Origin of the sequence: Micromonospora sonchi, from assembly GCF_014646235.1 — a bacterium.
Taxonomy (GTDB): Bacteria; Actinomycetota; Actinomycetes; order Mycobacteriales; family Micromonosporaceae; genus Micromonospora; species Micromonospora sonchi.
The window spans coordinates 1-45,885 of sequence record NZ_BMNB01000041.1; the positions used below are offsets into that span (position 1 = coordinate 1).

Sequence of the window (45,885 nt, forward strand, 5' to 3'; positions counted from 1 at the left end):
CCTTCTCGGGATCATGGTGTCTCAGCAACTCGATGATCACCTACGGGCCGCACCCGTCCTACATGGACCCCGATCCCACCCAAACTTCCAGCTCAACCCGCCCTCAAGCGACTACGCAACAGCCCTGAGCCGGAGGTGCTGGCAAAAGCAGGCGGCGCATGCGGGGACCTACGTGACGACTTGCGACGCAGCGCTGCGGACGTCGATGGCGAAACGCTGGCGGCGGTTGCGGGTCTGCCGGGGTGGCGCACCCGGGCAGCCGCCACTCGGTACATCACAATCCCACGCCACCACCGCTGGTCGGCTGGCCGCCCCGGATCATGCCGTGGTCCAGGTCGGGGTGAGGTATTGCCCACCAGAACACGATCGGCGTCCACAACATGGTGAGTCCCGCTACGCCCAGCCAGGCCGGCACGATGGCGGCAAGCGGCGGGATGGCCCGGCCACCGATCAGCGGAACCCACCGTGGCACGACTTCGCCCCAAGGTTGTACGAGGCCCAGAGTGAGCATGGCTGCCGCCTCGGTCAACACGCTGAGCGCGATCAGGTACAGCGGTCCCCATGCGGTAGGACCGACCAGGTAGCGCAGTCCCTGCTCGGTGTAGCCGAGCGGGAATCCCAGTGCCAAACCGATCCGCCACAAGCCTGACGGCACCGCAACCAGGGCCGCCGTGTGCGCCGCCCAGCGGGCCCAACGCGGCGTCGTGGTCGCCGTGCGCGTCGGCAGGTCAGGGGAAGTGACGGGTGGCGCGACGATTGCCATAAATGTCCTTTTATCGGTTGCGCAAGGGCATATGCACCACAGCGTTGCCCAGGCCGCCGCCACTGCCCATCGCGGAACCGATCTGTACGCCCACCAGGGCCGCCGTGAACACTCATGCCACCAAGATCGCCGATTCGGGCGCCATGACGCCTCCCCGCCCGAGGGGATTCGTCTCCCATCCAAGAGGGAGGTTCGAATTCTCGGGCAGCCCGTCAAAGCTCCCTTGCGCGCTGGTACCACCATCGACCTGCCGCCCAGTCGGTCCACCACAAGGCAGGCAACGTTCGGCGCTTGAAGTCGTCATCAAGCGGGAAGATCACCCGTTCCAGATCCTTGCGCGCCCCACGTGACAGCTGTCGCAGAACGTCTTCGAGCAAGTCGCGGGCGTCTTCTGGCTCCAGGCCGGGGCTGCTGGCGCTTTGGCCGTCAAGGTATCGGCCAGGTTGCCGAAGCAGCGACCTGTACCTCTCCAACGCGTCGGCAATCGCATTGGGCCAGTAGTGCGCGGCCTCCACTCGCCGCACCGCAACGCGAGTCAACGCCGATACCCCCCGGACGCGGCGAACCGGATAACCGCGAGCAGGTTTCCAGCGCTCCTGCCTGAGGAATTTGGGCTTCCTACGCGGCATAGCCCTTTCGTGGCGAGGTCATGCGACGAATGGTGCCACAGCGGTTGGGTCCGCACCATCGGCACCCATGCTCGTAACTGTGAGCGTACTATGCAATGACGCAAGGTGCTGAGCGGTACGACGTGCACGAGGTAAGACTGTGCAGGTGCGCGGCGTGCGGCGGACATGTCTTCGGCGTTCGTGGTGATCTCGAGGAGCACGCAGCGAAGCGCATCTGTCACAGTTGCGGTGCGGAGCATTTCATCGCGGACAGCGGCCAGTATTGGAATGACGCCAGATCCGGCATCATGGTCCGCGAATGCGACGGGCACGGCGACTTTAGTCTCCGGACGGATATGGACAGGTCTCCACGAAATCAGCGGTCGGGACGTGGTCGGCCCACTGCTCGCGGGTGAGGCCACCGCCCGCCACCCGGCAGGCCATGCCAACGGTGTCGGTCGCGATCTCGGGATGGTCGCCGATGTCCACGACATAGGCAGATCCCCCGCTGGATAGGATCATCGTCCGTCCCTGCGGGCCGCCTAGCACCACGTCGTTGACTGCCGCACTGAAACGGCCGAACGTGAGCGCGGAATGCGGCCGACCTGGGTCGGCAACGCTCCACAGTCGCACCGTGCCGTCCACTCCCGCACCCGCCAGCAGCTCGCCTTCGGGATGGTAAGCGAGTCGCTTGAACTGTGGCATGTCGCCCCCGACCGGCTCGATCTCACCCTGCAAGCGTGCGCTCCCGGCGTGATCCGCGTCCCACAGGTCCACACCACCGTCTGCTTTGGTTCCGACAACAGCAGTGGTGGCCGCGACCGTGCTGCCACTTGGGGAAAACGCCACCTGCGTGCGCGAGTAGGAGTGGTCGCCGGAGAGGAGGGTTTCCTTTCCGGAGGCAAAGTCCCAGAGCAAGAGCCTCGCGCCCGCGAGCAGAAGCCTACGGCCGTCCGGGGCGAAGGTGATGTCAACCGCAGGGAATTCGGATTCGTCATAAGATGCGGTGAGGACAGGCAGAGCAGGGTTGGACACATCCCAGACCCGCACCTGTTCCACCTCGTTTACGGCGAGCAGCGGCGCATTGGGGGCGAAGGCCAGCATGGTCCAAATGGACTGGTCATCGCCGATCAACGAGCCTTTAATCTGTGGACGAGCCCGGTCGGAAACGTCCCAGAGAGTGACCGTACCGCCGTGGTTCACTGTCGCGAGCAGAGTGCCATCGGAGCTGAAGGCGACATCGGAGATGCTATCACTCAAGCCGATGACGGTACGGCCATCGACGGTGGGGAACTCGTCCTCGACAGGGTTTTCCACCTTGGCGAGCAAGCGTGGCTTGGCAGGATCGGACAGATCCCACAGGCCGATCCACTCGCGTATAGCGACGGCGAGGGTCGTGCGGTCCGGCGCGAGCGCCAAAAGGTGCGCGTTCGGTATCACGTCCAGGAGCTTCGACTGGTCAACGTCGGTCATGTCCCAGCGGATGAGCTCATCGAAGGCCACCGAGACCAGCGAGCGGCCGTCTGCGCTGAACCTTGCGGCATACACGAACGACGTGTGCCCGGTCAGCCGAGCCTCCGCAGTCATCTCACGCGGGTCGGCGACATTCCACAAGATGACGCTGTTGTCCCAGCTTCCGCTGGCCAGGTGCCGGCCGTCTGAGGAGAAGTCGAGGGAGGCGACGAGATCCGCGTGAGCTGTCGCCTCGTCGAGGACCTTCGGATCCCGGGTCGAGCGTAGGTCAATCAGTTTGACCACGCGTTCATCGCTCGCCGCCAGCAGTTCGCCGTCCGGGCTGAATGCCAATTCCCCGCCGGCGTCCTTCACCAAGCCGCCGGGCCGGGGTTTACGGGGATTCGACAGGTCCCACGGACGCAGGTCCCCGTAGTTGTCTGCGGTGACCAGCAGGCGGCCGTCCGGGCTGAACACGACCAGGTCGCGCTGCACCAAGTTGAGGTCACTCGGTGCCTCGACAACGGAGAGCCTCCGGGGGCCGGCCGGGCTCCGGACGTCCCACAGGGTGAGCACGCCGGGCCCGATGGCCTGGGACCAGCCGGTGGCCGCCACTATGGCTCCGTCAGGGCTCACGGCGACGGACGCCGGTCTGTCGGGCTGTTCGCCGCCATTGTCCGTCCGCAGTGTCGCCACATGACGCGCCGGCCCATCCCGCGACAGGCCCGCGAGGTCCCACAGTCGCACCTCGTCTTCACCGCATGTGGCTACGAGCATCCGATCGTCGGGTCCCCCGAAGGCTACGCTGCTACTCACCCCGGCCTTCGAGGGACAGGGCACCCGTGCCGCTGCGGTGTGAGGAACGGTCGAGCGGCTGATGTCCCAGAGTGCCAGCTCCTCACCGCTCGCTGCGGCTAGCATCCGCCCACCGGCGTCGAGCACCGGATCGGTCAGCGCCGCAGGCAGCTTGGAGATGCCGCGGAACGCGGTGCCTGCCAGGGTTTCGTAGAGCACTCGGCGGGTGTCCGCGCTAGGGCGCAGAGTATGCGCGGCGAGGCTGAGCCGCAGTGCGGTGCGGGGGTCGGTCGAAGCGAGGCTGCCGGCCTCGGTCAGGAGCGAGCGAGCGGTGACGACCCGCTGTTGCGCCTCGGCGTTGCGCTGTTGCCGCACGGCGGTGACGGCTGCGACGATCGTGAGACACAGAGCGACGGCTACTGCGGCCAGCGCTCGTTTCAGTGTCTTGGTCCGGCGCTGCTCGCGACGCAGTTCGCTCGTCTCCGCAGCCTGCCCGGCCACGAGGAAATCTCGTTCCTTCGCGGGCAGTTCTGACTGCTCGGCGATTTCGGCGGCCGCCTGAAGCCGGCTTCCTCGGTAGAGGAAGGCGGCGTCGCGGCCCGCAGTGTCCCACTCCTCGGCTGCGGCGCTCAACTGCTGCCGCAGCAGCAGGTCGGCGGAGTCCTCCTCGATCCACCGCTGCAGCGGCCACGCCCGCAGTAGCGCCTCGTGCGCGATCTGTACCGTGTCTCGGTCGGCCGTCAACAGGCGTCTGTCTGCCAGCTGTTCGCGGATTCCGCTAGACCCGGCAGGCAGGGTGGTGACCGGGACCCGGTGCCGTATGACGGCGGGTCCGCCGCCCGGGGGGAGATGGACCAGTCGCAGCAGCAACTCCCGCATCATCGCCCGTGCGTCGCCGTCCAACGCGTCGTAGCAGTGCTGGGTCGTAGTGGCCACCGAACGCCAGATGCCGCCCGTGGCCTGGTATCCGGCCAGGGTGAGCCTGGCCCCGATACGGCCGCGCCATGTCTCCCGCAACGCATGGGCCAGGAAGGGCAGTGCCGCCGCGTCGTGGGCGTCGCGCCCCGACCGCAGATCGTGCAGCAGCAGGTCGGTCAACCCCCGCTCGACGGTCAGTCCGACGGCTGCCGCCGGGCCCTCAACGGCGACGCGCAGTTCCCGTTCGCGCAGCGGGGGGACGGTGAGTTGAGCCAGTGCCAGCGCACTTTCGAGCTCGGGGTGTTCCAGACAGCTTCCGTAGTGGTCGGCGCGTAGGGCGAGGACGACACGGGGCCGGGAGCCGGATCTGTTCTGGGTGATCAGGGAGAGGAAGGCGGAACGTTCGTCGGGTGTCTGACAGCGGGTGAATATCTCCTCGAACTGATCGATTACCAGTAGCCCGCAGGCGGGCCGCTCATTCCGTGGCGCCGGGAAACACCCGCGTTCCAGTACGGCCTGCACCTCGTGCGTGTCCCGCCCGGTGGCCCGCGCCCACGCCTCGGCCAGGGTGCGCATCGGATGCGGTCCGGGCGCCGGAACCAGCAGCGCGGGCCCGAGCCTGGAGGCACGGGCATCGAGCCCGGCGAGCAGGCCGGCCCGCAGCACGGAGGACTTGCCTGCCCCGGAGGCGCCGACCAGCACCACCGGGGCACCGTCCGGCGCGTCCTCGATCATCTCGAAGAGGCGCGAGGTGACCTCCTCCCGTCCGAAGAAGTGCGCACTATCCTCGGTGCGGTAGGGCTGCATACCCGGGTATGGGCACGGCAGGTCGGCCGGCCCTTCGCTCTTCTCGTCGGTCAGACCGGCCGGGTAGGCGCGGTTGCGCGCGAGCACGACCGATCCCAGTGTGCCTTCGCTCTGTCTGGCGGGACTGACACGCCCGTCGTCAGCGAACTCCGCGTCAAGAGCGGCGTGTAGTCGGTCGGCGGTCAGCCACAGTGGTCCGGCCGGGTCACCGGCGTTGAGGAGTCGGAGCAGCCGTCCGGTGAACAGGGTATGTCGTTCGCCCTCCGGGGCGAACGACAGCGCGTAGTGCGAGGCCGATGTGAGCAGGAAGCTGCCCGGGGGCCGCGAGGAGGCGAAGGGCCCGCGTACTCCGCCCGCCGCGAGCGGAGCGACCGCGCGGCCGGAAAAGCAGCAGTCGAGAACGACCAGGCTGCCGTTGCGCGTTTCGCCCAGGAGATCACGGATGGTGCGATACGGAATTGACTGCGCGACGTGCCGGGTGGACCGGCTGGCCCGGGTGGCGAGGTAGAGGTCATCGCGCGGACCGAGCAGGCCGTGCCCGGCGTAGTAGAAGAGTACAGGTCCGTCACCCGCGGCTGCCGCCTCCTCGACCGCGTTGATCACCTCGACGGCGTGGGCGTTAGCCGGTACGCGCACGACATGGTCGGGAGCCATACCGCACACTTCGATCAGCGTGTCACGCAGATCGTCGAGTGTCGTGTCGACGGACGGCAGATCGGGCAGTTCCGACCTGCGGACGTGGCCCCCGGTGCCGTACAGGACCGCTCGGGTGCCCGGGGCCGCGAGACCACCCGTCACGTCGTCCGGGATTCCGGTGACTTCTCGTCGTCCTGCGGCGGGCGGACCAAGCGCTCGGCGAGGTCGGCTGCCTCCTGCGGGCTCAACGCGCGGGCCTGGCGAGAGGAGAGGGTGATCTGAGTGCCGTCAGGCCGAGTCACACTGATCGTGTAGTTGCTGCGACGGGTCTGCACCCAGGCCACCAGGGCTCCTGCGAAGACTGCGGCGACTCCGCCGGGCTCCAGCACCGCCAGCAGCGCGTCGGCCGTCGACCCCATGACCCCGGACGGGACCTCGTCCCGTTGCGCGCGCTCGATGCGTCCCCTCAACTGCGGCACGTCCGTCAGCCACTTCCCGAGGTCCGCAGCGACTTCGGCCGCGCCACTCTCATCGCCGCATACCGTCACCAGAAGCCGCACGATTCCCCCGAGGTCTGATGTCTCCTGCGAGCGGCAGACGCGCCCAAGGCCAAGCCGCCCTCCTCGCCCTGCCAACAGCATGCCGAACGCGAACCACGTACGGCACATCTTTGTCGGCAAGGTTACCGGCTCTACCGTGGACGGTGTGGTGCTGGGGACGACACCCAGGGTTGCTTGAGCTCCGGCGAGAGCGGCTCGATGGCGCGAGTCATTGCTTCGATGCTGGGCCCGGCGAGACCGGGCTTCGGTGCGAAGACTAGCTGGTAGCTCAGCGCGAGTCCCCGTCGGGTCGTAGTGATCCCCGGGCCAGGCCTTCGGCGGTGAGCTGCACCAGTTCCGCGCCGAGCAGCGCCGCCTGTCGGACCGCTGACTCGAACGTGTCCAGCCGCTGGAACGCCGCACCGTACACCCGCTGCTCGTCTGGCGGCAGCCGGCGTACCTGAGCGCGGCGGACGTCGAAGCGCAACGTGCCGGACAGGCTCGACGCCTGCTTCTCGTTGGTCGAGGTGCGCAGCTGCCCGGCCAGGAACCACGGATCCAGCGCCGCCGGGTTGGGGCGCAGCAGGTAGAGGTTGCGCCCCAGCAGGGCACCCTCGGCGGTGACCACCCGGGCGGTGAGCTGCCGGGCGACCATCGGGACCACCACGTCACCGACGGCGAGCGGAATCTGCTGGCCGAGCCGGCCGTCGTCGTGGCCGGAGGGTGGTTCCCCGTCGAGCACGTCCTGCACGGTCAGCACCGGCGGCCCGCCCGCGACCGGCCCGACGCTCTCGGGTGCTGCGGCGCGGATCGGGCCGAGCAGGTGCAGCGCGCCGGAGCGGACCAGCTCCCCCACCGTCAGGAACTCCCCGTCCGGCCCGTCGGGCGCGGGCGTGACCCGGGGCATCAGCGCCGGCAGGTCGCCGACGACGGCGGCCAGCCGCTCTCTGGTGCGTACCACCTGCTCTCCGGTGGCCTCGCCCGCGACGGCGGGTTGCCGGCGCGCGGGGGTGAGGTCGACCTCCTCGTCCAACAGTTCGATGGTCGGCATCGCGCGGGCGAAGCCGGCCTGGTCGACGTCGGCATCGGCGCTGAAGCTCCACCAGGCGGCGAGCACGCGCGGGGCGGTAGCGGCCAGGTCGCCGGCGGCGGCGTCGACCAGCAGCGTCCGCGCCGGTGGTGGTGCGTCGGGCGCGGGCCGCCGCAGCACCCACAGATGCAGGGGTACGCCGTGCGGCGCGGCCACCCCCGCCGGTAGCGCGATCACCGCACGTAACGCGCCACGGCGCAGCAGCTCGGCGCGGATCCGCCGGCCGGCGCGGCGGCTGGCCACCGTGGGTGGCATCAGGAGTACGGCGTGCCCACCGACCCGCAGGTGGGCCAGGGCGTGCTGGACCCAGGCCAACTCCGGTTCGGTACGCGGAGTGCTGCCCACGATCCATCGTGGATCGTGGCCGAGTTCGTCGTCGCCCCAGTTGGTGGCGCCGAACGGCGGGTGGCAGAGCACGGCGTCGAAGGTGCGGCCGCTGAACTCGTCGACGCGCAGCGAGTCGCCGGGGCTCACCTCGCCGGGCACCTCGCGCAGGGCCAGCCAGAGTCCGGCGAGCCGGGCCAGGTCCCCGTCGAGTTCCTGCCCGTACGCCGAGGTGCAGCCGGCGCGCACGGCGGCGCGCAGCAGGGCGCCGGAGCCGGCGGCCGGGTCCAGCACGGCGCCGCCGCCGACGCCGGCCAGCCCGACCATCAGGTCGGCGAGGTCGTCGGGGGTGGCGAAGGGGCGGCCTGGGCCGGGGGCGGAGAAGCGTTGCCACAACTCGTCGAACGCGCCCTGCGGGCCGAGTTCGTCGGCGAGCGCGTCGAGGTCGGGCAGCAGTGGCGCCAGGTGAGGTTCGGCCGGGCGGCGGGGGCGTTGACCGCGTTGCCGGGCCAGCAGCAGCGCGCCGACGGCGGCGAGGCCGGCGGCCGGGGAGTCGCTGGACGGCGCGAGGCGGCGCCAGAGCCGGTCGGCGGTGCCCAGCTCGGGGAGCTTGCCCTGGGCGCGTAGCCACTGCTCGACCTGGGTCAGGTCGAACTCGGGGCTGGCCGCTGTGCCGCCCACCGGCGCGGGGAAGTCGGGGTGCCGTTTGCGCCAGTTGCTGACCGCGGCCCGGCCGACCCCGGCGAGCCGGGCGATCTCCGCCGCCGTGATGGTCGGTGTCTCCTGCACGTTCGGAGTGTGTCACACCTGTCAAGCATCATGTCCGTTGACACCATTCACAGATGATGCTCTCATTGACGCCGCCACGTTCACATCAGGAGGACAACGATGCGCAAGACCACGACGATCGCCCTGCTCGCCACCGCCCTTGTCGCCCTCGGCTGCGGCGCCGGAGCCACCGACGAGATCGGCAGCACCGCCGGCGACAGCGCGACCAGCGACAGCGCGACCGACGGCGACGGCAAGGGCAAGGAAAAGGCCGCGAAGACGGCGAAGATCGGCGACCCGGCCCGCGACGGCAAGTTCGAGTTCACCGTCAAGTCGAGCAAGTGCGGCGTGAAGAAGGTCGGCAGCGACCTGCTCGGCGCCAAGGCGCAGGGCCAGTTCTGCCTGGTCACCGTCAAGGTCAAGAACATCGGCAAGAAGTCGCAGATGTTCGACGGCAGCAGCCAGAAGGCGTACGCGGCCGACGGCACCGAGTACTCCGCCGACGGCGCGGCGGCCATCTACGCCAACGAGAACGCCGAGACGTTCCTCAACGACATCAACCCCGGCAACCAGGTCACCGGTGTGGTCGTCTTCGACATCCCCAAGGACGTCAAGCTCACCAAGCTCGAGCTGCACGACTCGCCGTTCTCCGGCGGCGTCACCGTCTCCCTCAACTGACCCACCGGAGCCCGAGATAAACGAACGAAACCCCCGCCCGGGCGACGAGGACGCCGTCGCGGACCAGGCCATGACCCGCCGGTACGTGCAGACGCGGCTGGCCGAGCTCCCGGCGGGGCCGGGAGACGCCGACGCCCGGCTGCGCGGACTGCTGGAGATCTACGAGGAACTGAACGCCGACGGCCATCCCGAGCCGTTGACGCTGCTGGCCGGGGTGCTGGGCATCCCGGCGGAGATCCTGGTCCTGCACCTGCGCGCCGCCGGGCGCCGGTGAGCGCGGCACACCCCCGGCCCTTGGCTGCACGGCTCGCTCAAATTTTTTTCTGACCTTCCCTCCGGATTCTGGTACGAAATCGTCCCTCGCGGCGCTCTTACCAATAGCCGCTATCAACCCAGGAAGGAGGCACCTGATGCAGTCGCATCTCATCCCGTGGCGAAGCGGGGAGGTCGTCCCGGACCGGATCGTGACGCGCCGGTACGTGCAGGCGCGGTTGGCCGAGCTGCCGGCGCGGCCAGAGGACGCCGACACCCGGCTACGCGGCCTGTTGGGGATCTACGAGGACCTGAACGCCGACGGCCATCCGGAGCCGTTGACGCTGCTGGCCGGGGTACTGGGCATCCCGACGGAGATCCTGGTCGTGCACCTGCGCGCCGCCGGACGCCGGTGAGCGAGAGCGGCCCCCTCCGTCCGCGTGGCGAGCGGCTACCGGTGCCACCTGCCTACCCGCACCCGCACGCCGGGCGAGGCGTGGGCGAGAACGTCGCCCCGGGGAGGCGGAAGTCCGCCGACGGCGAGCAGGTTCTCGTCCAGCCGCAACGGTTCGGCGTGGTGCAGGAGCCAGGGCGGGTGCTCGGCCTCGGCGGCGACGATCTGTCCAGCGAACACCGAGAAAAGCCGATACCGCGCGGTCAGAAAGTGGACCAGTGGGTCCACTTCGACCCCGCTCAGGGCGGCGCCGATCCGGACCTCGGCGTCGCAGCGCGCGCCGCGTGGCCCCGGCCAACGACGCCGGGACCGGTAATCGAGCCGGTCGCCGTTGGCGTGGACCCGCATCCTCGACCAGAAGTACGGCAGCCCGTACGTGGCCCTGGCGGCGAGCACGGCCGGCAGGCGGGCCGCGTCCAGGGAGAAGAACCAGATGCCGCTTCGCCCGCGCTGGTCTCGCACGTACGTACGGACGTTGGTCTCGGGAAACTCCGACAGCCACGGCGCGGCGGGCACCAGCGGTGGCCGTACGTCCCGCATGAGAAACGGCACCAGGCCGACCCAGGCGGAGCCGTCCCAGGTCTCCACTTCCAGGCCAGGCGGCAGCAGCGCCTGGACGGTTTCCGGGCGGTAGCGCCAGTGCAGGAAGGTGAGCGATCTCCATTCCTGGTACATGACTGGCCGGGACACTCGCGGGGGCGGAGGTGGGGTTGTCATACTCCTCCCCCCTCCGGGTCAGGGCACCGACATCACCCGCATAATGCCATGCCCCGTGGCCACCCTCGTTCTTCGGTGACTCAGACTTGCCGCGGCGCGTAAGGGCTTGGGTGTTGCAGCAGGTCGTTGACGGTTATTGCGGCGTTGATGAGGGAGAGGTGGCTGAGGGCCTGGGGGAAGTTGCCGATCTGTTTGCCGGTGGGAGCGATTTCTTCTGCGTAGAGGCCGAGGTGGCTGCTGAAGGTGAACATCTTTTCGAGGGTGACGCGAGCTTCATCGACGCGCCCGGAGCGGGCGAGGGCTTCGGCGTACCAGAAAGTGCACATGTTGAAGGTGCCTTCGTCTCCGGGTAGCCCGTCCGGGGTGGCGGTCGGGTCGTAGCGGTAGACGAGGCTGTCGGAGACCAGGGTCTCGTCGATCGCGCGAAGCGTGGACAGCCACAGCGGGTCATAGGGCGCCACGAAGCCGACGGCCGGCAGGATGAGCAGCGCGGCGTCGAGGTGCTCCTCGCCATAGCTCTGGACGAAGGAACGCCGGCCGCGGTGGTAGCCGCGCTCCATGACCTGGTTGTAGATGGCGTTCCGCTGCTGGATCCACCAGGCGGTGTCGCCTGGGCGGCCGGTCTCCGCGGCGAGACGGACGGCCCTGTCGAGAGCAACCCAGGACATGACGCGGCTGAAGGTGTAGTCGCGGGGATGGCTGCGGCTTTCCCAGATGCCCGCGTCGGGCTGGTCCCAGTTGCGGCACAGCCAGTCGACGACTTTGACGGTGCTCTCCCAGGTCTGGTGAAAGGTGCGGATGCCGTAATCACCGGCAAGGTGCATCGCGTACAGCGCCTCGCCTTGAATGTCCAGCTGCGACTGCTCGGCCGCGCCGTTGCCGATGCGCACGGGAGCGGAACCCCGGTAGCCCTCAAAGTGGTCGAGAACCTCTTCGGGAAGGTCGGATGAGCCGTCGACGCGGTACATGATCTTCAACGGGACGCTGTTCTCGCCCGCCTCGCAGATGCGGGCGGCGATCCAGTCCATGTACCGGTCGGCCTCCTCGGTGAAGCCGAGCCCCAGCAGAGCGTGTACCGAGAAGGCCCCGTCGCGGATCCAGGCGAAGCGGTAGTCCCAGTTCCTGGTGCCACCGACCGACTCGGGGAGGCTGGCGGTCGGAGCGGCGATCAGGGCGCCGGTCGGCGCGTACGTCATGAGTTTGAGGGTGATCGCCGAGCGTTCGACCATCTCCCGCCACCGCCCCCGGTATTTGGAGCGGCCGATCCAGCGGCGCCAGTAGTCGAGGGTCTGCTCGAACAATGCCTGGACCTCGTCGATGTCGTACACCCGAGGGCCTTGGGTTGGGCCCGTCTCCAGGACCATCCCGCCCTTGTCGCCCTCGTGCAGGGTGGTGTACGCGACCAGGTCGCCGTCCTCCTCACGGATATCCTGCTGCTGGATCCGCCGCTTCCGGTAGACCGGATGGATGGTGAGTGCCATGGTGGGGCTGCGGAAGACGGCACCGTCGGGATACCGCTCCAGCTCGTGGCGGTCGCGGCCGTAGTTGAATCGGGGCCGGCATTCCAACCGGAACGGCATACTGCCCCGGACCACGTTGATGATTCGCACCAGGCGGTGCTGATCGGTTGCCTGGTCGCCAGCGATCGGCATGAAGTCGATGATCTCCGCGACACCGTCGGGGCTGATGAACCGAGTGATCAGGATCGGTGTGTCGGGCAGGTAGAGCTGCTTTCTCTGGTAGTCGATGCCGTCGGGCGAGATGCGGAGGTACCCGCCCCGCTGCCGGTCCAACAGCGCGGCGAAGATGCTGGGCGAATCAAAACGCGGCGCGCAGAACCAGTCCACCATGCCGTCGCGAGTGACCAGGGCGGCGGTCTGAAGATCGCCAATAAGCCCATGGTCCTCGATATCCGGATACTCCTGCACGCTGGCCCCCCACGTCGCCTGCCGCCCGCTTGGAGGTTAGGCCGGGATGAGACACGGGCGCGGGGTTTGCGAAGAGTTCACCCTCAGGAGGTGCTCCGACTCGCCGCGGCCTGCCGTCGGGGCGGCGAGGGCCGCGGCGAGGCGGTGAGCTGGCTTTCGCTACCTCGGCGGAAAGTTTCAGCCAGCCGAGCCGAAAGCCATAGACACATCGGCATACGCTTTGTTAGCTTCAGCCCGATCACCCCACGAAGGAGGACCCCGACCGTAACCGTCCCCGACCTGCCCCGACCAGTCCTCAGTAGCAGGAGAGGCAGTTGAAGAGACGACTCGCGCTCGCCGTGGCGGGCCTGACGACCATCGCGCTCGTCGCCCCGCCCGCCACCTCGATGGCCGCGCCCGCCAACCCGACGGCCGCCGCAGCCCCGACCAGCCCTCCCCCCGAAGCGAACTTCCAGAAGGTCACCCTCAACGACCGTCCGGGCGAACCGATGGACCTCGCCGTGCTGCCCGACCGGCGGGTGCTGCACGTGACCCGCGCCGGTGACGTCTGGTTGCACGACCCCGCCACCGGCCGCAACACCATCGCCGGCACGCTCGACGTGTACCAGCACGACGAGGAGGGCCTGCAGAACGTCGCGATCGACCCCGGCTTCGGCAAGGGCGGGAACAACTGGGTCTACCTGTACTACTCGCCGCCGATGAACACCCCGGTCGATGATCCGTCCACCCCGGACGTCAACGAGGGCGACGCGCCGGCCTGGGGCACCGAGGCGGACTTCGCGCCCTTCCGCGGGGTGATCCGGCTGTCCCGGTTCCGCCTCGTCAAGGACAAGCTGGATCTGCGCACCGAGCAGCAGATCATCGACGTGCCGGTCGACCGGGGCATCTGCTGCCACGTCGGCGGCGACATCGTCTTCGACGCCAAGGGCAACCTGTACCTCTCCACCGGCGACGACACCAACCCGTTCGAGTCCGGCGGCTACGCCCCCATCGACGAGCGCCAAGGCCGCAACCCGGCGTACGACGCGCAGCGCAGCTCGGCCAACACCAACGACCTGCGCGGCAAGATCCTGCGGATCAAGGTGGGGGCCAAGGGCGGCTACAGCATCCCGAGCGGCAACCTGTTCAAGAAGGGGACGAAGAACACCCGCCCGGAGATCTACCTGATGGGCGTACGCAACCCGTTCCGGATCGAAGTCAACCGCAAGACCAATGAGCTGTACGTCGGTGACTACTCACCGGACGCGGGCCAGCCCGACCCGCAGCGCGGCCCGGCCGGGCAGGGCAAGTGGTTCGTCGCCCGCCAGCCCGGCAACCACGGCTGGCCGTACTGCGTCACCCCGGATCAGCCGTACGTCGACTACGACTTCGCCACCGGGCAGTCCGGGAAGAAGTTCAACTGCGCCGCGCCCGTGAACGATTCGCCGCACAACACCGGGCTGCGCAAGCTGCCCGCCGTGCAGCAGCCGGAGGTCTGGTACGGCTACGGCCCCTCCGCGCAGTTCCCGGAGGTGGGCACCGGCGGCATCGGCCCGATGGCCGGCCCGGCGTACCACTTCGACCGGGCCACCACCCTGGGCCGTAACCCGGTGGGGTGGCCGGCGCACTACGACGGCAAGCCGCTGTTCTACGAGTGGACCCGCGACTACGTCAAGGCCTTCCAGCTGGACAAGCAGGGCAAGGTGAGCCGGATCGAGTCGGTGCTCCCCTCGGTCGTCTTCGACAACCCGATGGACCTGGAGTTCGGCCCGGACGGCGCACTCTACGTGCTCGAGTACGGCGACGGCTTCTTCAGCGAGAACCCGGAGGCGCAGCTGGCCCGGATCGACCACATCGGCTGGGACGGCAACCACAGCCCCGTGCCCCAGGTCTCGGCCACGGTGACCAACGGGCTCGCGCCGCTGACCGTCAAGTTCTCCAGCGCCGGCACCACCGACCCGGACGGTGACCGCCTCCGGTACGAGTGGTACCTCGACGACGACAACCGGGTCGACTCGCGGGCGGCGAACCCGACCTTCACGTACCGCAAGAACGGCATCTACGAGGCGACGCTCAAGGTCACCGACCAACGGGGACGGTCGGCCTCGGTGTCGGTGCGGGTCGTGGTCGGCAACGCCGCGCCGGTGGTCGAACTGGTCGCGCCGGTGGCCGGTCAGCCGTTCCGCTTCGGCGACACCGTCCGGTACGAGGTTCAGGTCACCGACGACCAGCCGGTGGACTGCGCCCGGGTCAGCCTGACCTACATCCTCGGCCACGACGACCACGGCCACCCGCAGACCACCGCCAACGGCTGCACCGGCTCGATCCTCACCACCGTGCCGTCCGGTCACGACCCGGCGACCGACAACCTGTTCGCCGTGTTCGTCGCGTCCTACACCGACCCCGGTGGCGACGGCCTGCCCGCCCTGACCGGGACGGACGAGGTCGTGCTCGTGCCGAGCCGGTAGACCCAGGAGAGGAGTCATCATGTGTTACGGCTACGACGGGATGGCCGCGTTACGGCGGTCCGTCGCCGATCGGCGGGGTCTGCTGCGCGGTTCGCTGGCGGTTGCCGCCGGCGTCGGGCTCGCCTCGTCGGGGATCGGCGCGAGCGCCGCGGTGGCCGGCGGCCACCGGCACGGCCACGGCCACGATCACGGCCACCAGCACACCGGCCGGCGGCGAGTTCCCCCGGGGCTGGTCAGCATCCAGCTCTGGACGGTCCGCGACGCGCTGAACGGCGAGCCAGGGTACGACGCCACGCTGCGGCACCTCGCCCGGATCGGCTACCCGAAGGTGGAGCTGGCGCTGGGCTATTTCGGGCGCAGCGCCGCTCAGCTGCGCCGCTTCCTGGACGGCATCGGCATCAAGGCCAGTTCCAGCCACGACGGGATCAGCGACACCCCCGCCGCGCTGCGCGAGAAGATCAAGAACGCGGTGACGCTGGGCCAGAAGTTCATGGTGGTGCCGTACCTGTACTCGGAGAACGCCGACGACTGGAAGCGCTGGGCGGAGCAGATGAACACCGAGGCCGCCGCGGCGGCCCGGACCGGTCTGCGCTACGGCTACCACAACCACGCCCACGAATTCACGATCGACCTGGGGCGTGGCCAGCGCCCCTGGGACGTCCTGACCAGGGAACTCGATCCCAAGCTGGTCCACCTGGAGATCGACATCTACTGGGCGGTGACCGGCGGCATCCAATCCGGTGACGGTGTGGCCGACCCCGAGGGCTTCACCCTGGACGTCATCCGCCGCGCGCCGCAGCGGACCCTTCAGTACCACGTGAAGGACCGGCACGCGGCCGACGGCGACATGGCCGACCTGGGTACCGGCATGATCGATTTCGGCCGGATCTTCCGGAAGCACTCGGTGCTGGAGTACATCGTCGAGAACGACACCCCCGACGTGACGCCCCAGCGCACGGCCGAGGTCGGCTACCGCTACCTGCACAAGCTGCGGTACTGATCCGCCAGCGGCGGGACGCTGAGGTCGGCCACGGGAGCCGACCCCAGCGCCCCGCCTTCATTGCGAGTCGCCGATGGTCCGGGTGTCTGCCAGATGGCCTGTCGTCTTCTGCGCAGTCTGGCTAGCGTCCACTCATGCCGATTGATGACTCCTGGAAGCAGCTCGCCCAGATCAACGAGATGGTGCGGTACGCGGACGCGAAGGCGGGTCTGATTCTCACGCTCAACGGCCTGTTGATCGGCCTCATCGCCGTCCGGGTGCAAAGCGAGGGTTTCCTCAGCGAGCATCCGGTACCCGCCGCCACCCTCATTCTCGCGGTGGGCTTTCTGGCCCTCAGCGTGGGCTTCGACCTCGCAGCCGTGATGCCCAGACTGGTCATCGCAAACGGGCAGCACACCTCGCTGCTGCACTTCGAACACGTCGGCAGCCGCTTCACACGTCAGCAGGACGAGTACGTCGCGGAGCTCACCGCAGTGCTGCGCGACACCGACCGGCTGAACCAAGAGCTGGGTGCGCAGGTGTGGGCGAACAGCATGGTGGCTCGGCGCAAGTATGCCTGCGTGCGCTGGAGCCTGTGGTTTCTCGCCGGAGCACTGGTCGCGACGCTGCTGGCTGCGATGGCTGCCGTACTCGGCGGGTGACGGACCGGATGGGAACATTCGACCGGGTCGCAGTCGAGCAGCTCGGCGCGATGTCCAAACTAGGCTCCGGCGGCCAGGGCACGGTGTGGGCGCTCGCAGACGGCACCTCGGTGTACAAGGAGTACGCCGTCGAGGTCCGCGACAAGCTCGACGTTGCGGCGCTTGCGGCGATGGTGGCGTTTCCGGCCGGGCTGCCCGACCGGCAGGCAGCCGCGCTGCGTACCCGCATGGCCTGGCCCACCGCGATCGTAGAGCGGGCGGGGCAGGTCGCGGGTTTTCTGATGCCGCTGGCTCCGCCGGATTTTCATGTGCGGATCTGGATGGTCAGGAATTACCAGCAGCGGTTGGCCCAGGTGCAGCTGCTGCTCAACGACCCGTCGTACCTTTCGGACCGGCGGCTCCCGGTCGACGATCAGCTGCGGCTCGAGCTGCTGCGTGACATCGCACAGACCATGGCCGACCTGCACGAGTTGGACGTGGTGGTCGGCGACCTCTCCCCCAACAATCTGTTGTTCAGCACCACCAGCCGGCCACGCTGCTACTTCATCGACTGTGATGCGATGCGGGTGGGTGGGCGCAGCATCCTGCCGCAGATCGAGACTCAGGACTGGCAGGCACCGTCTGCTGGCGAACCGATCGGCACCACATACAGCGACTCCTACAAGTTCGCTTTGCTGTGCATCCGGCTGTTCGCCGGTGACCAGACCGTACGGGATGCCACGATCCTGCGTTCGATCGATGCGGCGATCCACGAGTTGGCGGCGCAGACGCTCGCCACCGCGCCAACAGAGCGACCCAGCCTGGCCCAGTGGCGCAGAACGCTGGCAGCGGCATCGCTCGCCGCTCGACATGCAACCGCCGCCGCCCCCCGGTCGCCAGCGGCACCGGCTGCGCAGACCCGACCGGTGACGGCAGTTCCGGCCAAGGTCAGCGGCACCGCCCCCGCCAGCCCCCGCAGCCCGGCGGTCGGGGCACGGCGGCGGGTGCGCCGGCTGATGCTGCCGGTGGTGGTCGCCGCAGTGCTGCTGTTCGGGGTGCCGAACCTTTCGTCGGTGGCCACCTGGTGGCGCGACATGGGCAGGACCGATACGACGAGCGTCAACACCTCCCCGGCCGAGCAGGCGAAACAGGTCGCGGACCTGCTCGCCGTCTCCGGCCGGGACCGTAAGCGGGTGGTGTCGGCGATCGAGAACACCATCGCCTGCCGAAAACTGCCAGCGGCCGCCGACGCCCTCGGTCGCGCCGCCGATGGACGGCAGGCGGCGCTGGATCGGGCGCGGACGTTACGCACCGATCAGTTGCCGAACGGCGCGGAACTCACCGAGCAAATGATCTTGGCCTTCCGCCACTCGAAGGAAGCCGATGACGCCTACCAGCGCTGGACGTCGGCTGTCTCGTCGGCTGGCTGCCGGTCCCCTGCCATGCGCGGCAAGGACCGCGCGCGCGGCGATTCCGAGTCGGCGGCGGCCCGAGCCGCCAAAAAGCGAATCGCGAAGCTGTGGAATCCGATCGCGGAAAGCTACGGCCACCCGACCGTCTCACACCTCACCATCTGACTCCGCGCCAGCCAGCTCGCGCAGGCCAGTGAGGGATCGCACCAACATGCTGCGCCGGCCGGTGACCACCAGCCCTCGGGTACGCCACTGTTCGAGTACCCGGCCGAGAGTCCGCTGCGAGGTCAGCACCAGCCCGGCGAAATCCTCCTGCGACAGCGGCAACTCGATCAGGACACCGTCGTCGGCCCGGCTGCCGTACCGCCGGCCGAGGTGCACCAGCAGATCCGCAAGCCGCTGCTCCGGTGTGCGCGAGCCGACCGCGGCTCGGTACCTGTCCGCCTCACGCAACCGCCCCGACACGGTCCGATGCAGAATCTCGGCGGCGTTCGGATGTGACCGGAGAAATACCCGGAACTGTTCCGCCGGAAGGATCAACGCCTCGACTCGGGTCAGCGCGGAAAGAGTGGCCGACCGGCGGCCACCATCCACACCGGCCTGCTCTCCCACTAGGTCACCCGCGTTGCGGATGCCGAGAATCGCCTGGTAGCCGCGCACGCCGACGGTCGAGACCTTGACGCAACCGTCCAGCAGCACAACTGCGAAGGCAGTCGGATCACGCTCTCGGACAATCACTTCCTCCGGCGCGAAGTCTTGACGCTTGCCGATTCGAAGCAGCTCCGTACGGTGGTGATCGGTGAGTGCATACCAGAATGGCGCTTTGGGATGACCGGAACCCATTGCCTCGCCCCCTCCCGGCCAGCGATGCCAGTGTAGGGGCGCTGGCCGAAGGGAGTCAGCAGGGCGAGCTGTTTGCGTCCAGGGGACGGAGTATCCGGTACCCGTACGTGTCGGAGTAGGACAGTCGGAGGGTGAGGTGCCATCGGGTGCATGTCTCATCGGGGTCGCGCTTCGGTCCGTACCCGACCGCCTGCCGGCTGATGAACGTCAGCTCCGCCGATGTTCGGGTGCCGGCACCGGACACCGCTCGCAACGTGGCGTCGCTGTCCATCGTGGTGGACAATCCCTTGATGTAGCCAGCTCGATGCTTCGGGTCGGTGGGGTCGACCACCCCGGCCGGGTCGTAGCTGGCCAGGGCGGTGTCCCAGTCCCGATCGTTGATCGCCTCGAACCAGCGAGCCAGCATCACCGCGACGTCCCGGCCCTCCGGATGGTCGACGACCCGGTCGTAGCGCACGATCCCGACTCTCGGCTGCTCGATGTGCACCGAGGGAGACTGTCCGACAACACTGTCCAGATACGCCGTCGGCGGCGTGGCCGCCGAGTTGGCTGCCTCGTCGGAACCATCGGACCGCGCCAAGGCCACACAGCCCCATATCAGCAGTGCCACAAACACCACCAGGGCAAGAACATTCCATACCGTCCACTCATTCGAGTTGGACTGTGGCGGTGCGGCTGACTTCGGCCTGCTGAAGCCCTCGGACTTCTTGTCGCCGGCGTTGGCCGGTTTCGATGCCGGTGTCAAAAAAACACGATGCGACCCACCCATCGGCGGGTCAGCGTCGCACCGCATCACGGCGGCGCGTAGCTCTGGCAGCCATTCCGCTGGCCCAGGCCGCGCCCATGGGTCCTTGCTCAGGCTTCGCCGGGCCAGCCCGGCAAGCTCGGCCGAGACAGGGGCGAGGACGTCGGGGTCGCGGCTGATCTGATCTCGGGCGAAGAGTCGGATGGCGAGTAGGCCGAACTTGTACGCGTCCGACCGCGTCGTCGCCAGCTCCTCACCGGCGGGCACCTCCCAGTCCGGTGTCTCCGTCTGCCGCAGCACCGAGCAACCGCTGAGCCGCATCGCGTCGCAGTCGATGAAGAAGCAGCGCGGCTCAACGCCGAACTGGAAGAGCAGATTGTTGGGCGAAAGATCGCCGACGACAATCGCGAGTTGGTGTAGCCGATCAAGGGTCTCGGCGAGCGCAGCCAGCAGCAGCAACCGTTGCCGGTCGTCAACCGATACCTTGATCTTGTCCAGGTAATCGTCGGGATTGAGCAGGAACTGCAGGCCAGCCGGCTTGATCCGGCTGATGCCGTTTTGTGGCGGCAGATGGAGCTCGAAGTCGGGCGGGATCCGACGCATCAGGAACCCTCGGACCCGGCTGGCCTCGCACACGACAAGGGCGGGCCACGCGGTCTGCTCGCAGAGCCAACGCCCGGTCTCGGCAGGAAGGCTGGGCACGAACGCCACCATCCGCCGCAACTGGTCGACGTTCAGCCCGGACAGCACTCCGACGTCGTACTCCTTGTACGCCACCACCCATTCCTTGTTGATCCGGATGTCGTCGCGTACGGCCCAGACCCGGCCCTGACCGCCCTTGCCCAACTCCGTCAGCGTTTCCAGCTTGCCGCGGTCGTAGCAGGCCGGCAGCTCAAGGTCGGTCATCGCAGCGCTCCCGGCCGTGGCCACAGCGCCAGCAGGGTCCGGTCGTCATCGAACGTGTCCCGGGAGAAGTCGAGGTAGCGAGCAAAATCGAGTGGGGGCTGTGGCACCGCCAGCCGATCCGCGAAATAGCGGCCGACCGCACCCGTTCCGTCACCGAGTGGATCGCCGAAGCCGTCGGTACCCACCAGCAGCACCTCGCCCGGCATGAGCAGTTCCTCGCGCGAGGTCACTCGCGGTGTGCGGGGCAGGCCGATCACCTCGGAGGTGCAGATCCCGTCACCGTTGCGGTTCTTGCCGCCCAGAAGCGGCCGGTAGGCGTCGCCGCACAGCAGCCAAGCGGCGGAGTCACCGACCTGAATCAGGGAAGCCAGATCGCCATCCGACGTCGGACGCACCACGCCGGCCACCAACGTGCACGCCAACGCCTTCTCCGCGCGACCGGGATCAGGCTCATCCAGTCCCAGCACTACACGTGCCTGCTCGGTGAGCTGCCAAGCGCTTTGCTCCACGACGTTGTTCCAGTCGACCTCGCCACCCGGCTTGTCCAGGTCCCCGACGATGGTGTTGATCGCGGCCCGGCAGGCCGCCGTCGCGCCGATGTGGGAGAACTGTGCCGACGAGACGCCGTCCGAGATTGCGAACACCACCGCACCTGTCCGTTCGTGGCTGATCACCGCAGCGTCATCCTGGCGCGGAACGCCACGGTACCGGTGGGCGTAGCCGCGGACCGAGGCCAGCCGGATGGTGAATCGGTCAGTGGCCCAGCCGTCGGCCAAGGTGTCCGGCCGATACGAGGCGGCGTTGGCGGGAGCGGGCTCGAAATCGTGCACGGGCGTACCAATGACATCGGCCCCCCACGACGGCAGCCCGGGCGGCCACGGAGAGGGTCGGCGGGACTTGCCTCCCGCCCGCTGCGGCGGTTTCGTCCGCGCCAGCGGGATCGCTCGGACATCGGTTGGTCGTGGATATTCGCGATTGTCCGCCGGCACCGGCGCGGAGGCCGAAAACCGCGTTTCGTAGCCGGTGGAAGGCGCATCGGTCGGCGCCGGGTCATCTGGTGCCCTGCGGTGCTGGCCCTTCGGATCACGCGCTGTCGAGTCCTTGCCTCTCCGCTTGTCAAACCACATCGATGGCCATCCGGAACCCCTCGGGCTGCTGCACCACCAGCTCCGGCTGGGCCGAACCGAGCGATCGCCCGGACTCGACGATGCTCTTCGTCAGGGCCGTGCAGAACTGCGCGATCGCCGCACCGAGATCGACTCCCGCCTTGGCCACGAAGCCGTACTCGGGTTGGGTGGCTACCTCGACGATGGTCTCGGCCCGCGCGTGGCCGATGCCGCAGGCGATGATGTTGGGCGCGCCCGGCGTGACGGCACGGTCGACAAGCTGCCCGTAGACGTCGCGCCACTCGTCGGTCGGCTGTCCATCGCTGAGGAAGAACACCGCAGGCCGGTGCACCGCCCACCCCTCAGCCTTGAGCGACGCCACGTCGTGTGGGATGCGCTGCCGGAGGGCCGAGAAGGCAGACCGGTAACTGGTGCGCCCGCGGGCAAAAAGTGCGGGCAGTTCGTTCTCTCGGCGCAGGTCCGCCAGACGCAGCCGTTCCTGCACGTCGTCGGCGAATCCAAGAATGGAGAACCGCACCTTCGCCGCTGCCATCGGCTCGCCGAGCAGCGCCTCATGCAGCGAGGCCAGCCCACGATTCAGCTCATCGATGTGCGGTCTCATCGAGCCCGACTCGTCGGCCAGAACGTACACCGGCAGCAGGTTTCCTTTATTTCCAGTCATGCTGGCCTTGCTTTCTCCGGAACTGGTCCGGGTTCGGGAGGGTTGTCACACGACCTCGTGCGCGAGCCGGAAACCGGCGGGTGGTTCCATGGCCAGTTCCGCTCGTCCCTTGACCAAGGACCGGCCGGTGGCGATGATGTTGCGGGCCAACGCCTGCCAGTAGCACTCGATCGCCTGATGCGGGTCAAGGTGCGGCGGGGCGAGGTGGCCGGATTGCGGGCGGGTGGCGATCTCGGCGATCAGACGAGCCGGCGCGGTCCCGAAGCCGCAGGCGACGATGTTCGGGGCGTACCGGTGGGTGCTCGAGTCGATCAGCCGCCGGTACGGCACCGCCCATTCCGCTCCGTTTCCCGGGTCACTTCCGGCCAGCAGGTGCACGACGGGCCGCAAAACCGTGTAGCCCTGTGCTTTGAGCGCCTCTACGTCTGGTCCGATCCGGTCCAGCAACGCTTCGAAGACACTGGCGTAGCTGACCGGCCCCCTGGCCGTGAACCAGGGCGGCTGGCCACCCTGGTTCACCGCCTTCAACGGCAGCCGGGTGGCGACCTGGTCGGCGAAGCCGAGCATCGACAGCAACACCGCCGACGACGCGTCCTTGGCTTCCAGCAGCTGCTGGTACAGCCCGTAGGCGCCGTCGCTGAGATCACTGACGTACGGCCCCATCTCGGTGGACTCGTCGACCAGCACATAGATCGGCTGGACCCCGTCGACCGGCCGCCACACCCGAGACTGCGGGTCCTGTTTCATCAGGGTTGCTGGCGGGCCGCCGGCGCCGAGGTCACCTGGCTGCGCCGCCTGATCACTCAAGGCGGGGTGTTGCGACCAGATCGCCGGCCGGGCGGCCACCGGGGTGCTGGTGGCCGCTCCGCCGATCCGGCTGACCAGGCCCGGCACCATCAGCTCTACCTGGTCGGGGCGGACAATCTTCTTGTCCACCAGGAACTGGAAGAACTCCATGCTGTGCTGGTTGTCTGCGTCCAGCCGCTGGGAGACTGCCTGCTCGTGCGCCATCAGCAGGCCCAACGCACGCTCGGTGTCCTGTGGGTGGCGCGCCAGGTGCATCAGCACGATGTGTTTGGCGGACATCCCGGCTGAGCCGATCGCCGCCAACTCACGCCCCTCGGCGGCGAGCCGAGCTTCTTGCGTCAGCTGCGCCAACTCGCCCTGATGCACAGCCTCCTGCTTGTTCAGCTCGTGCTGATTTTCGTTGGTGTCGTACCGGTCCCTCATCTCGGTCCGCTCGGCAACGTGCCCGATGGCCTTGGCCTCGGGCCGCAAGCGCGGTGCGACATGAAAGATCGTGATGCCCTCCGGCAGCCGCCGACCACCGCTGAACTCGCGGATGATGTTGTCTTCGGCCTCGGCTGCCTCTTGGATGTCGTACGTCGGCGTGATCTCGGCAAGCCGCTGCCGCAGGTAGCCGTAGACAATGGGCAACGCATCCTTGACGTTGCGCTTGACGATCTCCGCCGGATCGTGCACCCGGAACCCCACCTCGACGGTGGCCTCGAAGTGCCAGCGGTTGCCGCGGGCCCGAAACGGGGTGCTGCGCAACTCGACCGTCCGGCGATGATCGCTGATGTCCACGTCGTAGCGGAACCGGTACGACGTGGCCACCTGCTCCCACCGGCTCAGCGGGCGCCCATCATCGACAACGGCCACCTTGCGGTCTGCGGTGACGTAGACGGAGGCCTCGTAGGGTGCGGCAGTCGCGTTGCTGCTGCGGAGCCGTCGCTGCACCGGCTCGACACGGAGAATCAGCGGAAGCGGCTGGGTCACGGCAGATCCTTCCTTGCATCCAACGCGGCTTCGACCGCGTACGCCGTCAGGGGGGTGGGACGAAGGTTGTCTGGGGCTCGCCATTCGGTGAGGTAGCGCCGGATCGTCTGCTCAGCCCAGGCGCCACATGCCGCGATGTCCCCCAACAGCCCACAGAAGGGGGTGCGGACTTCCGCATTCACCTCGGCAAGGCTGGCCCAGGCGGCGAGTGCTCGCTCGACCAGCCGGCTGAACGAGCCGCCGATGAGCACCTCCGACCACATCTCGACCAACGCCGGCCGCAGCTGCCGCCGCTGGTCGGCAAGATCTAAGAGGGTTGGCCAGGTGATCGACCGACAGCCACCGGCCCCCGGTTGTGGCACCGTCCGTTCCGTCGTCAACGACAACACCAACCGCAGGAAGATGAACTGGCCGACCAACGCCCGGCGGCGATCGTGAAGCCAACTGAAGACCCGCTCGATCACCATCGGAACGTTGTGCTGTTCGTCCTGCATGATCAGGTCGGTCAAGCCGTCGGCGATACCGATGGCGATGCCGCGATGATCGATGGTGGCGAGCCGGTCCAACGCCATGAGCGCTTCCTGGGCCCCCTGCGGGCCGAGGCTCACGCCGTGCACACGGGCCGCGGTCGCCTGCCCCGTCGGCGAGGAGCTGTTGGTGTAGAGGTTGTCGACCACCGCTTTGACCAAGGGGCGCGTGCGGTCGTCGGCGGCCGGCACCCGCAGCGCGTACGCCACCACCTCGCCGTTGCGCCAGTTGTGCGGTGCGATCGCCAGTTGATGCAGCACCTGCGCGTAGACGAAGTCGAACGCGTGCCGGGACAACACGCCCAACGCCGTGCCGGCCCAGGTGTACACGTCCTCGTTGACGTCACTGGCCAGGTCCCGCAGCCAGTCCAGCAGTTCGCGGTGAATCTGGAACTCCCGCCAGACATGGTTGAGCACCAGCGCGGGATAGCCGTCCGCCACGTACTGGATCGCCTCGACCGTCACCGGCCCCCACGCACCGCGCACGGTGACCGATCGAATCTCGGCCCGCATGCGACGCACCAGCTCGCGGCGGCTGAACCGGAACGGCTCACGCCACGGCCGTAACGCCACCGGCTCGTCCCCGGCAAAGCCGGCCGCCGGTCCGTCCAGGCGAGCGACCAGCCGGTCCGCCGCCCGCACCACACTCTCGTACGACAGACCGTTGAGCACGGCGAGCGCAATGGCGAGACAGCGGCTGGGCAGGTCGGGCAGCTTGTCGAACCAGATGTCGAGATCATCGCTGTGCCGCTCGGACATGCGTTGCCGGACCCGGTCCAGGTCGACCACGCCGTCGCTGAGTTCCTGGCTGATCACCACGGCCAGGTCGGCCGGCACCTTGCGGGAGACCTGCGGTCCGCACAGGTTCGTCACGTACTCGTTGAGGGCATCATCGGCCAGCAGTTCGGCGGCGAGGTCGGCGTTGCTGCCGAGCCGCCAGGTGAGGTGGCTGATCAGGATGGACCGGTGCGGCTGGGCACGCCCCAGCGCAACGACGTACTCCCGGACGTCCTCGTCGCGCAGCACCGACTCGGTGCTCAGTGCGAGGACAAAACGCGCATCGATCCGCTCGAGCGCCGCCTCAAGCTGCTGGAGCATCCAGCCCTGCACGTCGTCCCAACCGGCCGGCTCGCAGAGCAGGAAGCCCGCGCCGTTGGGCAACGGCGGCTCGCTGCGGCCGTCCTGATCGAGCCAGCTGGCGAAATGACGCAGATCGACGCTGCGGTCCAGGTTGTATATCGGGCGGTCCGACGGCGACTGGAGAAGCCGGATCGCGGCGGTCGTCTTGCCCTGACACGGGTCGGCACGCAGAATGACCAACCGCCTCGTTTCCAGGGCGGCGCGGGTGCTCTCCCACTCCTCCGGCGGCAGGAAGGCGTGTCGCACCGGCTCGCTGAGCTGCGTGCTCAACCGCTGCAGCGGAGCCGGCTCACGGCCGCCGAGCATCATCACCAGCTTGTCGCCACCGACCAGGTCACCGCCGATGAGCATTCGCGACGACTGTCGCAGCCGTTCGTGCCGTTGACGGCCGTTCGGGACCTCGGGTTGTTGCAGGTCCCGATCCTGCGCGGCGAGCCCGGTGCGGTCGAACGACAGCAGCTCGTCGCTGGGCGTCTCCGTACCGGTCGCCTGTTGCATGCCCTCGTTCGCCGCCGGGGCCAGGCCCTCGGCCCCCGATGCTGCGGAAGCCGGCGGGGCGGGACCGGCCGGTGGGGATGCCGGCGGTGTCGGTGTGGATGGCGGCGGCACCGGCGCGGCGGCCACGGGCGGCACGGCGGCGCTCATCTCGGCTCCCCGCCGTAGACGGTCTTGTTGCCGCCCACGAAGTCCCGGCCCACCTCGACACCACCGGAGAAGGTGAAGTGGTTGCCGCCTTCCGCTTGCCGGGACGCCGGCGCGGCCGGCGGCTGCGACCCGGACTGCGGTTGCTGTGGTGTGGCCGGCGGCGGCTGCGGCGGGGCCGCAGGCTTGATGCCCGGTGGGTACGGGTGCCCCGGCAAGTGGATCCACGCCGGCTCGTGGAGTTCCTTGGCCTCGATCTGCACCTCACCGAAGGAGGCCGGATCGATCTGCCGGTAGCCGTGCTTGACCACCCCACGGTAGATCTCGTCCGAGACGATGAGCGCCATCTGCGCGCGTTTTGCGGCCCGCAGGGCGTCCCGCAGCGGCTGGGCGTCGACCAGCCGGCTGGCGGTGTTGAGCGCCTCGCCCACCCAGCCGTCCTTGTCCCGCTGGCAGTTGCCCTGATGCAGGGCGACCCGCATGCGGAGTTGGTGCTCGGTCGTGTAGATCCGGGCCTTTTCCTGCAGCGCCGCGTCCAGGGCGCGCACGAACGACCCAGCCAGCACCACCGAGTTGCCGGTCGTCGTCGGCACGAGCATGAGAATGCCGTCGCCGCGGTCGAGCCGGACCACGGTGTCCCAGTCCAGGTTGGTGTCCTCGAAGGCGACCTGGACCACCTCGTACATGGCTTTACGCAGAGACTGCTGCACCGGCACGGTGCGCTTGCCGAATCCCTCTATGTCGACGACCAGAATGAAGTGGAACGTCGGGTAGGGCATGTTCACAACCTCCGGGAATGAAGGTGAGCTGTCAGGTAGGACTGTGCGAGCGGCAGGCTCGCCCGTGAAGGTCATTTGGCAGATACCGCCGCCAGACCCGCCTAAGCGCGGCCCGGCAAAATGCGCATAACAGCCAAAGAAGGTGACGAACACCTTAAATGCCGGCGCTCGTTGCTCACCTTAAGTGCTGCCTCGGTCACAATCCAGCCACTTGGGCGTGCAGCATCCACTTAGGTCTTCCCGACCACAACGCGGTACACGATCGGTGGGAGAGCCTCTCGGCCGATCAGTTCACCGTGGCCCCGACCGGCTGTTCAGTCCGGAACGGTGGTGCAGCCGGTGATGAATTCCGGGGCGAGCCCAAACGGCGAACAGGGCCAGATCATCAGGTTCGCCTCCGGCCAGACGGGACAACTCGTAAACAAGTTCAACGGGTGGACGGGATTCCTGCAGATGATCGGTCAGCAGGTTCGTCCAGTCGGGATCCGCGCCGAGCGCCTTCCGCACACCCTTCGTGGCGAACACCACGAGGTCGCCGGGCGCGATCGGTACCCTTCTCACCGCCGTCTGAGTGGCCCTCGACCAGTCGATGTGGCCGTGTTCGCGCTCCAGACCTGCCGCGATCCACTCGATCAGTGCCTGGCAGCCGGGTATCGCGCCGTCCTGAGCCGACAGTGCGGCGGACTCGTCAGCCAGGGCGAACACCAGACCGCCGGTCGCAGCGTGATACATCGCGGCAGCGTCGCTTTGCCGCGGTTCACCCGTGTTCCGTCGAGCAGCACCACGCAGCGCGGCGTACCGCGCCACAAAGTGCGGAGCAGACCAACCATCGGCGACCGTGTCCGCCGGGCCACCGAGATAAAGCCCTCGTGGCAGTCGACGCAGGGGCCCTTCGCTCGTCGGGCTCGCCGATGGCCCTGCGCAAGGCGTCTGCCGACCCGGCGACACACCGTCACGATCCGGGCTGTGGTCGGCCTCGCCGGTGGCGGTCCCGTTCGGGGTTGGGGAAGTCGACTCGCGTTGAGCCGCCGCACCACTATGGTCTGGTTTCTCAGCTTCACCCGCGAGGTCCGGCTCGAAAGGCACGACCGGCGCCGACCTCGGTCCAGGTAGGTGAAACCATGCGCGGATCGGCGAATCGTTGCCCTCGACGACCTCCACCGAGTGGAACAAGTCCCGATCGATCAGTCGGAAGTCATGCCGAATGACGTCGCGGTGCAGATCCTCGGAGACGACGAAGACCACCGGGGCCGATGTCGCGTGCAGGAGCCTCCGCACTGCTACAGCGCCGGCCAGCCGTATTGCCGTGCTGATCGCGTCGCCGAACCAACCCGAACCGTCGTTGCCGTCGTTGTGGCAGAGACCGGACGCCAGCGCCACGCACAGTCGCAGATGCAACTCGCTGGTGTGCTGCTTCGCCAGATGATTGACACCCCCGCTCGAGCAGCCACGGGAAAATTCCGGCCAGCTGCATCGCCGTTGCCGGAGCCGGGACGAGGAGTTCCAGCCCGGTTCCCCGCCTTCGAGTGGTGACAGCGTTCCACTCGATCCGGGCGTTTAGCGGAAGATGCGCGGGGTGGCCGGGCGGGCGGCCCGGGCCCCGCTACGGCGACCACAACCACGCCCACGAATTCACCACAGACCTGGGCAACGGCCGGCGTCCCCGGGGACGTACCCGCAGTATCACGTGACGCCCCAGCGCACCGCCGAGGTCGGCTACCGCTACCTGCACAAGCTGCGGTACTGACGAGCCCTCGACGGGCACCAGGGTCGGCCGCAGCGGTCGCCCCTGGTGCCCGTCACCGCTGGGTGGGCGGCAGGTGGATGTTGATGCCCTGGTCCGCTTCGCCGAGCCGGATCTGACAGCTGAGCCGACTGCACTCGGTACGCGGTGAGGCGGCGGCCTCCAGCATCTCGTCCTCGTCGTCGCTGGCGACGCCGAGCCGTTGGCTGTTGTCGGGGTCGACGTACACGTGGCAGGTGGCGCACATCAGCGACCCCCCGCACTCGCCGACGATCCAGCGGATGCCGTTCTGCACCGCCACCTGCATCACCGACTCGCCTTCCGGAGCGTCGATGCTGATCTTTTCGCCGTCCGGAGTGTGGAAGTTGACCTGTACCACGGTGTCGTCCTTTCGCTGCGCGGCTAGGCCGCCTGGTGGGTGCGGACGGCGTCGCGGAGGACGAACCCCTCGGCGACGACATCCGCGGGTGTGATCGGGATGCGGCGCTCGATGGCCGTGCGCGCCGCGAGATGCTCGGCTGCGGAGTTGACCGTCTCGATCGCGCACAACTGCTCGCCGCGGAAGCAGTACACGGCGAGCCGGCCCGCTCGCGACTCGGGACGCACCACCGCCGTGGACTCCGCGTGCCGCAACCCGGCGATCTGGAGTTTCGCCGGTCCCTGCACGCTCCAGAACCAGGGCACGTCGCGGTAGGGCTCGCGGTGACCGCAGATCGCCGCGGCGACCGTCGCCGCCTGGCCGGTCGCGTTCTGCACCGACTCGAGCCGTACGGTCCCTGGCGCGTACGGGCTGGGATACCGGGCGCAGTCGCCGACCGCCCAGATCCGCTCGTCGACGGTACGCAGACCATCGTCCACGAGCACACCGTTCTCGACCGGAAGGCCCGCGTCGCCGGCGACCTCGTCGTTCGGCACGACACCGACACCGACGAGCACCAGTGCGCCCCGGGCGACCCGTCCGTCCGCCAGGACCACGGCACGTCGGCCACCCTCGTCGACGATGCGTTCGACGGTCACGTCGAAGACGAGCTCCGTCCCCTGTGCACGATGCAGGGCCGCGAAGTGGGCCGAGGTCGGCGCCGACACGGCGCGACCCATGGCCCGAGCACCGGCCTCGATGACCGTCACCCGCACGCCCACGGACGCGGCCAACGCCGCGAACTCGAGACCGATGAACCCCGCGCCGATGACCACCGCGTCGCGGCAACCCGGCAACCGGCGCGCGATCGCTCGCGCATCGTCGTAGTCGCGCAGGTAGTGGACGCCGTCCAGCTCGATCCCAGGGATCGGCAGCGGACGACTCCGCGCGCCGGTCGCGATGACCGCGTGATCGTAGCCGCGGGTCCTGCCGTCGTCGGTGTGCACGGTCCGCGCCGCGCGGTCGAGACGGCCCACCCGCGTGCCGAGCCACACCTCGATGTCGAGGTCCTTCAACATGCTCGTGGTGCGCAGCGGAAGCAGCGGCGGCTCATCCGCCTTGAGCTCCTTCGACAGCGGCGGCCGTTGATACGGTTCGTGTGGATCATCGCCGATCAGGAGGATCGGTCGGTCGTATCCTCTGCCGCGAAGCTCCACGGCCGTTTCCACACCGCCGTGCCCGGCGCCGACGACAACCGTTCCGTGCGCGCCGCTGCTCACGCGGGTTCTCCTCGCAGCGCATCTCGCAGCGCGGACAGCCAGATCACGACCGCGTGGGCGCCCGGGTCGACGATGCCGACCGAACGCTCGCCGAGGTAGCTCGCGCGGCCGAGACGCGCCGTGGCGTCGACGGTGCTGCGGGCACCGGCGGCGGCCGCCTCCACCGCCGCGTCGAGCCGAGCCGCGGGGTCGCGCCCCTGCTCCGCGTACGCCTTCGCCGCCGGGATCAGCGCGTCGAGCATGGTCGAGTCACCGAGTCGGGCTCCCCCGAGCTCCGCGATCGCCGCGACTCCGGACTCGAACGCCACCGCCCACTCCGCTGCGCTGGGCCGCCCGGTCAGGGCGTTCGACGCGTGCAGCAGCCCCGCCGCGTAGAGCGGGCCGGACGTCCCGCCGATGACCCGCCGCAGGATTGCGGAGATCCGGCGCAACGCGGCGTCCGGCGACGCGGGAAGCGAGTCGAGTTCGGCCAGCACCGCCTGCGAGCCCCGGGCCAGGCTCAACCCGAGGTCCCCGTCACCGACCTGGGAGTCGAGCTCGGTGAGTTCCTTCTCGGCGGCGATGAGCGTCCGACAGACGCCCTCGATCGCCCGACGCGCCGCGCTGTCGGGGCCGAGGGGCTCTCCGCTGTCGGTCTCCTGCTCGGCGACGACGGGCAGCAGCGTGAGCGCGGCGACAGCGCCGGTCGATCGAGGCCAGGCGGGCGCGGTCGTCGGCGCGTCGAGATGGCCGAGCAGCGCTTCGTCGACCTGGAGCAGGGAGAGCGACACACCAGGAGTGTCGAGCGCCGTCAACAGCGTGCCGGACCACGCCCGCTCGACGACGTGTCCACCCCGCTCGAGCCACTCCAGTGCGGCGCGGGTGATGACATCGAGTTCCACCGGTGGCGTCGCCCCGAGGCTGTTGACCAGCAACGCCAACCGCATCGGCCCGGACGGCGCCAGGTCGGCAACGATCTTGCTCAGGAGACGGTCGACGACGGCGTCCGCCGGGACCACGTCGCCCCGCTCCACGCCCGCCTCGCCATGGATGCCCAGTCCCCACTCGACTTCCGTCCTCCCCAGCGGGCGGATGGGCGCCTCGGTGCCCGGCAGCGTGCAGGAATCCAAGGCCACGCCCATCGTCCGCACCGCGGCGGCGACACCACGGGCGAGCTCCGCCACCTCGTCCAACGACGCGCCTGCCGCGGCTGCGGCGCCGGCGATCTTGTGTACGAGGACGGTGCCGGCGATCCCGCGGCGACCCGCGTGGTCCCCGGTGCTGCGGATCGCGACGTCATCGGCGACGATCACCATCTCGACCGGGGTGCCCTCGGCCCGCAGCAGTTCCGCCGCGATGCCGAAGTTCAGCCGGTCGCCCGTGTAGTTCTTCACGATCAGCAGGATTCCCGCCGGTGCGGCGACGGCGCGGAGCCCCGCGAGGATCGCGTCCACCGAGGGTGAGGTGAAGACCGGTCCGGCGACGGCAGCGGTCAGCATCCCGACGCCGACGTACCCGGCGTGTGCCGGCTCGTGCCCCGCACCACCGCCGGACACCACCGCGACCTGGCCGGGAGTGCGGTCGGTGCGAACCAGGACATCGTGCTGTTCGAGCAGCGCGACGCCGGGCCGACGCGCTTGTGCGGCGAGTGACTCGCGAACGAGCACCGCGGGGTCGTTCACAAACTTCTTCATCTAAGACCGCTCCCCTGTTCCGTGCGTCGTGGCCGCCCTCAGGCGGCAACCACCTCGATCGGTACGGACTCGTAGCCCCGCAGCCAGTTTGAGGTGACCTCGATCGGCGTGCCGACGATGCGCACTTCTCTTACTCGGCGGGCGAACGCCTTGATGAGGCACTCCGCCTCCAGGCGGGCGATCATCTGACCCACGCAGTTGTGCACCCCCGCGCCGAAGGCGAGGTGCCCGGTGGCGACCCTGGTGATGTCGAACTCGTCGGGCCGCTCCCACCGACGCGGGTCGCGGCCGGCCGCGCCGACGAATCCCAGGAACTTCTGCAGTGCGGGGATGCGGTGCCCGGCGAGCTCGGTCTCCGGAACGTCCCGCGTGGTGCGGCCGATCCGCGGGCTGGAGGCCCGGAACCGCATGCTCTCCTCGAAGGCGTTGCGGGCGAGCTCCGGGTTCTCGTGCAGGAGCTTGTACTGCTCGGGCCGCTCGGCGAGGGACTGCAGCGCCAGCCCGATTCCGTACATGGTGGTGTCCATGCCCGCGATGATGAACGCCCCCGTCATGATCGCGGCTTGCGACTCGGGGATCGTCCCCTCATCGGCGTATCCGTACAGCTGCGCACCGAAGCCACCGTCGGAGACCAGCTCGCGGCGTACGCGGTCGAACACCCACGCCATCGCGGCGTCGGCGTCGCCGCCGACATCCTTGAGCGACTCGAAGTAGAGCTCGTTCTCCGGCCCCATCGACTGGAAGTTCATCCGCGAGATCGCGAGGAAACGGTCGCGCCCCTCCTGCGGAAGGCCGGCCGCGTCGGGCAGCACCGCCAGCAGGAACGCCTCGGCGAGGTCCTTGGCCAGGTCGAAGCGCCCGCGCGAGACGAGGTCGTCGACCATCTGCTCGGCGGTTTGCTCGAAGTTCTCGCGGAATTTTCTGATGTTGGGCGCACCCAGCACGCGGTTCATCACCTTGCGTCCGGGGGTGTGCTCCGGCGGGTCCATCTCGAGGATGGTCGGCGCGCGCCAGAAGTGCTCGTGGGCGAGGTTCTTCAGACCGGTGCCGTGGCTGGAGGTGAAGCGCCCGTAGTCGGTGAACGCCTCCTCGACGACGGCGTGCTGTCCGCTGGCGTAGATCCCGTACCGCTCCAGGTAGACGAGCGGCCCGGCCTCGCGCAGCTTCGCGTCGAAGGCTTCCGGGACCCGCAGGTTCTCCAGGGAGAACGGATCGTCGTTCAGCACCGGGATCGTCTCGTCGATCAACTGTCCGTTCATGCCGCGGTTTCCCTCCCGTGGTGTGCCGGCCAGCTCGCCGGCCTGGGTTCCGCAATCCTGCTCCGAGCACGGTGGCATGGACCACGAATGCTGCGCCTTTGCGCATGCCGATGCGTGGCCGTTGCGCGTTCGGGCAAGTGCAGCCCGCATAGGCTGGAGACGACGGCTGGAACCAACGCTGAGGAGCGCCCACAGGTGAGTAGCGGCCCATCAGTCGACGGCCTCGAATGGGGCATTTTCGGCAAGCTCGTCGAGTACGTCGAGAGCGTTCCGGACAGCCGCATCGAGGTCTCTGACGGCGCGTACCGCACCCCGGACGGCTGCTTCGGCTTTCCCCCGCGTCGCCGCGGTCCCGAGCCCTTGCGCTTCGTCGGGAGAGTGACGCTCACCGCGTACGAGGGAATGCTCCGCGTCGTGCTGCTGAACCCGAGCCTGGAGCTCACGCCATCGGGCGGCGGCAGCATCCTGACGGAGAATCCGCACCGTCAGGGCGATTTCACCCCGATCGCCGCACTGGGCCCCGCAACGATCGACGGGGGCGCGTGCACCGCGCCGGCGACGCTCACATCCGCGGGGACCGGGTGGCTCAGCGACGGCCGTTACCCGGTGGGGCAGACGGTGGACCCGGTCAGGTGGCGGTACGAGTCGTGACCGAGCCGGTCGTGGCTGCCCTGCTCCTGCGATAGTCGCTCGGACTGACACCGTAGGCCTGCTTGAACTCCCGGCTGAAGTGCGCGGGGCTGGCGAACCCGCAGGCCTTGGCCATCTCCGCGATGGGTCGGGTGTCGTGCGGGTCGCCGATGTCGCGACGGGCCCGGTCGAGCCGACGCTCACGGATGAGCCGGGAAACAGTCGTCCCCTCCCGCTGCAACTGATACTGAAGTGTGCGCAACGCGATGAAGTGGGCGTCCGCGACGCGCTGCGCGGTCAGCGAACTGTCGCCCAGGTGGGCGTCGATGAAGCCGCAGACATCCTCGATCCCGACCGAGGTGATCGCGTCCCGCTGTTCCGCCTCGCGAAGCAGCATCGCGGCGGCGAGCGAGGCCATGCTCGACACCACCCGGGTCGCACCGCGCCCGGTCAGCGTCGCCAGATCATCACCGAGGGTGCCCAGCGTTCGTGCCATGAGCAGACCCAGCCCGGCGTCGCCCCGGATCACGGCCAGGGACTGTTTCCTGATCACCTCGTCGGACAGGCCCAACGCCCTCGCCGGGAGCAGAAACAGCACACAGCCCATGCCTTCGGACAGGTCGACCCGAAAGTCGACATCGGTGCTGAACACGATGAGATCCCCTGGACGGGAGACGACCTGCCGCGCTCCCTGGTAGGCGTTCGACCATCCGCGCAACTGCAGACCGATCTGCACGTATGACTCGGCGTCGGTACGGACCGGACGCTGCACATGATGTGCCGCGGTGCTCATCCGCGACACCATCACGTCATCGAGCACCACGGTGTGGTGTTGTGCATAGAAACGAGCGGCCTGCTGGTCCGCGTAGTGCCAGAACTCGACAGGGCGCAGGCCCATCATCTGCTGCCAGTCCGCGATCGAACGCGCGACACCAGCCTGCACGCCCGCCCAATTCCACAGTAACGCCTTCTGCACGTTTCGCCCTTAAGCTGCCGTTCGGTGAAGAAAACGTTGGTGTCACCATATTTTTGGTGACCCGCCTGTGCCAAACCATACCGCAGCACCGGGCTGCAAGTTGATCTTGCAGCTGGCCCGACCTGGTGTGATGCGGACCCACCGGGGTTGGTTACGGTGGAGCGGCAGGTGGTGTCGCGCGGGGCAACCCGGGACGGGAGACGTTCAGATGATCTTCATTACCGCGAAGTTCCGGGTGCTGCCCGAGCACGCCGACCGATGGCCGGAGATCGCCGCCGACTTCACCCGGGCCACCCGCGCGGAGCCGGGCTGCCTGTGGTTCGACTGGTCCCGCAGCGTCGACGACCCGAACGAGTACGTCCTGGTCGAGGCGTTCCGCGACGGTGACGCCGGTTCGGCGCACGTGCAGTCCGAGCACTTCAAGCAGGCGCAGCAGACGCTGCCGCCGCACCTCGCCGAGACGCCCCGCATCGTCAACGTCACGGTTGAGCAGGACGACTGGTCCGAGCTCGGCGAAATGGCCGTACCCGGGCGTTGACCGCCAGCGGCGCCCCCGCGGCTGGTGCAGCGGTGGCGCCGGACAGACACCGACCAGCGGGCTCAGTCGAAGTCGGCGGGGGTGAACTCCCGCTGCTCGACCAGGACCAGCCAGTTGCCGGAGTTGTCGCGGGCGACGGCCTCCACCCCGTACGGGCGCTCCGCCGGCTCCTGGATGAACTCCACCCCCTTGGCCCGCAGCTCGTCGTACGTCTTGTGGCAGTCGTCGACGGAGAGGCCGAGGCCGAAGAGGCTGCCCTCGTCCTGGGCCCGGCGGAACAACTCGGCCACCTCCGGCGAGTGCGGCGGCCCCGGCACGCTCAGGTTGACCTGGAGCTCGGGCTGGCTGGGGTGGTTGACCGTGCACCACCGGTAGGAGCCGTCACCGACGGTGATGTCGGTGTGCTCGACGAACCCGAGCACGTCGATGTAGAATGCCTTGGCGGCGTCGACGTCCTTGACGAAGATGCTGCTGATGGCGACGTTGGTAATCATGCGACCAGGTTAGGTAGCTCCCCCAACGTCCGGCTTCTCCTGGCTTGCGGTGCCATCGGCGCGGCGCTCGGCGAGCCCCCACATGAAGAGGAAGCAGCCCGGGATGCGCGGTGCCCCGGTCCTGGCCCAGCGGCGCTGGAACTGACTCGGTGTCTCACCGACGAGTTCGGTGAAGCGACTGCTGAAGGAGCCGAGGCTGGCGAAGCCGACCGCGTGGCAGACCTCGGTCACCGTCAGGTTGGTCGTTCGCAGCAGGTCCTGGGCCCGTTCGATACGCCGCCGGGACAGGTACGCCGCCGGTGAGCGGCCGTAGGTGGCGGTGAACAGCCGCTGGAAGTGGTATTTACTGATGCCGGCGACCGCCGCGACGGCGGCGAGATCCAGCGTCTCGGTGTAGTGGCGGTCCAGGTGGTCGCGGGCGCGCCGCAGGTGGACCAGCAGGTCACCGGGGGCGCGGCGGGGCGGCAGGCTCATCGGCGCCGAGCCTAGGTCGCCGCACCGACAAACCGGACCCGACCGCGCCGCGGGTGCTCACTCCGGTATCCGCAGCCCGGCGGAGCCGGCGCCCCGCTCGTTGACGATCCCGGTGATCCGCTTCCAGGCGGCGGCGAGCTGCGCGCGCTGCTCGGCCGGCAGCGTCGGGTCGTTGACCCCGGAGGTCAGGTCGACCACCCGGGCGGCCGGGTGGTACTGCATCCAGGTCGGCAGGACACTCACCGCGGTGACCTCCCAGCGGCCGGACGGGGTACGGGTGAAGGTGAACTCGGGAACCACCGCGTCCTGGGTGTTCTCCGGAGAGCCGTCCGCGAACCGGGTCGTCAGGTTGCCCATCCCGTACGCGACCCACTTCCCGTCGATCTTCTCGAAGGGCTGCACCACGTGCACGTGGTGGCCGACGATCAGGTCGATGTCCGGCGAGGCGAGCAGCCGACGGGCGAGGTCGATCTGTTCGGCGTTCGGCTCGGACTGGTACTCCGTACCCCAGTGCAGGGAAAGGATGTTGATCTCCGCGCCGGCCGCGCGGGTCCGGGCGGCCTCGGCGAGAATGGCCTTCTCGTCGACCATGTTCGCCGCCCACGGTCGCCCCTGCGGCAACGGGATGCCGTTGAAGCTGACGGTGTACGACAGGTGGCCGATCCGGACGCCCTTGACCTCCAGCACGTTCGGCAGTCGCGCCTCGACCTCGTTGCGCGCGGTGCCGGTGTGGCGCAGGCCGACCCGGTCCAGGTTGTCGAGGGTACGGGCGATCCCCTCGACCCCGGTGTCCAGCGAGTGGTTGGAGGCGGTGGAACAGGTGTCGAAACCCGCCCAGGCGGCGGCGTCGGCCAGTTGTGGCGGCACGCTGAAGTACGGCCACCCGGTGAACGGCCCCTCCGGCGGGGCCAGCGGCGTCTCCATGTGACAGATCGCCAGGTCGGCGGCGCTGACCCGGGGGCGTACGGCGGCGAGCACCTGGGTGAAGTCGTGGCCGGCGCGTCCGGCCTGCCGCGCGTCGGCGGCCGCCTGCTCGCTGAGTTCGGGGTGGACCAGCAGGTCACCGGCGGCCACCACGGTGAGGGTCCGGGGGGCGGCCTTCGTCTGCGGCGGCTGGTACGGGGTCTTGTTCGCAGGCGGGTCGCAGCCGGCGACCAGCCCGACGATCAGCAGCAGGCCCGCCGCGCCCAGCCTCTTCCCGAGGGAGTTTCCCCTTCCGTCCATGAGGTGATTTTTCGCGTCGCCCGGGTGGGGGCTCACGCAACGGCGCAACACCCCCCGAACGAGGGACGCCGCAGGGCGCCGGTGTCGGGTACCCGTCACCGACGCCGCTGGGCGGTGACCGTTCGTGGTGGTACGCATGAATGACCGGGGGGCCGCTGACCTGGCACTTTGCGAAGAGCGGAAGCCCGAACGGCGCAAAGTGCCACATCACTAGGGGTGACCTTGACGCCCGTTGACTGGTACCTCAACCAAGCCCTGACCAACTTCCGCGACGCCGTCGACGCCGCGTACCCGCACCGCGACAAGAAGTCCGACGGCACCATCGGCGATGCCGCTCACCAGAACACCTCCAGCGATCACAACCCTGACCCCGACGGCTCGGTGGACGCCTGGGACATGGATGTCGAGCTCAATGGGGATGGAGAGCCGTACCACGAAGACATCGAACGACTGAAGAGGGTCTTCGAGCAGCATGAGTCCGCGCAGTACTGGATTCATGATCACCAGATCGCCAGCCGCGGCAGCGGGTGGGTCCGGAAGGCCTACACCGGCTCCAGCCCACATACCGAGCATGTGCACTGGAACACCCGGGAGAGTCACGAGCGCTCCACGAAGCCTTGGGTGATCCCCGGTACGACGGGAGAAGGGTTTTCGATGTTCTGCAAACTCAACGACAACAACGACGCCGTGGAGGTGTTGCAGCGCCAGCTTGCCACCCTCGGCTACTACAAGGGCGAGATCGACCGGCACTACGGGCCGGTGACCGCGGCAGCTCTGCTGGCCTGCCGAAGGGCCATGGGAAGCGTGGTCACCGACGGCGACACGTACAGTCCCGCCGCGTACGAGCAGGTGCAGCGGGCGTACGCCCAACGGTTCGCGGGCGAGCGGGGAGCCCCCGGTCCGGCTGGCCCGGCTGGTCCGGCGGGTCCGGCGGGCAACTGGACGCCCCAGCAGGTGCTCCGGCTGATCGCGGACGCGCTGGGCAAGGCTGCCTGACCTGGCAACTTGGAGGAAGCATGGATCCCACACCGGACTCGCCCTCGCCGGACGCCCGGACGCTGCTCCGGCTGCGGCTGGGCGTCGGCGGGCTCGGCATCGCGCTGCCGATCGTCCTGCCGGCCGGCCACGCCCTGGCCACCGGCCGAATCGAGCTGCTGAGTTCGATCAGCAGCTATTACCACAGCGACATGCGGGATGTCTTCGTCGGCAGCCTGTGCGCGATCGGGGTGTTCCTGGTCAACTACCGGTACCGCCGCCTCGACGACGTGTTGAGCACGATGGCGGGCGTGCTCGCGGTCGTGGTGGCGCTGGTGCCGACCTCGACCGACGCCCCGCCCACCGACCGGGCGTTCCCGCTCGGCCGGGTGCACGGGATCGCCGCCGGCCTGCTGTTCGCGATCCTCGCCCTGTTCTGCCTCTGGCGGTTCCCGATCAACGGTGCGCCGACCGCCGGCACGCGGGTGCGCAACGCCCTCTACCGCATCTGCGGCCTCGCCATCCTCACCGCGATCGCGCTCGCCGTGGCGAGCAACGCCCTGTCGGAGCCGACCCGCGAGGCGCTGCAACCGTTCTTCTGGTGCGAGGCGGTGGCGGTGTTCGCCTTCGGGGTGGCCTGGCTGGTCAAGGGCGAGGCGATGTTCCACCGGCCGCCGGCCGCTCGGCCGGGCCCGCTCGCGGCACCGACCGAGCCGTCGGCGACCGCGACGCTCTGATCAGGTGACAGGGGGCCGCCACGTCGTGGCGGCCCCCTGTCACCCTCGCCTCACTCGAACAGGGACAGCGTCAGGGTCGAGGTGTACGAACCCGCGGCGACATCCGCCGGCGTACGCAGGAACAGATCGGCGTCGACCGAGTACGCGCCGCCCGCGACCGCCCCCGAGTCGAACGTCGACACCAGCAGTTCCTGATCCACCAGGCCGACGTTGTTACCCGGCTGCGTCGGCTCGTCGAGAACCGTCACGACCTCCTCCCCCTCGGCGACCAGGCCGGTGTCCCCGCCGTCGCGCAGACGCGGCTTCCACCCCAGGTGGCCCGCTCCGATCGGCTCCTGACCGGCGTCGCCGACGAAGTCGGTCGCGCTGCCCAGCACCGCCCAGGCGGCGTCGGCGGGCACCTCGTCGGCGGTGCGGGTGTCCGTGACCGTCACCAGGGGCAGGGCACCTACGAACTGGCGGACCAGCAGCGTCGAGCCGTCCTCGGTCAACGTCACCGAGTCACCCGCGATCGACAGCGCCAGCACACCCGGTTCCCTGATTTCCTCGATGTCGACCGTCACCGCCACGTCGGCGTTGTCGCCGGGCTCGGCCAGCGCTGGCGAAGCCACCGCCACCACCCCGGCAAGCATGGCACCCGCGGCACCCGCCGCGAGAAGCCGCTTACGATTCCATGTGTTCATGCGATTCTCCGTTGTGCTGGCAGTCAGTGGGCTGGACGGGGGTCGGCGCAGTTGATGCCCGCGTGTTCCTTGGTCAGCACGGTCGTCACCGTCTCGCCGTTGAGCGACCCGGTGGCGCGGATGGTCGCTGAGCCGGCCGAGATTGCGGTCGCTCGGGTGTTGAACTGCTGGAAGGCGTTCGCACCCGGCGCGACGTCGGCGAAGGACCTGCTGCCGTACGCGCTCTCCAGGGCGATGGTCACGGCCGCGTCGTGGTCGTTGAACGCCTGCACCCCGACGTACGCCTTACCCGCCACGCACCGCACCTGCACGGTGGTCGTCAGCGGCAGCTCCTTCGGGTCGTACACCTTCTTCTTGTGGTGGTTGTCGCCGCTGCCGTCGGGCTGGTAGCCGTTCTCCACGTTGCCCGCCGCGTCCACCGCGAACCAGTGCAGGGTCGTGCCGGCCGGGACGGTCAGCGTCTCCCCGCCCTCCCGGACGCCCGCCGAACCGTAGAGGGTCGACTCGTACGTCGGGCGGGTGCCGTCGACGGTGTAGAAGACCGCCGCCGGTTCGCTGGTTTCGAAGGTCACGTCGACCATGCCGGCCGTGGCGCTCCCCTCGACGTTCACCGAGCTGGTCGGCGCCGCCTCGTCGGTGTCGAAGTCGCGGGCCACCCGCAGCATCTCGACCAGGCCGTTGGAGAACTCCAGCGTCTCCTCGTGCCCCGAGGCCCAGGCCGGCTGGAAGGACGTGCCGACCTCGAAGTTCCAGGCGTAGATGCCGTACCTGTACCAGAGCATGTCGCCGGAGTTGCCGGCCGCCGAGTAGAGCACGTCGGCGATCGGGCCGGTACGCGCCGGGGTGACCGCCAGGTTGCGGTGCCGCTTGATGGCGGTGAGGATCCGCGACGAGGCACCCCAGAACAGCGACTCCTCGGCCAGCGTCGGCCGCGGCGCGGAGATCCGGCCCGGGGTCGCGTACGAGCCGGGCGACCACATGAAGTAGTTGCCCGAGGAGTGCAGGTTCATCGAGAACTTGATGTTCCCCCGGGCGGCCAGCCAGTCGACGTTCTTGTTCTCCGGCTCGGACAGCTCGCTGGGCCCCGCGTACGTGTCGCTGGTGCAACTGGCCGAGGCGCCGGAGTAGCCGTCGAAGAGGCTGTACTCGGTGTAGTTGCGGTTGTTGTCGACACCCCACGAGTTGCGGGCGAGGAAGTCGGCGTTCCCCGTCGTCGGGCAGTGGTTGGTCATGTTCCGACGCTGCGAGTTGTAGTCGTAGAACGAGTAGTGCCCGCCGTCCGGGTTGACCGACGGGGCGATCCAGATGTCCAGGTTGTCCACCAGCTCGCGGGTGTTCGCGTCACTGGCGTAGTTACGCAGCAGCCGCTCCGCGGTCTCGACGGTGACCAGCGGCGGGACCCACTCCCGCGCGTGTTCCTGCGCGTAGGCCAGCACGCCGATCTTCGAACCGTCGCGCTGCTTGCCGATCCGGATGGCGTACACCGTGTGCGGCTCGCGGGAAACCGACGCCGGCGCGGAGAGGCCGTCCGACAGCATGGTCCGGGTGGCCGGCGCGACCACGCCGGTGCCCGCGTTGCCCCGATAGGTGTACGCGTTCAGCAGGGTGCCCGCCTGCGCGTTGAGCGCGGCGGCGACCTCGGCGGCGGTGCTGGTCACCGCGCCGGAGGCGTTGGTGGCCAGGCTGACCCGCACGTCGTTGCCGGTGACGGTCACCGTCAGGGGCGAGTCGGCGGCGCCGGGGTTGGCCAGTTCCACCGAGACGTTGTTGCCGCCCTCGTGGCCCCAGGCCAGTGAGTCGACGCCGATGCGGCTGGCGTTGGCGGTGCCGAGCACAGCCTGCGCCTTACGCCGGTAGCCGTTGGTCTGGTACGGCAACTCGACGATCTCGGCGAGGTTCGGGTACTGCGCGGCCAGCGTCTTGATCCGGGCGTACAGCTCGGTGGGGGTCAGGTAGCTGGTGACGAAGTCCTTCTGGTAGCCCGGTCCCTCGGGGGAGTCGCCCGAGATCGGCAGCCACTCCTTCACCTTGGCCACGGCGACGTCACCGGTGGGGCTGGTGATCTGCACGTACTCCGGCCGGCTGGTCACGTTCGCCGCGCCCCGGTGGTACATGTAGACCCCGGCGTCGACGAAGCGGGTGATGCTCTGCGTACCGCCGGAACCCATCTCGGTGCCCGGCCCGCTGTCCCGCTGCACGGTGAGCGCGGTGCTGGCGTTCTGTCCCTGCGCCCACTTCGCCTCCACCGACAGCACCTGGCTGGTGCCGTTGGTGTAGTAGTCGGCACGGATGATCTTCACATCGGAGACGGCCGCGCGGGCTGCCCCTCCCGCCTCGGCGTTGAACTCCTGGTTGTCGGCCAGGTGCTCGGCGATGGTCGCCTCACGCTCGGCGATCCGGGCCCTGGAGTCGGCCGGGGTGTGCAGGACCCTCCCAAAGGTGAAGCCGGCGGCGGTCAGGGTAGCGACCTCGTTACCGGTCACCACGGCGTGCACGACGATCCCGTCCTCGGTCCGGTCGACGTGGTGATCGAGATCGACACCGGTGGCCACCAGCGCGTCCATCTCGTCGTTGTCGGCCAGCAGGACCTCGATGACGTTGGCCTGCTCGTCGGCGAGCCGGCCGAGGTCGGGGGTGACGAAGTCGGCGGCGGGTGCGGGTGCGGCGGCCTGCGGCACGACGGCCACCGCCGGCGGGCTGGCCAGCAGCAGTACGGCGGCGCCGGTGGCCACTGCGGCGGACACGGGTAGTCGGTGGCGCCACCGGGCACCTGTGCGGGAAACGGACATGAGGCTTGTGGCCCCTCTTCTCGGCGCGCGGCAGGGATATGGGGGTTCGCGTGCCTCGCCTCGGCTGTCCTGCGCTCCGTTCACCAGCCAGGAGGGCACGCCCGGCGTCGACGCCGCCCGCATCGCCGATTACCCAGCGTCGCCCACCCGGCACATAGGAGTGATCAGGTTGCGAACATCTTTCGCCCAGGGATGGTGATCTGTCAATCATTCCGAGCGCTGGGCAGGTGAGCCCGCACACCTCTGGTCAAACGGCCCGCTACCTGCGTTTGACCTGCGGGCAGACTGGAGACAGGAGCCTGAGGCTCGAAACGAGGGGGGATCACGCGTGTCCGACAACGCCGACCGACCAAGCCACGTCACCGACCGTCCGGACGAGGTCAGCGATCCGCTGCTGTGGCGGCTCGCCCTGGATGTCGCCGACGCCCACGCACCGAACGGGGACGGCGGCTGCGTCCACCTGATCTGCGCCGGTCAGGAGTGGCCCTGCGAGCCGTGGCAGCAGGCCCAGCGTGCGCTCAGCCTGGCCCAGGGTGGCCCGGCCGACGAGGCGGAGACGCCGGAGAACTCGCAGCACAGCGGCTGGCCCGCCCCCACCGCGCTGCCCAACTGGGCACCCGACCGCTGGGGCCACGAGTCGGCGGCTGCCTGACACCCTACCCACGCCTCAACGGTTGTCAATGTAGCGTTGACAGATGCGTGATCCGCTGGACCACCGCGCCGTGGAGTACCTGACCGAGCACCCCTGCGTCGACTGCGGCCAAGCCGACCTGGACGTCGATCTCACCCGGCTCGCCGCGGTCCCGTCGGCCCGCGAGCGGCTCGACGACACCGAACTCGACCTCATCGACCGGGTCCGACAGGGCGGCGCGACCTGGGCCCAGGTCGCCGAGGCCCTCGGGCTGAGCAGCCGGCAGGCCGCCGAGCAACGCCGCCAGCGGCTGGCCGCCGCGCGGCAGGCCCGTCGGGCAGCGGCCGACCGGCACCTGCCGAGCGAGGTCGCCGCCCTGCGGAGGCACCTCGCCGGCCTGGGACGCTGGATCGAGGCGGACCGCCACTGGGACGCCCGCTTCCCCCGAGCCGCGCTGACCCGGCGTACCGCCTCGCTCGCGCTGGCGGCCGAGCCGGGCGGCCTGTACGACCTGGCCCGGCACGTCGCCGCCGACCTCACCCGGTCCGCACCGGCGCTACCTCGGCCGGTACGCGTCCTCGCCCGGGATCTCACCGCCGCCTTGTCAACGTCTCATTGACAGTTGCCACCCAGCCTTGCCTCGATGCAACTCAATGGCCAGGCTGTGAGTCACCTCGACTCAACCCCTGGGAGCGGCTCGTGCGGCGCAACGCGGTCCTCTTCGTGGCGGTGTCGCTGCTCTCCGGCTTCGGCGGCAGTGCCATGGCCCTGGTCACCGGCCTCTGGATCTTCGACCTCACCGGCTCCCCCAGCCTGGCCGCGCTCGCCGGCATCTGTGTGTACGCCCCGGCCCTCGCCGGCCCGTGGCTCGGCGGCCTCGTCGACCGGCTGCCCCGACGCCTGGTCGTCGTCGCCGCCAACCTCACCCTGGCGGTCGCCCTGCCCACCCTGCTGGCGGTCCACGGGCCCGGCCAGGTGTGGCTCCTCTACGTCGTGTCCACCGTCTACGGCGTGGCGTACGTCCTGATCGACGCCGGGGAGAGCGCCCTGCTGCCCGCCGCGCTGCCCCCCGCCGAACTCGGCGATGTCAACGGCTGGCGTTCCAGCGCCCAGGAGGGTGCCAAGCTGGTGGCCCCGCTGGCCGGCGCCGGCCTGTACGCCTGGCAGGGCGGCCCGTTGGTCGCGCTGCTCGCCGCCGGACTGCCGGCCCTGTCCGCCGCCCTCTACGCCGCGCTGCGCCTGACCGGCACGCCACCCCCCGCCGCGCCGCGCTTGCTCGACACGCCACCCTCTGCCACGCCGCGCTTGCTCGACACGCTGCCCCCTGCCGCGCCGCGTTCCCGGAGTGTGCGGGCCGGCATCGCGGTGCTGTTCGGGTCGCCGGCGATCCGGCTACCGGTGTGCCTGGCCGCCGTGGCGATCGGCATGTCCGGCTTCGCCACCGCCGCCGGGTACGCCGTCGTCACCGAACTCCTCGGCCTGCCGGTCACGTTCCTCGGCGTACTGGTCAGCGCCCAGGGCGTCGGCTCGGTGGCTGGCGGGCTGGTCGTCGGCCGGCTGATCGCCCGGTACCGCCCGACGGCCGTGGCCGTCGCCGGCACGGTGCTGTTCGGCCTGAGCTGCCTGGGCCGTTGCCTGCCCTGGTGGCCGGCGGTGGTGGCCACGTCGGTCGTGGCCGGCGTCGGGCTGCCGTGGGCCCTCGTCGCGGCCACCACCGCCGTGCAGACGCACAGTCCCGACGCGTTGCTCGGCCGGGTCGCCGCGAGCGCCAACACGGTCATGTTCGGGCCGATAGCGGTGGCGACCCCGCTCGGTTCGGCCGCCGTGCTGCTGGGCGCACGGCCACCTCTCCTCCTCGCCGCCGCCGGCTGCCTCGCGGCCGCGGCGCTGACCTGGCGTACCGGACAGCGGGCGGCGAATATCGCTGTGGGCGTTAAGAGGGCATCTCGGTTGGGTTTGATCTAGTACACGCTGGTTGGTGTGGTGCTGGGATCGGGCGGCAGGGGTCGGAATGATCGATGTATGACGACCCCTCGCCGTCCGTATCGCACTGATCTGTCCGA

38 protein-coding genes are annotated in these 45,885 nt (G+C 69.1%); 14 read left to right on the forward strand and 24 right to left on the reverse strand.

Annotated elements, in window-relative coordinates; genetic code table 11:
- Positions 1-274: 274 nt before the first annotated feature.
- The 4 genes from IEY61_RS28065 to IEY61_RS28080 form a co-directional block, all read right to left on the reverse strand.
- The gene (locus tag IEY61_RS28065; protein ID WP_189049717.1) at positions 275-628 is read right to left on the reverse strand and encodes a hypothetical protein; all 354 of its coding nucleotides are present in this window, start codon (positions 626-628) and stop codon (positions 275-277) included.
- A gap of 1,082 nt (positions 629-1,710) precedes the next feature.
- Positions 1,711-6,141: a caspase, EACC1-associated type gene (locus IEY61_RS28070; protein ID WP_189049719.1), complete on the reverse strand. Its 4,431-nt coding sequence runs from the start codon at positions 6,139-6,141 to the stop codon at positions 1,711-1,713.
- Positions 6,138-6,647 (reverse strand): effector-associated constant component EACC1, encoded by a 510-nt coding sequence (locus IEY61_RS31900; RefSeq protein ID WP_308424598.1) that lies wholly within the window; start codon positions 6,645-6,647, stop codon positions 6,138-6,140. The genes IEY61_RS28070 and IEY61_RS31900 overlap by 4 nt, the downstream gene beginning before the upstream one ends.
- Before the next feature lie 160 nt (positions 6,648-6,807).
- A complete protein-coding gene (locus tag IEY61_RS28080) occupies positions 6,808-8,721 on the reverse strand; it encodes an N-6 DNA methylase (protein WP_189049723.1) in 1,914 nt (637 codons plus the stop codon).
- Positions 8,722-8,820: 99 nt separating this feature from the next.
- Here IEY61_RS28080 and IEY61_RS28085 point away from each other — a divergent pair, with 99 nt between their 5' ends.
- From IEY61_RS28085 to IEY61_RS28095, 3 genes are all read left to right on the forward strand, one after another.
- Positions 8,821-9,378, forward strand: a complete 558-nt coding sequence (locus tag IEY61_RS28085) for a DUF4352 domain-containing protein (RefSeq protein ID WP_189049724.1) — start codon at positions 8,821-8,823, stop codon at positions 9,376-9,378.
- Between the two features lie 70 nt (positions 9,379-9,448).
- Positions 9,449-9,652, forward strand: a complete 204-nt coding sequence (locus IEY61_RS28090) for a hypothetical protein (RefSeq protein ID WP_189049726.1) — start codon at positions 9,449-9,451, stop codon at positions 9,650-9,652.
- 136 nt (positions 9,653-9,788) lie between these two features.
- On the forward strand, positions 9,789-10,046 hold the full coding sequence (locus IEY61_RS28095) for a hypothetical protein (RefSeq protein ID WP_189049728.1): 258 nt from the start codon (positions 9,789-9,791) through the stop codon (positions 10,044-10,046).
- A gap of 35 nt (positions 10,047-10,081) precedes the next feature.
- Here IEY61_RS28095 and IEY61_RS28100 read toward each other — a convergent pair whose 3' ends face one another.
- Together IEY61_RS28100 and IEY61_RS28105 are read right to left on the reverse strand one after the other, a co-directional pair.
- Positions 10,082-10,759: a YqjF family protein gene (locus IEY61_RS28100; RefSeq protein ID WP_229706512.1), complete on the reverse strand. Its 678-nt coding sequence runs from the start codon at positions 10,757-10,759 to the stop codon at positions 10,082-10,084.
- A 122-nt stretch (positions 10,760-10,881) separates the two neighbouring features.
- Positions 10,882-12,729 carry a glycoside hydrolase family 15 protein gene (locus tag IEY61_RS28105; protein WP_189049732.1) on the reverse strand — a complete coding sequence of 616 codons (1,848 nt, stop codon included), beginning with the start codon at positions 12,727-12,729 and terminating at the stop codon, positions 10,882-10,884.
- Positions 12,730-13,043: 314 nt separating this feature from the next.
- On the opposite strand from IEY61_RS28105, the gene IEY61_RS28110 reads away from it, so the two are divergent.
- From IEY61_RS28110 to IEY61_RS28125, 4 genes are all read left to right on the forward strand, one after another.
- A complete protein-coding gene (locus tag IEY61_RS28110) occupies positions 13,044-15,176 on the forward strand; it encodes a PQQ-dependent sugar dehydrogenase (RefSeq protein WP_229706513.1) in 2,133 nt (710 codons plus the stop codon).
- Between the two features lie 19 nt (positions 15,177-15,195).
- Positions 15,196-16,176: a sugar phosphate isomerase/epimerase family protein gene (locus tag IEY61_RS28115; protein ID WP_189049734.1), complete on the forward strand. Its 981-nt coding sequence runs from the start codon at positions 15,196-15,198 to the stop codon at positions 16,174-16,176.
- Positions 16,177-16,310: 134 nt separating this feature from the next.
- Positions 16,311-16,817 (forward strand): Pycsar system effector family protein, encoded by a 507-nt coding sequence (locus IEY61_RS28120; RefSeq protein WP_189049736.1) that lies wholly within the window; start codon positions 16,311-16,313, stop codon positions 16,815-16,817.
- An 8-nt stretch (positions 16,818-16,825) separates the two neighbouring features.
- On the forward strand, positions 16,826-18,373 hold the full coding sequence (locus tag IEY61_RS28125) for a hypothetical protein (RefSeq protein WP_189049737.1): 1,548 nt from the start codon (positions 16,826-16,828) through the stop codon (positions 18,371-18,373).
- Here IEY61_RS28125 and IEY61_RS28130 read toward each other — a convergent pair.
- The 12 genes from IEY61_RS28130 to IEY61_RS28185 all read right to left on the reverse strand — a co-directional run bounded on the left by IEY61_RS28130 (position 18,356) and on the right by IEY61_RS28185 (position 33,671).
- Positions 18,356-19,210, reverse strand: a complete 855-nt coding sequence (locus IEY61_RS28130) for a Crp/Fnr family transcriptional regulator (RefSeq protein ID WP_308424599.1) — start codon at positions 19,208-19,210, stop codon at positions 18,356-18,358. The two genes, IEY61_RS28125 and IEY61_RS28130, sit on opposite strands and share 18 nt — an antisense overlap.
- The gene (locus IEY61_RS28135; RefSeq protein WP_189049741.1) at positions 19,107-20,702 is read right to left on the reverse strand and encodes a protein kinase family protein; all 1,596 of its coding nucleotides are present in this window, start codon (positions 20,700-20,702) and stop codon (positions 19,107-19,109) included. The genes IEY61_RS28130 and IEY61_RS28135 overlap by 104 nt, the downstream gene beginning before the upstream one ends.
- The gene (locus IEY61_RS28140; RefSeq protein WP_189049743.1) at positions 20,699-21,829 is read right to left on the reverse strand and encodes a protein phosphatase 2C domain-containing protein; all 1,131 of its coding nucleotides are present in this window, start codon (positions 21,827-21,829) and stop codon (positions 20,699-20,701) included. Before IEY61_RS28140 ends, IEY61_RS28135 begins: the two co-directional genes overlap by 4 nt.
- Complete coding sequence (locus tag IEY61_RS28145; protein ID WP_229706515.1) at positions 21,819-22,460, reverse strand: vWA domain-containing protein; 642 nt, start codon at positions 22,458-22,460, stop codon at positions 21,819-21,821. The genes IEY61_RS28140 and IEY61_RS28145 overlap by 11 nt, the downstream gene beginning before the upstream one ends.
- Positions 22,461-22,535: 75 nt before the next feature.
- A complete protein-coding gene (locus IEY61_RS28150; protein ID WP_189049747.1) occupies positions 22,536-24,269 on the reverse strand; it encodes a vWA domain-containing protein in 1,734 nt (577 codons plus the stop codon).
- The gene (locus IEY61_RS28155; protein WP_189049749.1) at positions 24,266-26,581 is read right to left on the reverse strand and encodes a hypothetical protein; all 2,316 of its coding nucleotides are present in this window, start codon (positions 26,579-26,581) and stop codon (positions 24,266-24,268) included. Before IEY61_RS28155 ends, IEY61_RS28150 begins: the two co-directional genes overlap by 4 nt.
- On the reverse strand, positions 26,578-27,357 hold the full coding sequence (locus IEY61_RS28160) for a nucleotidyl cyclase domain-containing protein (protein WP_189049751.1): 780 nt from the start codon (positions 27,355-27,357) through the stop codon (positions 26,578-26,580). The genes IEY61_RS28155 and IEY61_RS28160 overlap by 4 nt, the downstream gene beginning before the upstream one ends.
- Before the next feature lie 291 nt (positions 27,358-27,648).
- Positions 27,649-28,755: a hypothetical protein gene (locus IEY61_RS28165; RefSeq protein ID WP_189049754.1), complete on the reverse strand. Its 1,107-nt coding sequence runs from the start codon at positions 28,753-28,755 to the stop codon at positions 27,649-27,651.
- Positions 28,756-29,156: 401 nt separating this feature from the next.
- Entirely contained in the window at positions 29,157-29,480 is a 324-nt protein-coding gene (locus IEY61_RS28170; protein WP_189049756.1) for a 2Fe-2S iron-sulfur cluster-binding protein, read from the reverse strand.
- A 23-nt stretch (positions 29,481-29,503) separates the two neighbouring features.
- Complete coding sequence (locus IEY61_RS28175) at positions 29,504-30,739, reverse strand: NAD(P)/FAD-dependent oxidoreductase (RefSeq protein ID WP_189049758.1); 1,236 nt, start codon at positions 30,737-30,739, stop codon at positions 29,504-29,506.
- The gene (dhaL, locus tag IEY61_RS28180) at positions 30,736-32,412 is read right to left on the reverse strand and encodes a dihydroxyacetone kinase subunit DhaL (RefSeq protein WP_189049760.1); all 1,677 of its coding nucleotides are present in this window, start codon (positions 32,410-32,412) and stop codon (positions 30,736-30,738) included. Before dhaL ends, IEY61_RS28175 begins: the two co-directional genes overlap by 4 nt.
- Before the next feature lie 38 nt (positions 32,413-32,450).
- Positions 32,451-33,671, reverse strand: coding sequence for a cytochrome P450 (locus IEY61_RS28185; protein ID WP_189049762.1), 1,221 nt, complete (start codon positions 33,669-33,671; stop codon positions 32,451-32,453).
- A gap of 195 nt (positions 33,672-33,866) precedes the next feature.
- Between IEY61_RS28185 and IEY61_RS28190 the strand changes: the two genes are divergently transcribed.
- Positions 33,867-34,322: an HtaA domain-containing protein gene (locus IEY61_RS28190; RefSeq protein WP_189049764.1), complete on the forward strand. Its 456-nt coding sequence runs from the start codon at positions 33,867-33,869 to the stop codon at positions 34,320-34,322.
- Here IEY61_RS28190 and IEY61_RS28195 read toward each other — a convergent pair.
- Positions 34,300-35,277 carry an AraC family transcriptional regulator gene (locus IEY61_RS28195; protein ID WP_229706516.1) on the reverse strand — a complete coding sequence of 326 codons (978 nt, stop codon included), beginning with the start codon at positions 35,275-35,277 and terminating at the stop codon, positions 34,300-34,302. The genes IEY61_RS28190 and IEY61_RS28195 overlap by 23 nt on opposite strands.
- Before the next feature lie 208 nt (positions 35,278-35,485).
- On the opposite strand from IEY61_RS28195, the gene IEY61_RS28200 reads away from it, so the two are divergent.
- Complete coding sequence (locus IEY61_RS28200; protein ID WP_189049768.1) at positions 35,486-35,815, forward strand: putative quinol monooxygenase; 330 nt, start codon at positions 35,486-35,488, stop codon at positions 35,813-35,815.
- A 62-nt stretch (positions 35,816-35,877) separates the two neighbouring features.
- On the opposite strand, the gene IEY61_RS28205 is transcribed toward IEY61_RS28200, so the two are convergent.
- From IEY61_RS28205 to IEY61_RS28215, 3 genes are read right to left on the reverse strand one after another with little or no spacing between them, the layout of a single operon-like run.
- On the reverse strand, positions 35,878-36,309 hold the full coding sequence (locus IEY61_RS28205; RefSeq protein WP_189049770.1) for a VOC family protein: 432 nt from the start codon (positions 36,307-36,309) through the stop codon (positions 35,878-35,880).
- Between the two features lie 9 nt (positions 36,310-36,318).
- Complete coding sequence (locus IEY61_RS28210; protein ID WP_189049773.1) at positions 36,319-36,783, reverse strand: helix-turn-helix transcriptional regulator; 465 nt, start codon at positions 36,781-36,783, stop codon at positions 36,319-36,321.
- Positions 36,784-36,840: 57 nt separating this feature from the next.
- On the reverse strand, positions 36,841-38,007 hold the full coding sequence (locus tag IEY61_RS28215; protein WP_189049775.1) for a CapA family protein: 1,167 nt from the start codon (positions 38,005-38,007) through the stop codon (positions 36,841-36,843).
- Positions 38,008-38,229: 222 nt separating this feature from the next.
- On the opposite strand from IEY61_RS28215, the gene IEY61_RS31610 reads away from it, so the two are divergent.
- Complete coding sequence (locus IEY61_RS31610) at positions 38,230-39,003, forward strand: peptidoglycan-binding domain-containing protein (RefSeq protein ID WP_229706517.1); 774 nt, start codon at positions 38,230-38,232, stop codon at positions 39,001-39,003.
- Between the two features lie 20 nt (positions 39,004-39,023).
- Positions 39,024-39,719, forward strand: coding sequence for a DUF998 domain-containing protein (locus IEY61_RS28230; protein ID WP_189049788.1), 696 nt, complete (start codon positions 39,024-39,026; stop codon positions 39,717-39,719).
- Between the two features lie 50 nt (positions 39,720-39,769).
- Here the strand turns inward: IEY61_RS28230 and IEY61_RS28235 are convergent, their stop codons facing one another.
- Both IEY61_RS28235 and IEY61_RS28240 read right to left on the reverse strand, forming a co-directional pair.
- The gene (locus IEY61_RS28235; RefSeq protein ID WP_189049777.1) at positions 39,770-40,402 is read right to left on the reverse strand and encodes a hypothetical protein; all 633 of its coding nucleotides are present in this window, start codon (positions 40,400-40,402) and stop codon (positions 39,770-39,772) included.
- A gap of 23 nt (positions 40,403-40,425) precedes the next feature.
- Positions 40,426-43,146 carry a M14 family metallopeptidase gene (locus IEY61_RS28240; protein ID WP_229706518.1) on the reverse strand — a complete coding sequence of 907 codons (2,721 nt, stop codon included), beginning with the start codon at positions 43,144-43,146 and terminating at the stop codon, positions 40,426-40,428.
- A gap of 373 nt (positions 43,147-43,519) precedes the next feature.
- Between IEY61_RS28240 and IEY61_RS28245 the strand changes: the two genes are divergently transcribed.
- The 3 genes from IEY61_RS28245 (at position 43,520) to IEY61_RS28255 (ending at position 45,787) form a co-directional block, all read left to right on the forward strand.
- The gene (locus IEY61_RS28245; protein WP_189049781.1) at positions 43,520-43,843 is read left to right on the forward strand and encodes a hypothetical protein; all 324 of its coding nucleotides are present in this window, start codon (positions 43,520-43,522) and stop codon (positions 43,841-43,843) included.
- A gap of 43 nt (positions 43,844-43,886) precedes the next feature.
- Positions 43,887-44,441 (forward strand): hypothetical protein, encoded by a 555-nt coding sequence (locus tag IEY61_RS28250; protein WP_373293233.1) that lies wholly within the window; start codon positions 43,887-43,889, stop codon positions 44,439-44,441.
- An 80-nt stretch (positions 44,442-44,521) separates the two neighbouring features.
- Positions 44,522-45,787: an MFS transporter gene (locus IEY61_RS28255; RefSeq protein WP_189049783.1), complete on the forward strand. Its 1,266-nt coding sequence runs from the start codon at positions 44,522-44,524 to the stop codon at positions 45,785-45,787.
- Positions 45,788-45,885: the final 98 nt, after the last annotated feature.

Excerpts from the sequence above, each read along its gene's own strand:
- IEY61_RS31900 (WP_308424598.1), bottom strand. The coding sequence starts at position 6,647 with ATGTGCCGTACGTGGTTCGCGTTCGGCATGCTGTTGGCAGGGCGAGGA.
- IEY61_RS28215 (WP_189049775.1), bottom strand. The coding sequence starts at position 38,007 with ATGGACGGAAGGGGAAACTCCCTCGGGAAGAGGCTGGGCGCGGCGGGC.
- IEY61_RS28100 (WP_229706512.1), bottom strand. The coding sequence starts at position 10,759 with ATGTACCAGGAATGGAGATCGCTCACCTTCCTGCACTGGCGCTACCGC.
- IEY61_RS28155 (WP_189049749.1), bottom strand. The coding sequence starts at position 26,581 with ATGAGCGCCGCCGTGCCGCCCGTGGCCGCCGCGCCGGTGCCGCCGCCA.
- IEY61_RS28090 (WP_189049726.1), top strand. The coding sequence starts at position 9,449 with ATGACCCGCCGGTACGTGCAGACGCGGCTGGCCGAGCTCCCGGCGGGG.
- IEY61_RS28140 (WP_189049743.1), bottom strand. The coding sequence starts at position 21,829 with ATGTGGTTTGACAAGCGGAGAGGCAAGGACTCGACAGCGCGTGATCCG.
- IEY61_RS28210 (WP_189049773.1), bottom strand. The coding sequence starts at position 36,783 with ATGAGCCTGCCGCCCCGCCGCGCCCCCGGTGACCTGCTGGTCCACCTG.
- IEY61_RS28250 (WP_373293233.1), top strand. The coding sequence starts at position 43,887 with ATGCGTGATCCGCTGGACCACCGCGCCGTGGAGTACCTGACCGAGCAC.
- dhaL (WP_189049760.1), bottom strand. The coding sequence starts at position 32,412 with ATGAAGAAGTTTGTGAACGACCCCGCGGTGCTCGTTCGCGAGTCACTC.
- IEY61_RS28160 (WP_189049751.1), bottom strand. The coding sequence starts at position 27,357 with ATGCCCTACCCGACGTTCCACTTCATTCTGGTCGTCGACATAGAGGGA.
- IEY61_RS28185 (WP_189049762.1), bottom strand. The coding sequence starts at position 33,671 with ATGAACGGACAGTTGATCGACGAGACGATCCCGGTGCTGAACGACGAT.
- IEY61_RS28115 (WP_189049734.1), top strand. The coding sequence starts at position 15,196 with ATGTGTTACGGCTACGACGGGATGGCCGCGTTACGGCGGTCCGTCGCC.
- IEY61_RS28200 (WP_189049768.1), top strand. The coding sequence starts at position 35,486 with ATGATCTTCATTACCGCGAAGTTCCGGGTGCTGCCCGAGCACGCCGAC.
- IEY61_RS28085 (WP_189049724.1), top strand. The coding sequence starts at position 8,821 with ATGCGCAAGACCACGACGATCGCCCTGCTCGCCACCGCCCTTGTCGCC.
- IEY61_RS28095 (WP_189049728.1), top strand. The coding sequence starts at position 9,789 with ATGCAGTCGCATCTCATCCCGTGGCGAAGCGGGGAGGTCGTCCCGGAC.
- IEY61_RS28135 (WP_189049741.1), bottom strand. The coding sequence starts at position 20,702 with ATGACCGACCTTGAGCTGCCGGCCTGCTACGACCGCGGCAAGCTGGAA.
- IEY61_RS28125 (WP_189049737.1), top strand. The coding sequence starts at position 16,826 with ATGGGAACATTCGACCGGGTCGCAGTCGAGCAGCTCGGCGCGATGTCC.
- IEY61_RS28120 (WP_189049736.1), top strand. The coding sequence starts at position 16,311 with ATGCCGATTGATGACTCCTGGAAGCAGCTCGCCCAGATCAACGAGATG.
- IEY61_RS28205 (WP_189049770.1), bottom strand. The coding sequence starts at position 36,309 with ATGATTACCAACGTCGCCATCAGCAGCATCTTCGTCAAGGACGTCGAC.
- IEY61_RS28230 (WP_189049788.1), top strand. The coding sequence starts at position 39,024 with ATGGATCCCACACCGGACTCGCCCTCGCCGGACGCCCGGACGCTGCTC.
- IEY61_RS28235 (WP_189049777.1), bottom strand. The coding sequence starts at position 40,402 with ATGAACACATGGAATCGTAAGCGGCTTCTCGCGGCGGGTGCCGCGGGT.
- IEY61_RS28130 (WP_308424599.1), bottom strand. The coding sequence starts at position 19,210 with ATGAGACATGCACCCGATGGCACCTCACCCTCCGACTGTCCTACTCCG.